General features: G+C 42.2%; 51 protein-coding genes (2 of these 51 running past the window's edge). 39 read left to right on the forward strand and 12 right to left on the reverse strand.

All coding sequences use genetic code 11. The features are described from left to right. The 6 genes in view from AB1A65_RS13015 to AB1A65_RS13040 are tightly spaced (at most 60 nt apart) and all read left to right on the forward strand, a layout consistent with a single transcriptional unit that may run on beyond the window. Positions 1-407: the end of an ABC transporter substrate-binding protein gene (locus tag AB1A65_RS13015; protein ID WP_366589852.1), read on the forward strand. 751 nt of this gene lie to the left of the window's left edge; 407 of the gene's 1,158 nt are visible here — the last part of the coding sequence; its start codon lies beyond the left edge, outside the window; it ends in the stop codon at positions 405-407. Next, positions 408-1,439 carry an iron ABC transporter permease gene (locus AB1A65_RS13020; RefSeq protein WP_366589855.1) on the forward strand — a complete coding sequence of 344 codons (1,032 nt, stop codon included), beginning with the start codon at positions 408-410 and terminating at the stop codon, positions 1,437-1,439. Beyond that, complete coding sequence (locus tag AB1A65_RS13025; RefSeq protein WP_366589857.1) at positions 1,439-2,218, forward strand: ABC transporter ATP-binding protein; 780 nt, start codon at positions 1,439-1,441, stop codon at positions 2,216-2,218. Before AB1A65_RS13020 ends, AB1A65_RS13025 begins: the two co-directional genes overlap by 1 nt. A 60-nt stretch (positions 2,219-2,278) precedes the next feature. After that, positions 2,279-3,601 (forward strand): DNA recombination protein RmuC, encoded by a 1,323-nt coding sequence (rmuC, locus tag AB1A65_RS13030; RefSeq protein ID WP_366589860.1) that lies wholly within the window; start codon positions 2,279-2,281, stop codon positions 3,599-3,601. Positions 3,602-3,604: 3 nt separating this feature from the next. Continuing rightward, the gene (locus AB1A65_RS13035; RefSeq protein WP_366589862.1) at positions 3,605-3,973 is read left to right on the forward strand and encodes a 6-phosphogluconate dehydrogenase; all 369 of its coding nucleotides are present in this window, start codon (positions 3,605-3,607) and stop codon (positions 3,971-3,973) included. After that, positions 3,970-4,515: an acyl-CoA thioesterase gene (locus AB1A65_RS13040; protein WP_366589864.1), complete on the forward strand. Its 546-nt coding sequence runs from the start codon at positions 3,970-3,972 to the stop codon at positions 4,513-4,515. Before AB1A65_RS13035 ends, AB1A65_RS13040 begins: the two co-directional genes overlap by 4 nt. Here AB1A65_RS13040 and pgl read toward each other — a convergent pair. Both pgl and zwf read right to left on the reverse strand, forming a co-directional pair. Next, positions 4,512-5,225 (reverse strand): 6-phosphogluconolactonase, encoded by a 714-nt coding sequence (pgl, locus tag AB1A65_RS13045; protein WP_366589867.1) that lies wholly within the window; start codon positions 5,223-5,225, stop codon positions 4,512-4,514. The two genes, AB1A65_RS13040 and pgl, sit on opposite strands and share 4 nt — an antisense overlap. Before the next feature lie 32 nt (positions 5,226-5,257). Further along, the gene (gene zwf / locus AB1A65_RS13050) at positions 5,258-6,787 is read right to left on the reverse strand and encodes a glucose-6-phosphate dehydrogenase (protein WP_366589869.1); all 1,530 of its coding nucleotides are present in this window, start codon (positions 6,785-6,787) and stop codon (positions 5,258-5,260) included. Positions 6,788-6,948: 161 nt separating this feature from the next. Between zwf and gndA the strand changes: the two genes are divergently transcribed. The 9 genes from gndA (at position 6,949) to AB1A65_RS13095 (ending at position 15,984) form a co-directional block, all read left to right on the forward strand. Continuing rightward, positions 6,949-8,358, forward strand: a complete 1,410-nt coding sequence (gene gndA / locus AB1A65_RS13055) for an NADP-dependent phosphogluconate dehydrogenase (RefSeq protein WP_366589871.1) — start codon at positions 6,949-6,951, stop codon at positions 8,356-8,358. A gap of 111 nt (positions 8,359-8,469) precedes the next feature. After that, entirely contained in the window at positions 8,470-8,859 is a 390-nt protein-coding gene (locus tag AB1A65_RS13060) for a hypothetical protein (RefSeq protein ID WP_366589875.1), read from the forward strand. 66 nt (positions 8,860-8,925) lie between these two features. Continuing rightward, entirely contained in the window at positions 8,926-10,950 is a 2,025-nt protein-coding gene (locus AB1A65_RS13065) for a S9 family peptidase (RefSeq protein ID WP_366589878.1), read from the forward strand. Between the two features lie 210 nt (positions 10,951-11,160). Continuing rightward, positions 11,161-12,168 (forward strand): ankyrin repeat domain-containing protein, encoded by a 1,008-nt coding sequence (locus AB1A65_RS13070; RefSeq protein WP_366589881.1) that lies wholly within the window; start codon positions 11,161-11,163, stop codon positions 12,166-12,168. A gap of 116 nt (positions 12,169-12,284) precedes the next feature. After that, positions 12,285-12,860, forward strand: coding sequence for a cyclic nucleotide-binding domain-containing protein (locus AB1A65_RS13075; RefSeq protein ID WP_366589883.1), 576 nt, complete (start codon positions 12,285-12,287; stop codon positions 12,858-12,860). 66 nt (positions 12,861-12,926) lie between these two features. Continuing rightward, positions 12,927-13,367 carry a carboxymuconolactone decarboxylase family protein gene (locus AB1A65_RS13080; protein ID WP_366589885.1) on the forward strand — a complete coding sequence of 147 codons (441 nt, stop codon included), beginning with the start codon at positions 12,927-12,929 and terminating at the stop codon, positions 13,365-13,367. Positions 13,368-13,472: 105 nt separating this feature from the next. Then, positions 13,473-14,057 carry a hypothetical protein gene (locus AB1A65_RS13085; protein WP_366589887.1) on the forward strand — a complete coding sequence of 195 codons (585 nt, stop codon included), beginning with the start codon at positions 13,473-13,475 and terminating at the stop codon, positions 14,055-14,057. A gap of 156 nt (positions 14,058-14,213) precedes the next feature. Then, positions 14,214-14,828 carry a hypothetical protein gene (locus tag AB1A65_RS13090; RefSeq protein WP_366589890.1) on the forward strand — a complete coding sequence of 205 codons (615 nt, stop codon included), beginning with the start codon at positions 14,214-14,216 and terminating at the stop codon, positions 14,826-14,828. Between the two features lie 67 nt (positions 14,829-14,895). Next, a complete protein-coding gene (locus AB1A65_RS13095) occupies positions 14,896-15,984 on the forward strand; it encodes a hypothetical protein (RefSeq protein WP_366589892.1) in 1,089 nt (362 codons plus the stop codon). A gap of 50 nt (positions 15,985-16,034) precedes the next feature. Here AB1A65_RS13095 and carB read toward each other — a convergent pair whose 3' ends face one another. Next, positions 16,035-18,887 (reverse strand): carbamoyl-phosphate synthase large subunit, encoded by a 2,853-nt coding sequence (gene carB, locus AB1A65_RS13100; RefSeq protein ID WP_366589895.1) that lies wholly within the window; start codon positions 18,885-18,887, stop codon positions 16,035-16,037. Positions 18,888-18,985: 98 nt separating this feature from the next. Beyond that, a complete protein-coding gene (rpmH, locus tag AB1A65_RS13105; protein ID WP_072882462.1) occupies positions 18,986-19,144 on the reverse strand; it encodes a 50S ribosomal protein L34 in 159 nt (52 codons plus the stop codon). Positions 19,145-19,316: 172 nt separating this feature from the next. On the opposite strand from rpmH, the gene AB1A65_RS13110 reads away from it, so the two are divergent. Further along, a complete protein-coding gene (locus AB1A65_RS13110; protein ID WP_366589897.1) occupies positions 19,317-19,832 on the forward strand; it encodes a DUF2892 domain-containing protein in 516 nt (171 codons plus the stop codon). Positions 19,833-19,960: 128 nt separating this feature from the next. Here the strand turns inward: AB1A65_RS13110 and AB1A65_RS13115 are convergent, their stop codons facing one another. Together AB1A65_RS13115 and AB1A65_RS13120 are read right to left on the reverse strand one after the other, a co-directional pair. Next, complete coding sequence (locus tag AB1A65_RS13115; RefSeq protein WP_366589900.1) at positions 19,961-20,923, reverse strand: lytic transglycosylase domain-containing protein; 963 nt, start codon at positions 20,921-20,923, stop codon at positions 19,961-19,963. A 50-nt stretch (positions 20,924-20,973) separates the two neighbouring features. Next, the gene (locus AB1A65_RS13120; protein WP_366589902.1) at positions 20,974-21,636 is read right to left on the reverse strand and encodes an alpha/beta hydrolase; all 663 of its coding nucleotides are present in this window, start codon (positions 21,634-21,636) and stop codon (positions 20,974-20,976) included. Positions 21,637-21,797: 161 nt separating this feature from the next. Between AB1A65_RS13120 and AB1A65_RS13125 the strand changes: the two genes are divergently transcribed. Further along, positions 21,798-22,091, forward strand: a complete 294-nt coding sequence (locus AB1A65_RS13125) for a GNAT family N-acetyltransferase (protein ID WP_366589904.1) — start codon at positions 21,798-21,800, stop codon at positions 22,089-22,091. Between the two features lie 55 nt (positions 22,092-22,146). Here the strand turns inward: AB1A65_RS13125 and mtaB are convergent, their stop codons facing one another. Next, entirely contained in the window at positions 22,147-23,475 is a 1,329-nt protein-coding gene (gene mtaB / locus AB1A65_RS13130; protein WP_366589906.1) for a tRNA (N(6)-L-threonylcarbamoyladenosine(37)-C(2))-methylthiotransferase MtaB, read from the reverse strand. A gap of 205 nt (positions 23,476-23,680) precedes the next feature. Between mtaB and AB1A65_RS13135 the strand changes: the two genes are divergently transcribed. The 4 genes from AB1A65_RS13135 (at position 23,681) to AB1A65_RS13150 (ending at position 28,750) form a co-directional block, all read left to right on the forward strand. Then, a complete protein-coding gene (locus AB1A65_RS13135; protein ID WP_366589908.1) occupies positions 23,681-24,313 on the forward strand; it encodes a DUF2306 domain-containing protein in 633 nt (210 codons plus the stop codon). 141 nt (positions 24,314-24,454) lie between these two features. Then, positions 24,455-25,420, forward strand: coding sequence for a D-glycerate dehydrogenase (locus AB1A65_RS13140; protein WP_366589910.1), 966 nt, complete (start codon positions 24,455-24,457; stop codon positions 25,418-25,420). A gap of 69 nt (positions 25,421-25,489) precedes the next feature. Beyond that, the gene (locus AB1A65_RS13145) at positions 25,490-27,535 is read left to right on the forward strand and encodes an amidohydrolase family protein (RefSeq protein ID WP_366589912.1); all 2,046 of its coding nucleotides are present in this window, start codon (positions 25,490-25,492) and stop codon (positions 27,533-27,535) included. Positions 27,536-27,769: 234 nt separating this feature from the next. Continuing rightward, positions 27,770-28,750, forward strand: a complete 981-nt coding sequence (locus AB1A65_RS13150; protein WP_366589915.1) for a hypothetical protein — start codon at positions 27,770-27,772, stop codon at positions 28,748-28,750. A gap of 84 nt (positions 28,751-28,834) precedes the next feature. Here AB1A65_RS13150 and AB1A65_RS13155 read toward each other — a convergent pair whose 3' ends face one another. Both AB1A65_RS13155 and AB1A65_RS13160 read right to left on the reverse strand, forming a co-directional pair. Then, on the reverse strand, positions 28,835-30,010 hold the full coding sequence (locus AB1A65_RS13155; protein ID WP_366589917.1) for a GlmU family protein: 1,176 nt from the start codon (positions 30,008-30,010) through the stop codon (positions 28,835-28,837). Positions 30,011-30,092: 82 nt separating this feature from the next. Beyond that, complete coding sequence (locus tag AB1A65_RS13160) at positions 30,093-30,362, reverse strand: type B 50S ribosomal protein L31 (RefSeq protein ID WP_366589920.1); 270 nt, start codon at positions 30,360-30,362, stop codon at positions 30,093-30,095. Positions 30,363-30,522: 160 nt separating this feature from the next. Between AB1A65_RS13160 and AB1A65_RS13165 the strand changes: the two genes are divergently transcribed. From AB1A65_RS13165 to AB1A65_RS13195, 7 genes are all read left to right on the forward strand, one after another. After that, positions 30,523-31,044 (forward strand): DUF4199 domain-containing protein, encoded by a 522-nt coding sequence (locus AB1A65_RS13165; RefSeq protein ID WP_366589923.1) that lies wholly within the window; start codon positions 30,523-30,525, stop codon positions 31,042-31,044. Between the two features lie 42 nt (positions 31,045-31,086). Beyond that, positions 31,087-32,034, forward strand: coding sequence for a glycosyltransferase family 2 protein (locus AB1A65_RS13170; protein WP_366589926.1), 948 nt, complete (start codon positions 31,087-31,089; stop codon positions 32,032-32,034). Between the two features lie 57 nt (positions 32,035-32,091). Continuing rightward, entirely contained in the window at positions 32,092-33,798 is a 1,707-nt protein-coding gene (locus tag AB1A65_RS13175) for a phospho-sugar mutase (RefSeq protein ID WP_366589928.1), read from the forward strand. Positions 33,799-33,802: 4 nt separating this feature from the next. Next, positions 33,803-35,629, forward strand: a complete 1,827-nt coding sequence (locus AB1A65_RS13180) for an ABC transporter ATP-binding protein (RefSeq protein ID WP_366589932.1) — start codon at positions 33,803-33,805, stop codon at positions 35,627-35,629. A gap of 495 nt (positions 35,630-36,124) precedes the next feature. Beyond that, positions 36,125-36,667: an RNA polymerase sigma factor gene (locus tag AB1A65_RS13185; protein WP_366590211.1), complete on the forward strand. Its 543-nt coding sequence runs from the start codon at positions 36,125-36,127 to the stop codon at positions 36,665-36,667. Between the two features lie 33 nt (positions 36,668-36,700). Beyond that, positions 36,701-37,228, forward strand: coding sequence for a hypothetical protein (locus AB1A65_RS13190; RefSeq protein ID WP_366589935.1), 528 nt, complete (start codon positions 36,701-36,703; stop codon positions 37,226-37,228). Then, a complete protein-coding gene (locus tag AB1A65_RS13195; protein ID WP_366589937.1) occupies positions 37,221-37,652 on the forward strand; it encodes a hypothetical protein in 432 nt (143 codons plus the stop codon). Before AB1A65_RS13190 ends, AB1A65_RS13195 begins: the two co-directional genes overlap by 8 nt. A gap of 26 nt (positions 37,653-37,678) precedes the next feature. Here the strand turns inward: AB1A65_RS13195 and AB1A65_RS13200 are convergent, their stop codons facing one another. After that, positions 37,679-38,710 carry an oxidoreductase gene (locus tag AB1A65_RS13200; protein WP_366589939.1) on the reverse strand — a complete coding sequence of 344 codons (1,032 nt, stop codon included), beginning with the start codon at positions 38,708-38,710 and terminating at the stop codon, positions 37,679-37,681. Between the two features lie 59 nt (positions 38,711-38,769). Here AB1A65_RS13200 and AB1A65_RS13205 point away from each other — a divergent pair, with 59 nt between their 5' ends. After that, the gene (locus AB1A65_RS13205) at positions 38,770-39,981 is read left to right on the forward strand and encodes a methyltransferase domain-containing protein (RefSeq protein ID WP_366589942.1); all 1,212 of its coding nucleotides are present in this window, start codon (positions 38,770-38,772) and stop codon (positions 39,979-39,981) included. A 204-nt stretch (positions 39,982-40,185) separates the two neighbouring features. Here the strand turns inward: AB1A65_RS13205 and AB1A65_RS13210 are convergent, their stop codons facing one another. Then, the gene (locus tag AB1A65_RS13210; RefSeq protein WP_366589944.1) at positions 40,186-41,778 is read right to left on the reverse strand and encodes an amidohydrolase; all 1,593 of its coding nucleotides are present in this window, start codon (positions 41,776-41,778) and stop codon (positions 40,186-40,188) included. Between the two features lie 539 nt (positions 41,779-42,317). Between AB1A65_RS13210 and purL the strand changes: the two genes are divergently transcribed. From purL to AB1A65_RS13255, 9 genes are all read left to right on the forward strand, one after another. Next, the gene (gene purL / locus AB1A65_RS13215) at positions 42,318-45,998 is read left to right on the forward strand and encodes a phosphoribosylformylglycinamidine synthase (RefSeq protein WP_366589946.1); all 3,681 of its coding nucleotides are present in this window, start codon (positions 42,318-42,320) and stop codon (positions 45,996-45,998) included. Further along, positions 45,988-46,443 carry a GNAT family N-acetyltransferase gene (locus tag AB1A65_RS13220; protein WP_366589948.1) on the forward strand — a complete coding sequence of 152 codons (456 nt, stop codon included), beginning with the start codon at positions 45,988-45,990 and terminating at the stop codon, positions 46,441-46,443. The genes purL and AB1A65_RS13220 overlap by 11 nt, the downstream gene beginning before the upstream one ends. Before the next feature lie 91 nt (positions 46,444-46,534). After that, complete coding sequence (locus AB1A65_RS13225; protein WP_366589950.1) at positions 46,535-48,304, forward strand: long-chain fatty acid--CoA ligase; 1,770 nt, start codon at positions 46,535-46,537, stop codon at positions 48,302-48,304. Positions 48,305-48,438: 134 nt separating this feature from the next. Next, the gene (locus AB1A65_RS13230; protein WP_366589953.1) at positions 48,439-48,885 is read left to right on the forward strand and encodes a MarR family transcriptional regulator; all 447 of its coding nucleotides are present in this window, start codon (positions 48,439-48,441) and stop codon (positions 48,883-48,885) included. 13 nt (positions 48,886-48,898) lie between these two features. After that, a complete protein-coding gene (locus tag AB1A65_RS13235) occupies positions 48,899-51,304 on the forward strand; it encodes a 3-hydroxyacyl-CoA dehydrogenase/enoyl-CoA hydratase family protein (protein ID WP_366589956.1) in 2,406 nt (801 codons plus the stop codon). A gap of 41 nt (positions 51,305-51,345) precedes the next feature. Further along, positions 51,346-51,699: a four helix bundle protein gene (locus AB1A65_RS13240; RefSeq protein ID WP_366589959.1), complete on the forward strand. Its 354-nt coding sequence runs from the start codon at positions 51,346-51,348 to the stop codon at positions 51,697-51,699. Positions 51,700-51,738: 39 nt separating this feature from the next. Then, on the forward strand, positions 51,739-52,929 hold the full coding sequence (locus AB1A65_RS13245) for an acetyl-CoA C-acyltransferase (protein ID WP_366589962.1): 1,191 nt from the start codon (positions 51,739-51,741) through the stop codon (positions 52,927-52,929). Positions 52,930-52,966: 37 nt separating this feature from the next. After that, positions 52,967-53,320 (forward strand): four helix bundle protein, encoded by a 354-nt coding sequence (locus tag AB1A65_RS13250; protein ID WP_366589964.1) that lies wholly within the window; start codon positions 52,967-52,969, stop codon positions 53,318-53,320. 40 nt (positions 53,321-53,360) lie between these two features. After that, positions 53,361-55,166 carry an acyl-CoA dehydrogenase family protein gene (locus AB1A65_RS13255; RefSeq protein ID WP_366589966.1) on the forward strand — a complete coding sequence of 602 codons (1,806 nt, stop codon included), beginning with the start codon at positions 53,361-53,363 and terminating at the stop codon, positions 55,164-55,166. A gap of 187 nt (positions 55,167-55,353) precedes the next feature. On the opposite strand, the gene AB1A65_RS13260 is transcribed toward AB1A65_RS13255, so the two are convergent. Then, positions 55,354-57,156: a glycoside hydrolase family 15 protein gene (locus AB1A65_RS13260; protein ID WP_366589968.1), complete on the reverse strand. Its 1,803-nt coding sequence runs from the start codon at positions 57,154-57,156 to the stop codon at positions 55,354-55,356. Positions 57,157-57,258: 102 nt separating this feature from the next. Here AB1A65_RS13260 and AB1A65_RS13265 point away from each other — a divergent pair, with 102 nt between their 5' ends. Then, on the forward strand, positions 57,259-57,671 hold the start of the coding sequence (locus tag AB1A65_RS13265; RefSeq protein WP_366589970.1) for a bifunctional alpha,alpha-trehalose-phosphate synthase (UDP-forming)/trehalose-phosphatase. 1,798 nt of this gene lie beyond the right edge of the window; only the first 413 of its 2,211 coding nucleotides appear in the window; its start codon is at positions 57,259-57,261; its stop codon lies beyond the right edge, outside the window.

The raw sequence follows: 57,671 nt of genomic DNA on the forward strand, positions 1-57,671 counted from the left end.
TCTACAAGGATGTTTGGTACATTTCAGGTGGGAAAAGCTGGATGGCCCGGTTTTTAGCCGATGCCAATGCTGATTATATTTGGTCCGATACCGAAGAGACTGGAGGAATTGGTTTGAGTTTGGAAGCGGTTCTGGAAAAGGCCCAAAAAGCAGATTATTGGTTGAATCCTTCCTTGCACACCAGCTATGCTGAATTGGAAAAAGCCAATGCACACTACCTTCAATTTTCAGCATTTTCCAATAAAAAAGTCTATTCCAATGCCATAAAAAAAGGAGCAACGGGAGGATTGGTATTTTATGAATTGGCCCCCCAACGCCCCGACTTGGTGCTGAAAGACCTCATTTCCATTTTACACCCCGGACTGTTGGAGGATTATGAACCCCATTTTTATAGGCCCTTACAGTAAATGCTGAAATCAAGATCATATCGTCTTTCGTTTGTACTGATTTCATTGGCTTTACTGCTTGCATGGATATTGAACATCAGCTCAGGTTCAGTTGCCATTCCGTTTAAATCCACCATTTCCATTTTATTGGGCAAACCCGTGGAAATCGGTTCTTGGCAATACATTATCTGGGAATATCGCATTCCCAAAGCCTTTACCGCCATTTTGGTGGGTGGTGGATTATCTTTGAGCGGGTTGCTCATGCAGACCCTGTTCCGAAACCCATTGGCAGGACCCTTTGTTTTGGGGATTAGCTCTGGGGCCAGTTTAGGTGCTGCACTTTTGCTGATGGGGGCTTCACTGCTTACTGGATTGAGCTCCTTCGCTTTTTTAAGTGATATTTCTTTGGCCATTGCGGCCAGCGTGGGGAGTTTTTTGGTACTGCTTGTGGTGATGTTGGCAGCACAACGCATCAAGGATACCATGGCTTTGCTGATTATTGGATTGATGTTCGGAAGCATCACCTCAGCCTTGGTCAGTGTTTTGGCCTATTTTTCAAGTGCAGAAAACCTCCAGCGCTTTATTTTTTGGTCCTTTGGCAGTGTGGGTGATCTCTCTTCCGGACAAGTTTTGCTTTTAGCTGGAATCGTTTTCTTGGGGATTTTCCTTTGCATTTTATCCATCAAGGCGCTAAATGCCTTTTTATTGGGTGAAAATTACGCATTGAGTCTAGGGGTTTCACTGAAAAAATCAAGATTGCTCATTATTATTGCCACCGGCCTTTTGGCAGGGGGTGTAACCGCTTTTGCCGGCCCCATAGCTTTTGTAGGCTTGGCCGTACCCCATCTCACCCGTCAGATTTTTGATACCATGGAGCATCGTATCCTCATTCCAGCTGTATTTTTATATGGTGCTATTTTGATGTTGTTGTGCGATACACTTGCACAATTACCGAACTCGACCAATGTGCTTCCCATAAATGCAATCACTTCGCTGGTGGGCGCTCCGGTCGTCATCTGGCTCTTGGTTCGAAAACGAAAAATGATGTTCTAATGGCAGAACAGAAAAATTCCATAATCGCAGTAAAAGAATTGACCGTTGGATACGGTTCCAAAGTGGTTGCTAAAAACATCAATTTCACCTTGGAGCCGGGCGTGCTTTGCGGCATTGTGGGTGTCAATGGCATCGGAAAATCCACCTTATTGCGGACCTTAGCCAACTTTCAACCTAAATTAAGCGGTGGTATTGAAATCCAAAACAAGCCACTGGAAAGCCATTCGCCTTCAGAATTGGCGCAAAAACTGGGTGTGGTGCTCACAGAGCAACCTGCCTCTAAAAACCTGACCGTTCAAGAATTGATTGCCTTGGGGCGACAACCGTATACCAATTGGATTGGAACACTGACTTCAGCAGACAAAGAACACATTCAAAAAAGTATAGATGCCTTTTTGCTGGAAGAACTTCGCTTCTCGAAATGTCATGAGTTAAGTGATGGCCAATTACAGCGGGTGTTGATTGCCCGTGCCATGGCGCAGGATACACCTCTGATCTTATTGGACGAACCTACCACCCATTTGGATCTCTTCCATAAGGTTCAAATTTTGAAATTGCTCCAACAACTGGCGCATCAAAACCAAAAGACCATCATATTTACCACCCATGAGATTGACCTCGCCATTCAACTGTGTGATAAAATCCTGATTCTTGACGGTGACGCCAATCCCTTTGGCGACCCTTGCCAACTGATTGAACAAAAGCATTTTGAACGACTGTTTCCTTCGGAAATGGTACAGTTTGATGCCAAGACCGGTTCGTTTAAAGTGAATAAGTAAGTTTATTTTCCCGTCCTCGCATCAGTTGGAATCCGTTATCTTTAGCCTGTAGAAATCGTTATGAGTGCAGAATTGATATACCTTATTGTTGGAATTTTAGCCGTTGTCATAGGATTATTTCTGGGCATTTACATCCAAAAATTAAAGACAAAATCCAACGAAACCGTCTGGAAAGAATTGGAAACCAAGGCCAAGGAGCAGGAACTTGTCTTGAAGAATGATATAAAAGAACTTCAAGAAAAGAAATCCAATCTTGAAGTAGCATTGGCAAGAGAGGAAGCCAAATCCGGTAATTTGGAAATAAAACTTTCTGAGCAAAAGGAGGAGCTGGAAAAATTACAGGAAAAATTCACCAAAGAGTTTGAAAACCTGGCTAACAAAATCTTGGACGAAAAGAGCGAGAAATTCACCAAGAGCAATAAGGAGAGCATTGAAAATATCTTAACTCCGCTCAATAAAAAAATAAAGGAATTTGAACAAAAGGTAGAGGAATCCCAAAAGGAAAATTTTGGATTGCACTCCTCTTTAAAACAGCAACTGCTCGACTTGCGCAGTCAAAACCTCAAAATCACCCAAGAAGCGGAAAACCTGACCAAAGCCCTAAAGGGCGACAGCAAAATGCAAGGAAATTGGGGCGAGGTGATACTGACAAGGATTTTAGAGAAATCCGGGTTGACAAAAGACCGGGAATACACCCTTCAGGACAGTTTTAAAGATGAGGAGGGCAAGAGACATCAAACTGATGTGCTGATTCATTTGCCCGATGGCAAAAAAATGATTGTGGACAGTAAAGTCTCCATTGTCCATTTTGAACGTTATGTTTCCGAGGAGGATGAAAAGCAAAAAGAGCTTTACCTAAAACAGCATATAGATTCCATCAAAAGGCATGTGGAGGAACTTAGCAAAAAAAACTATCAGCTTTTGATAGAAGAAAGCCCAGATACGGTTTTTATGTTCATCCCTACAGAACCCGCTTTTGCGATAGCTTCGGCTTTTGAGCCCAATTTATATGAGGATGCATTTGTAAAGGACATTATTATTGTGACCCCTTCCACGCTTTTAGCGGCGTTAAAATTGGTAGACAACCTTTGGAAGAATGATAAACAAAAAAGGTTTGCCATAGAGATTGCCACTGAAGCAGGTAAACTTTACGATTCATTCACCAATTTAACAGATGATCTCTTGAAAGTTGGCAATCAAATCGGGACAGTCCAAAATACCTATCAAAGTGCCATGAAAAAATTGACAGGTCGTGGAAATTTGATTAGAAAAGTAGAGAATTTGAAAGCGCTAGGGGCAAAAGCAAGCAAGAGTATTGATGATAAACTATTGAAACGTGCCCTAGAGGATGATTCTGATGACAATCCAAAACTTGAACTATAACCTGTGAAAAAGATTCTATTCATCACCATTTCAGCTATTGTCCTTGGGATAGTAGGCTATTTTGCCTTTATCTACTATGTGCCCTACAGCGAGGGGTACCGTTCTGGGGAACTTATCAAATTCAGCCGAAAAGGGGTTTTGGTAAAGACTTGGGAAGGACAAATCAGTCAAGGGCTATCCGGAATCAATGTATTTTCGTTTTCGGTGGAAGACAAGGAAGCGGATATCATTGAAAAAATGAAGGAATATCAAGGAAATTACGTCAAAGTGACGTACAAGGAGCGGTATGCCACCTTTTTCTGGCTGGGCGATACCAAATACTTTATCACCGAGGTACAAATGGAGAAGTCACCACTATTTAGAAATCAATGAAAAAATTTAAATCGTCCAGAGAAAGCAGAGTTGCCATTACCGAGCTGATGCTTCCCTCCCATTCCAATTTTGGAGGGAAAGTCCACGGTGGACACATCCTCAATCTTATGGACCAAATTGCCTTTGCCTGTGCGTCCAAGCACTCGCAGAGTTACTGTGTAACCGCTTCAGTGAACCGCGTGGATTTTTTAAATCCCATTGATGTCGGGGAATTGGTCACGCTGAAAGCCTCCATAAATTACACTGGAAAAACCTCCATGGTGGTCGGGGTACGGGTGGAATCTGAAAATGTGACCACGGGAGAAGTAAAACATTGTAATTCTTCCTATTTTACCATGGTATCCAAAGGGAAGGATGGCAAAAACAAAAGGGTTCCTGGGTTAATTCTGAAAACCAAACAGGATATCCGCCGATTTGCCCGCAGTAAGGAACGGAAACAATCTGCTTTTCATCGGGATAGCAAATACGAATCTACCAACTTTAAGGTCAACGAATTTTTGGAGTTCTTAGAGGGCGAAAACGTTAAGATGGATTTGGATTAATTAAGTTTAGCCGCCGCAGGTTCATCCAAAAACCAAACCAGATTTCCGTATTTTGGGTCGACCAGAGTTGCCGGATAGGCTTGTGACCCTTCGGTTTTTTCCACAACCGCCTTTACTTTTTCAGCTTTTGAGGCTCCCGTGACCAAAAAAGCGACTTCTTTGGCCGCATTGATGACTTTTCCATTGATGGACACCCGTTGTTGACCAGATTCGGGATGCGTGGCCACTACACAATGGTCTTCCACATTCCATAAATTAATTTGATGCGGGAAAATGGATGCCGTGTGGCCATCATCACCCATACCCAGTATGACCAGGTCAAATTGGGGTGTACCTTCTACCTCCTCCAAATTGATTTCCAACAGATTGGCATAACAAATGGCTTCCGTTTTTGGCTCTTCTTCTCCTCTAATCCTATGGATATTGGCTTTTGGAACCTTAATTTTGGAAAACAAGTGCTCCACGGTCATTTTGTAGTTGCTTTCATCATCGGTTGGGGGAACACAACGCTCATCACCCCAATAAAAATGTACTTTGCTCCAATCCACTTTGTCGGAAAAGTTCTTGGCCAACACATCAAACACAATTTTGGGAGTGCTTCCACCGGAAAGAGCCACATGAAATGTCCCTTCGGTTTTTGTTTTCTCTACAAAATAGGCCGAAAACTGTTCCGCTACTTCTTGTTTGTCTCTATATATTTTTAAATCCATAGTAATTTCAATTCAGTCCTAACTCCTAACTCCTAACAAATTACACAATATCCAGGATCATCCGCCAAGTTTTCACCGGGGTTACGCCACATGCCCCTATCATCTATTAAATCATCGGCATTTTCAGGCCCCCACACTCCAGCTGCGTAGCCGTACATGCGTACATCCTTTCCGCTTTTCCAGTAGTTTAGAATAGGATCCACAAATTCCCAAGCGGCCTCTACCTCATCAGCACGGGCATACAGGGTGGCATCGCCTTGCATGGCATCCAATAAAAGTCGCTCGTACGCTTCCATGACATAAGTTTCGGCCAAACTGGAATAGTAAAAGTCCATATTAGCACGTTCCACTTTAAAACCCTGACCGGGCACTTTTACACCAAATTTAATTAGGATACCTTCATCTGGCTGAATTCTAATGACCAGTTTATTATCGCGGTGCATCCCAGATTCCTGAAAAATTTGATGGTGGGGCTCTTTAAAATGTATTACAATCTCCGTCACCTTGGTGGGCATGCGCTTTGCTGTGCGCACATAAAACGGAATCCCATGCCAGCGCCAATTGTCCACATAAAACTTAATGGCCGCGTACGTTTCCGTAGTGGAATTGGGATCAACCCCCTCCTCTTCACGATAGCCTTTGACTTTCTCACCTTTAATTTCTGAGGCCACATACTGCGCTCGAATAGTATTGTCATACAAGGTTTGTTCATCCTTCATCACCCGAAGGGATTTTAAGGCTTTCACTTTTTCATTCCGAATTTCCTCAGCGTCATCCCCAATGGGCGGCTCCATCACCACCAAAGAAACGAGTTGCAACAAATGGTTCTGAAACATATCGCGCAACGCTCCCGATTTATCATAATACCCTCCTCGTTTTTCTACCCCAACACTCTCAGCGTTGGTTATTTCCACATGATGTATGTAATTCCGATTCCAAAGTGGTTCAAAGATGCTGTTGGCAAAACGTGTCACCAACAAGTTCTGCACGGTTTCCTTGCCCAAATAGTGGTCAATCCTATAAATTTGGTGTTCCTCAAAAAAACGGTGCAAACCTTTATTCAAGTTTTTGGCCGTCTCCAAACTATACCCGAAGGGCTTTTCCACAATCAAACGCTTCCAACCATGGTTTTGGGTGTTCATTTCTGCATCGGCAAGGTTCTTTGCCACCGTTTCGTATAATGTGGGAGGGGTGGAAAGGTAATAGATGATGTTTCCAGAAGTGTCATGTTTATCCTTGAGTTCTTCCACCCGCTTGCGCAAATCGCCATAGTCTGTATCGTAATCTTTGCCCAAATCCTCATAATAGAGTTTATTGGCAAATGCCTTGGTTTTGGCATCCCCAGCATCTTTTATTTTATCTTTCAGATATGGGCTTTTGTGCACCACCCGATCCCTAAAATCATCATCACTCAAATCGCTCCGGCTGGCCCCAAGAACAACAAAGTTCTTCGGAAGATGTCCTGCCAAATGGAGGTTAAAGAGTCCCGGAATCAATTTTCGGGCGGTTAAATCGCCTGATGCCCCAAAAATTACAAGCATCTGGTTGTCGGTCTTTTTCATAGCTACTTGATTTTGCTACATGAATCATTGAAATGACACTTCCTTTTCGGATGAGGTCATTATTATTTGAGCGTAACGAATATAAGGTTTATTTTAGGTTCAGATTTCAACAAATAGCTTACTTATTGTTGTCTTAACGTAAGGGGTTAAAAATAAAGAACATGACAAAAAAGTATGATTTTGGGCTGGTTGGCCTTGGCGTAATGGGACGCAATTTTATTCTGAATGTGGCCGATAATGGCTTCACCGCATTCGGAAATGATTTGGATGATGAAAAAGTAAACGCCCTGATTTCTGAAGGTGGCGATACAGACAAAGTGAATGCCACTACAGATGTGAAGACTTTTGTGGATGCATTGGCCACGCCTCGAAAAATTATGCTGCTGGTCCCTGCTGGGAAAGTGGTGGATATTGTTATTGATGGGCTTCTTCCCCATCTCGACAAAGGCGATATCATCATTGATGGTGGAAACTCCTTTTTTACGGATACAGACCGACGCGAAGCGTATCTGAAAGAAAAAGGTATCAATTTCTTTGGGGCCGGGGTTTCTGGAGGTGCCAAGGGTGCCCGCCTGGGACCAAGTATTATGCCTGGAGGCTCTCGTGAGGCCTATCAACATGTAAAACCCATTTTTGAAGCGGTGTCCGCTAAATACAAAGGCGAACCTTGCGTGGCCTATTTGGGTCCGAAATCGGCCGGGAATTATGTAAAAATGGTACACAACGGCATCGAATACGGGTTGATGCAGCTTACTTCAGAAATCTATGACCTCTTGAAAAAAGCAGGTGGACTCACCAACGAAGAACTCCATGAAACCTATTCCACTTGGAATGAGGGTAGACTACAGTCCTTTTTGGTGGAAATCACCTCAGAAATTTTTGAGCAAAAAGATGATTTGGGTGATGGACATTTGGTGGATAAAATATTGGACAAGGCCAAGCAGAAAGGGACCGGAAAGTGGACCTCCCAAAACGCGATGGACCTCGGCATCCCTGTTCCCACTATTGATATTGCTGTGAGCATGCGTGAGATTTCCGCCCTCAAGGACGAGCGTATCAAAGCGGATGAATTGTATGACCGACCCACCCCAAAAGCTGTGGACAAAGTGGATTTTACCAACAAATCGGAGCAGGCTTTGTATTTTGCGTTTATCATCACCTATGCGCAGGGCATGCACCAATTGGCTGATGCCTCCAAAGAGTACGGCTACGAACTGGAACTTGGGGAAATTGCTAAAATTTGGCGGGCGGGCTGTATTATACGAGCGGCCTTGTTGGCGGACATTACCGAAGCCTACCGGGCGAATGAAAATTTAGAGAACCTATTGTTGTCGCCCTCTTTTGTGGAAAAAGTGCAGGAAACCGTGGCGGCAGCCCGTGAATTGGTTGCCTATGGTGCCACGAATGGCATTCCGCTACCCGGACTCTCCAATGCTCTCACCTATTTTGATGCGTATACCAGCAGTCGTTTGCCGTTGAACCTGATTCAGGCGCAGCGCGACTATTTTGGTTCGCATACCTACGAGCGTGTGGACCAAGAAGGGATTTTCCATACGGAGTGGGAAAAGTAAATCCAAAACACAACTGTCATGAAAATAGGATTGTTTTTTTTGATGTTTGTTTTACAGTTGAATCATACAAAAGCCCCTTACTGTAAATGTGACTAGAGTGACACTATTCCCATGGCAGTGAAAAATTCCGATGTAGTGGTTATTGGGGAAGTGGTGAAAAAAAATATAATTTCAAAGAGTATTCGCAATGGAAACTCCGGAAAAAATGAGCAATTACTCTTAAAAAAGTACGGAATACAAATATCAAAAGCTTACAAGGGTGTTAGACAGGATAAAATAGTATTTATTTATACTACTAGTCAGCCAAGTGCTTGCGGTTTACAACTTAACATTGGTGAAACCTATATGATTTTTGGAACTAAGGGTAGTTTCCTTCCCCCCTTTCTTGATCGTGAATTAGAACCTTTTGAACGTCAATCGTATTGGAGTAATTCTTGCTCAGCTACGCAGGAATTTACCAAAGATTTAAAAGCTGAAGTTGAAACAAGCTTAGGTGGATAATCTTTGAACCAATTTAAAAAAATAGATGGTATTCAAAAAACACTAGCAAACCTAATAATTAATACTATGAAAAAACTACTCAATTCAATGCTCTTGGTCGCTCTTATCCCTTTGGGATACGGCCAAGTAGAGTCCAACTTGGAACTCTTGGACATCTTTAACATGGAATACGTTTCTGACCCACAAATTTCACCGGATGGTTCTAAAATCATCTATGTCCGAAATTTTAAAGATGTGATGACAGACCGGAACCTATCTAATCTTTGGATCGTGAATTTTGATGGTTCCAACCATCGCCCGTTGACGACCGGAAACCAGAATGATTTTTACCCAAGATGGTCGCATGACGGTTCCAAAATCATTTTTAAGTCTAATATGGCTGATGACAAAATGAAACTGTACCTCATGTGGCTGGACACCAAGGAAACCATGGCCCTGACCAATACGCCGCAGACTCCTGGACAGGTTTCGTGGTCGCATGACGATAAGCATTTGGCTTTTACAATGTTCGTTCCCAAGGAAAACCCATCTATCGTGAAGCTTCCGGCCAAACCTGAAGGCGCCAAATGGAACGACCCGCCCAAATACATTGACCAAATGAATTATCGTGGCGATGGGCAAGGCTATTTGAAAGGTGGAAACACGCAATTGTTCACCTTGCCCATCAGCGGAGGTACGCCAAAACAACTCACTTTTACCGATTTTGATCACGGTGGACCCATTTGGTCCAAAGACAATTCCCATTTGTATTTCAGTGCTAACTTCCACAAGGATGAGGAATTTGAACCCGCCAACGGCGAAATTTATAGCATTAGTGTGACTGATGGGAAAATTACCCCCTTAACCGACCGTTTTGGCCCAGATGGCAATCCAGTTTTGTCCCCCGACGGTTCCAAAATTGCCTATTTGGGATTTGATGACCGTTTTCAAGGCTATCAGTTGACCCAATTGTATGTCATGAATACCGACGGCAGTGGTTCCCAACTCATCTCAGGAAATTTTGACCGCGATGTGGAGGATATGGCCTGGAACAGTAAGGGCAATGGATTTTATTTCAGTTATACCGACCAGGGTATGGGCAAATTGGCTTCAATTAGTTTATCGGGTTCAGTTGAAAACATCACCGACGAACTGGGCGGTCTTACCCTAGGGCGACCTTACAACGGGGCCAGTTTTTCAGCATCGACCAATGGCAAATTTGCATACACCTACGGAACCACAAAGCACCCTGCGGATTTGGCCGTGGTGGATATCAAAAAGAACAAAAAACGACTCACCGCATTGAATGACGACCTTTTTGCCTTCAAAAAATTGGGCAATGTTGAAGAGATTTGGTGGGAGTCGTCCTATGACCAACGTAAAATTCAGGGTTGGGTGGTTACGCCCCCAGATTTCGACCCTTCCAAAAAATATCCATTAATATTAGAGATTCATGGAGGGCCTTTCCAAAGCTATGGTTCGGTGTATTCCGCAGAGATTCAGGCATATGCAGCAGAGGGTTATGTAGTGTTCTACACAAATCCCAGAGGAAGCACGAGCTACGGAGAGGAGTTTGGGAACCTTATCCACCATGATTACCCCAACCACGATTACGAAGATCTTATGTCTGGTGTGGATGCGGTATTGGCCAAAGGTTATGTGGATGAAAACAACCTTTTTGTAACCGGAGGTAGCGGTGGCGGAGTGCTCACCGCATGGATTGTGGGCAAAACAGACCGATTTAAGGCTGCCGTTGTGGCCAAACCCGTCATCAACTGGACCAGTTTTGTGCTATATGCCGATGCCCTACCCTTCTTCTCCAAATATTGGTTTGGTAAAAAACCATGGGAAGACCCAGAAAACTATATGCGCCGCTCTCCTCTGACCTATGTGGGCAATGTGACCACACCCACCATGTTGTTGACCGGTGAAGAGGACTACCGCACCCCCATTGCAGAATCTGAACAGTTTTACGCTGCCCTAAAATTGCAAAATGTGGAAACCGCCATGGTTCGTATTCCTGGAGCATCGCACGGGATTGCGAATCGGCCCAGCAATTTAATTGCCAAAATTGCCAGTGTTTTGGCGTGGTTTGAGAAATATAAAAAGTAATTATAGTAACCGACTGGTTAAAAGCCCGTGTTACAAGTGTAATTCGGGCTTTTACTTTTAAGCAGCTATTGCCCCACATAGTTCATCCAACATTTCAAAAAGGGCATTCGTCAGATCGCGAAGCAATACTTTTATTTCTTTTTTACTTTCACCATGCTACAACCAAACACTGGCATTGCTATGCCATAATGTAACTTTTAAAACAATATAATGAGTGCAAGTTTAGACGTGACCAATATGCTGGTTCAAGCGGTAGATAACGGAAATGTTGAGATGGTGCAAGAAGCATTGGGCAAGGGTGCAGCCCCAAACACGGTTTTTAATAGTGATTGGGGCTGGAATGTTTTGGATAGAGCCATCTATCATGGTAATATTCCTATCATTGAAATGCTTTTGGAGGCAGGTGCAGATGTTAATCACCTCGATGCCCAAAATGAAAACTGCCTTTTTAAGGTAATTGATTTGAACAACCTTGGCCTAGTAAGGAAAATTGTGAAAAAAGGGGCACATGTGAACCAAGTTTCAAAGGATCAAGGATTGACCCCAATTTGTATTTCCTTAATCAATAGAAATCTTTCCATATCCCAATATTTATCGAAAAAAGGAGCCAAGATCAACCCTTTTGAGCCTGATGGTAGTGTTCCCTTTTCCATTGTAATTGATAATGCTGAAGGAGATGAAGACCTTTCACCCCTCATCGATTTTTTGATTGATTCCGGCTTGGATATCAATGCCCAAGATTATAAGGGCTGGACCGCTATTATGAAGACCATTAAAAAAGGGATGAAGAAAACATTCAAACACCTTATTAAAAAGGGAGCTGATGTCAATCTTCAAAATAATGATGGTAACAATCCTATTTTTGAAGCTGCCCTTAAGGATGATCCAGAATTCCTTAAGATAATTTTATCAGCAGGAGGTGATGTCGAAAATTCACTTCCCTCAGGATTTTCACCATTAATGGCTGCTTGCAAAATGGGGTTTCAACAAAGTAGTGAATTGCTCGTGAATGCCGGTGCAAACGTTAACAAAAAAGATGGAGCTGGCCTAACCCCATTAATGTATGCGGCCACTTCCAATATAGAAATTGTAAGAATGCTCATCAAAAACCAAGCTGATTCAAAAACAACATGTAACCAAGGCAAAACAGCACTTGATTATGCCAAAGAGTTTGATAACCAAGAAGCCTACGATGAATTAAAGAAGTCAAAAGGATAGTACTTTGAGGCCATTTGCTAAAACATGGGAAGTCCACTTTACTACTATGTGATTGTGGTTTTTTTATCAACTCCAATTGGGTTAAAAAATTGCTTTCTTCCTACTTTTGAACAACTATGTCAGAACAACTCTTTTCCCATATCAATACATATGTTCCCATCAGTAATGAAGATTTTGAAGGAATCAGCAGTTTTTTTGAATTCCAAAATGTGTCCAAAAAAAAGACTTTGATGGAAGCTGGAACATCTTGCGCCTATAATTATTTTGTGCTACAAGGCTGCCTCCATATGTACTATACCAATGAAAAGGGAATGGAGCGAACTGTTCAATTTGCCATTGACAATTGGTGGATGACCGATTGTTTGGCCTATTTGAACCGAACCAGAACCGATTTTAATATACAAGCGTCCGAAGACACAAAGTTACTCTCCATCAGTTTTGAAAAGCAAGAACAACTGCTCAAAGCATTTCCGCAGCTCGAACGTTATTTTAGGATTATGTACCAAATTGGGTACGGGGCTTCCATCATGAAAATGAAATATCTTTTTGATTTTTCCAAAGAAGAAATCTATCTGCACTTTACCGAACATTATCCCGATTTTGCCCAACGTGTCCCCCAATATTTGATTGCTTCATTTTTAGGTCTCACCCCAGAGTATGTGAGCGAGATACGTGCAAAAAAGCGTTCTTAAACCTGTTTAAGTTTTTTGGACAACGTTTGGAATACCTTCGTTCTACATTCAAAAAACAATTAAAAAATGGAAAAAAGAATTCAAATTGATGTCTTAGAACCTCAAGCTTTCAATGCCATGTTTGGGCTGGAAAAATATATGCAAGAGGGAAAATTAAGTAAAACACATTACGAGCTTATCAAGATTAGGGCCAGCCAAATCAATGGCTGCGCATTTTGTATAAATATGCACACCAAGGAGGCCATAAAACTGGGCGAGAATCCACAGCGTTTGTTTTTATTGGACGCCTGGTGGGACACCGAACTCTATTCTGAAGAGGAACAAATTGTACTTAAGATCACGGAAGAAGTTACACTGATTCATGAAAATGGCTTAACATCCGAGACTTATCAAAAAGCCATGAAATTGTTCGGTGAGAACTATCTGGCTCAAATCATCATGGCCGTGGTGACCATAAATGCTTGGAACCGGATTGCCATTAGTACCCACAAACCCCTTGATAGATAAGGTTTACAATTGTAACAGATGATAAAAAGGCCCCACAAAATGGGGCCTTTCAGCATTATTCCCTGTTTGATTTTCAAATTGTTTACTTTTAATCAAACCTGAACCATGAAAATAACGTCTTATCTTTTATTTATCCTGTGTGTTACTGTCTCCTTATGTTCCTGCCTAGATGTAAAAAAAGAAAGCTCCGAAGAAACCAATAGCATCCAAGATTTCGTTAAAGTACGTGTTAAGGATGAGTACAGCATCAGTGTCCCCAAGGTTATGCAAAAGACCACCGCTTTAAATAGTGACGCTTCCTTGCAATACCAAAACATTCATAAAGAAATTTATACTATAGTAATTGATGAATCTAAACAAGAGTTTTTGGATACATTGGAAGAGCTGGGGTATAAGGAAAAATACCATATTGGACTTTATCGGGATATACAATTAAAAAGGCTTGCAAGTAGAATGAACATTACGCATCAATCTGATTTTAAACCGATGATGATTTCAGGATTGAAGGCGGAATCAGTTGAATTGGATGGCAAAGTAGACAACATTGAAGATGAACTCTCCTATTTCCTGACCTTTGCAGAAGGAAATGACAAGATTTATATGATTATGTCATGGACCTTGAAGCATAGAAAGCAAGAACACAAAAATACACTCTTAAAAATAGTCAAGTCCTTTGAACTTATTGATTAAACCTTAATCAACTTAGGGTAAAATTAAGGTTGTGAAAAACAATATCATTCCCATGCAGTTCATCCGATTTTCTGCACCTTCCATCTTGATATCGGTTGGTGATAATGAATGGATTATTACCTTTATATGTTTAAAACCTAAATTCTACTTAACCCCATGAGAAAAAGCCTATCTTTTGTAATCCCTATGTTTATTTTAGTATTCTTCTCCTTACTGTCATGCAGTGGAGAAGATGGCACCAATGGTCTGGATGGGAGGGACGGTATCAATGGTAATGATGGTATTGACGGTGCGGATGGATTAAACAGCTTAATAACCACGGTAATAGAACAACCAGGAGTAAACTGTTCTAATGGTGGCTACAGAATTGATGTTGGATTGGACACCAACGACAATGGTGAACTTGAGGCCGGGGAAGTGGAAAGCTCCGAATATCTATGCAATGCCGACCCAACTGGTTTCACCTACCAAACCTATGTCTCATTATTGAACCAAACGGACACGGACAATCCGGTGGCCACTGTGGTGGAAAATTCATTGGGCCTCTCAATTTCGTGGGCCAGGGAATCCCAAGGTATATATTTAGGAACTTTAGACAGGTCCATAGACATTGGGAAAACCGTAATCTTTTACAGTACGCCTAGTAGTCATACCGGTGTTCGTGGAGAACTGGTGGGTGATAACCAAGTACGATTGGAACTTCAAAATGGAATCAATGTCTTTGCGGATAATTTCAGTAATTTATCATTTGAATTAAGGGAGTACGAATAATTCAGCTGTATACTCCAAGAAACAAGTGTTACGTCTTTATTTCGACATATCAATTTTTAAATAGATCATGAAAAAAATTACCCCACTCATTGTACTGATGTTCATTATCTGTACATCATCTTACGGACAGAATTCTTTTCCCGCTTCAGGAAATGTAGGAATTGGGACTCTCTCCCCTGCCTTCAACCTTGACGTTGTAGGTTCAATAAATGCCTCACAACTATTCGTTACGGACCTGGTAGTAGATGGGGCTCCAGTACAGAGTTCACCTTGGACCGTCTCTGGGAATGATGCCTTTTACTCAGGAGGAAACATTGGAATAGGAACAGCTAGTCCTGCCTACACTTTGGATGTGGACGGCACCTTGAATGCCACCAATATTTTGTTGAACGGAGCGGCTCTGTCCACTCCTTTGTGGAGCCTGAATGGTGGTAATGCCTATTTTAACTCTGGTAATGTTGGTGTTGGCACAGATACTCCAGGATATTTATTGGATGTTGATGGGTCCTTTAACGCAACAAGTATATTCCTTAACGGGACCGCTTTACAGAATTCTCCTTGGGAAACTTCAGGAAACGATGTCTATTACAATACAGGAAATATTGGTGTTGGAACGGACACTCCAGGTTATACACTGGATGTAGACGGTAGTTTGAATGCTACTAATATCTTTTTAAACGGATCTTCCATCGCAGGAGACCTTTCTCCTTGGACTACTTCTGGAAATGATATTTCGTATTCCACTGGAAATGTAAGTATCGGTACAACAACTGTTCCAGCGGGTTACATGGTAGCTGTTGACGGTACCATGATTGCTGAAGGTGTAACGGTTTTATTGAGCGAGGATTGGCCAGATTTTGTTTTTGCAAAAAGCTATGACCTTCTTAGCTTACAGGAAATTGAGGCCTACATAATACAGAATGGGCATCTTCCTAATGTACCCAGTGCTGAAGAAATTAAAAAAGACGGGGTTGACCTTGGGCTAATGGACGCGAAATTGCTCCAAAAGATTGAAGAGTTGACCTTGCATACCATTCAACAGCAAAAAGAAATCGACAGCCTTAAGAACATCAATAAAACTCTGAGCGAACAGAACAAACTCATCAATACCCTTTCTGACCGATTGGATAAAATTGAAAAAACGTCAAATAAATAGAATAAAAAAGGGCCGTTAATTAGCGGCCCTTTTTTTATCGACATTTTTCTTTATTTGCTCAAATACATCTTTCGTCGAGAATACAGATTGTAAAACTCATCGTCCTTAAGACTATCAATGAACAGAATACTTTCTCCGGTACTCTTCATCTCTGGTCCTAGATTTTTGTTCACATTCGGAAACTTATTGAACGAGAATACCGGTTGTTTTATGGCATAGCCATCCAAATGTGGGTTGAATTTGAAGTCCTTGATTTTCTTTTCGCCCAACATCACTTTAGTGGCAAAATTCACATATGGTTCACCGTAAGCCTTGGCAATAAAAGGAACCGTTCTAGACGCTCTGGGATTAGCCTCAATGATGTAGACCGTATCATCTTTGATTGCAAACTGAATGTTGATCAATCCTACCGTGTTTAAGGCTAGAGCAATTTTTTTGGTATGGTCTTTTATCTGTTGCATCACAAATTCCCCCAAATTAAAAGGTGGTAGGGTTGCGTTGGAGTCCCCTGAGTGAATACCGCAAGGCTCAATGTGCTCCATAATTCCAATAATGTAAACATCTTCCCCATCACAAATAGCATCCGCTTCCGCTTCAATAGCACCATCCAAATAATGATCTAAAAGTAATTTGTTGTTGGGTATACTTCGAAGTAACGACACTACATGGGCTTCCAAATCTTCTTTATTGATTACAATTTTCATTCCTTGACCTCCCAAAACGTAAGAAGGTCTTACCAAAAGTGGAAACCCTAGTTCTTCGGCCAAATCCAGGGCTTCATCAGCGGTTTCTGCAACTCCAAATCTGGGATAAGGGATGTCGTTATCTTTTAACAAGGTGGAGAAACTACCCCTATCTTCAGCCAAATCCAAGGATTTAAAGCTTGTACCGATGATGTTGATACCATACTTATCCAGCTTTTCAGCCAGTTTCAATGCAGTTTGACCTCCCAACTGTACAATAACACCCTCGGGCTTTTCATGAAGAATAATATCGTAGATATGTTCCCAGAAAACGGGCTCAAAATAAAGTTTGTCCGCCGTATCAAAATCTGTTGAAACGGTTTCGGGGTTACAATTGATCATTATAGTCTCATAACCGCATTCCGAAGCAGCCAAGACCCCATGCACACAGCAGTAATCAAACTCAATTCCCTGCCCTATCCGGTTAGGCCCTGAGCCCAGCACCACAATTTTCTTCTTATCGGTCACTACACTGTCGTTAGCCACATAGCGGTCACCATTCGGAGTTTCAATTTCCTCTTCAAAAGTGGAATAGTAATAGGGAGTTACCGCTTTAAACTCAGCGGCACAGGTATCTACCAGTTTGTAGACCCTATTGATTTTCAATTCCATACGCTTGCTATGCACCTCACTCTCCCAACAATCCAACATATGTGCAATTTGCCTATCGGCGAAACCTTTTTGCTTCGCTTCCAACATCAAGGCTTTTGGCAAACTTTCAATGGTATATTTTGAAATTTCCATTTCCAAAAAATGTAATTCTTCATATTGTTTTAAGAACCACATATCTATTTTGGTAATCTCATGGATGCGTTTCAACGGGATCCCCAATTGAATGGCATCATAAATTACAAAAACTCTATCCCAACTGGGTACCTTTAATTTATGGATTATTTTTTCATAATCCTTATACCCTTTTCCATCAGCACCTAAACCATTTCGTTTTATTTCAAGGGATTGTGTGGCTTTGTGCAAGGCTTCTTGGAACGAACGACCAATGCCCATCACCTCACCAACAGATTTCATTTGGAGGCCAAGAGTTCGGTCTGACCCTTCAAACTTATCAAAGTTCCATCTTGGAATTTTTACGATGACATAGTCCAACGTGGGCTCAAACAAGGCTGAAGTAGACTTGGTAATTTGGTTATCCAACTCATCCAAGGTATACCCAATGGCCAATTTAGCAGCGATTTTAGCAATGGGATACCCCGTTGCTTTTGAAGCCAAGGCTGAAGATCGTGACACCCTAGGATTGATCTCAATGGCGATAATCTCTTCTTTTTCATCCGGACTTACCGCAAACTGCACATTACACCCTCCGGCAAAATCCCCGATGCTGCGCATCATGTGGATGGCCATATCGCGCATGCGCTGAAACGTCCTGTCCGAAAGGGTCATTGCAGGTGCCACAGTGATGGAATCCCCTGTATGAATCCCCATCGGGTCCATATTTTCAATAGTACAGATAATGACCACGTTGTCATTCTTATCGCGAAGCAACTCTAATTCGTACTCCTTCCAGCCCATCATGGCCTTATCAATCATTACCTCATGGATGGGCGAAACTTCCAGACCATGGCTCAGTACATCGTCAAATTTTTCTGGCTCGTATACAATCCCTGCCCCAGCACCTCCAAGCGTAAAGGAAGCCCGTATCACCAAGGGGAAACCAAATTCCTGGGCTATTTCTTTTCCCTTTAAAAACGAAGTAGCAGTAGCTTGTGGTGCCATTCCCACTCCTATTTTTGTCATGAGTTCCCTAAACTTCTCCCTGTCTTCAGTAATATTGATCGCATCAATGTCCACACCAATGATTTCCACTCCAAAATCTTCCCAAATTCCTTTTTCATCCGCCTCAATGCACAAATTCAATGCAGTTTGTCCGCCCATGGTAGGCAGCACGGCATCCACATTGGGGTGTTTTTTCAATACCTCAATAATGGATTTGGTGGTAAGCGGTTTTAAATAGATATGGTCCGCCATCACGGGGTCGGTCATGATTGTGGCAGGGTTACTGTTGATCAAAATGGTCTCTATCCCATCCTCTTTTAAGGACCGTAGGGCCTGGGAACCAGAATAATCGAACTCACATGCCTGACCAATAATGATGGGGCCAGAACCAATAATCAAAATGGATTTTAAATCTTTTCTTTTAGGCATTTTCTATAGGGTGTTACTCGTTTTCTTTTGTTGATACGTCAAAAAAAAGGTGTTACTGGAAAAGTAACACCTTTAGATATAAAACTAAAATACAGTCATTATTTTTTATGTCTTGGCTCAGAGGAAACTGTTAATCTTTTTCTTCCTTTGGCTCTTCTTCTCGCAAGAACTTTTCTACCATTGGCAGTCGCCATGCGCTCCCTAAAACCATGCTTGTTTCTTCTCTTCCTTTTTGACGGCTGATACGTTCTTTTCATTTCGGAACTCTTTTAATGGATTTTGTTTGTGGGAAGGTAATTTCTTCCCGAAAAATTCTGGGCGCAAATATACAAAGACTTTTTATTTTGACAAGTCAACCCCAAAAATATTTAAATTAGTTTTTAGTACTTTTGCCAGCGCTAAACAAAAGGTATAAATCAACTCGCAACTATGTTCAATAAAAACATCAAACTTGTTATCGCCGCATTGATTATTGGGTATGCCGTTTACCAGTTTATTGAAGGGTATATTGGCAACGGAATAGCCTTGATCCTGTTTTCATTGATCTTCATTTTCCTTTATTTTAGAAACGAAATGATTTTGTTGGCCTTTCTTCGGATGCGAAAACAGGATATGGAAGGCACCCAAAAGTGGCTGGACAAAATCAAAAATCCATCCGCTGCCTTGATAAAAAAGCAACAAGGCTACTATAACTACTTGCACGGTATCATCTACTCCCAAAAGAACCTCACCCAAGCGGAAAAATACTTTAAACAGGCTCTAAAATTCGGCCTAACCATGGATTATGATGTGGCCATGACCAAATTGAGCTTGGCGGGCATTGCCATGCAAAAGCGAAGAAAGCGCGAGGCCACCCAATTGCTGCAGGAAGCCAAAAAGTTGGACAAAAACAACATGCTTACCGAACAGATCAAGATGATGCAGCAGCAGATGAAGAAAATCTAGAGGTAAAAAATCCCAAATTACAAAACCTAAATTCCAATATCCTTTTTTTGGAATTTGGAGCTTGGAGCTTAGTGCTTGGTTTATGAGAATCCAGAATGCGTATTCATAATCCCCTATCTGTTTTTAAACTACTGCCCAGCACTCCCAACTCTATAATACCCTTTATTCGGGATTTCAATGGTGTATTTTTTTCGGGAGGCGTTGTTCAAATGGGGTTCACGCAACCAAGGGTTGTGGCGTTTCAAAACTTTGTAGTTGATTTCGTAAAGTTCTGCAAAATCGGCCCAATTGGCCACAGCTGTATCCACTTCTACCGTAAACGTGGGCACTTTTTGGTACATATCTTCCTCCTCTAACTGAAAACCATACTTATCACGATTAGACAGAATTTCCTTTATGGCCAAAATACGGAACACATATCTACCGGTCTCTTGCCCCAATAGTAAATCGTAGTAGTCATCCACCTGTTGAATGCCCATATATTTTTGAATTCCGGCTGGTCCTGCATTGTACGCAGCAGCGGTCAAGGTCCAGTTGCCAAAACGTTTTTTCCATTTATTCAGGTAATCGCAGGCCACCTGGGTAGATTTTTCAACATGATAACGTTCGTCCACATTATCGTTCACCTCTAATCCGTACTCCCTTCCGGTACCTTTCATGATTTGCCAAAAACCGGTTGCTCCTGCTGGAGAAACCAAATTTTCAAGACCACTTTCGGCCACGGCCAAATATTTAAAATCATCAGGGATACCATTCTTTTTGAGGATGGGTTCAATAATGGGAAAGTATTTGTTGGCGCGCTTCATCAACAAAAGGGCATTGGATTGCCAATACGTGTTCACCAAGAACTCGCGGTCCACGCGTTCCATGATCTCTGGGTCTTCCTGAGGGACAGGTTCACCTGCAAAGTTTAAATCTTCCGGAATGTCTATGGCGCTTATCTGATAGGTATCAGCTACATTTTTATCCTTGGCAACAGCTTCCTTCACGGTAGGGATTTCTTCAACTTCATCCGACTGTACGGCAAAAATTAGTGTGCTCACCACAGCGACCAATCCTATTAAAACCAATATATTTTTTAGGTATTTCATAGCAAAATAATTTATTTGAGTACTGTAAAGATACTATTATAAAGACGAATTTATTCTAAAATAATTGTGGGGAGATGCTCATTGAACCACTTTGCCCTGTGGATAATCATAGCATGGGTACCATTTTTTACGCCGATGCATTCTTTTATATTGACAATGGGAAAAACTGCATCCTTTTCACCTTGAATATGCACCAGATTTCTTGGTGGTTTGGTTTGCGCCCAATTCACGATTTGGTCAATGGACCAATCGATGTAATGCTTATCTCGGACCGAAAGATATTTCTCATATAGATCCAATCGTTTGGTAACGGTTTCCCCAAAAGCATATTTGGCCAAAAGTTCCACATTGTTCACTAGGCCCGTGGGCAACAACTTGTGGGCCTTGGTATACTTGGCGAATAACATTCGTTTGGGGAGCTCATTCTTGGATTTCACACATGAAATGGCTATGATTTTCTTGGTCTGAATGATCTTTGCCATTTCCTGCACCAACAATCCCCCAAAAGAAACCCCCACAAGTACAGGGTTTTTATGTTTTATTCCACTGCACATTTGTTGGGCGTAGTGCTCAAGGCTCATCCCTTTTTCTGGCAAAAACCACTCCAGCGTATGGGTCTCAAAAGTAGCTTCGGGAAGTTTTATTCCATCAAAAATGGATGGATTGGCTGCCATCCCGGGCATGAAGTAGACATGGATTTTCTTGTCGGACATTTCACACCAAATATCGACAAGGTCTAGGAAATTAACAATATTTTGACTAATTTTGTATCCCTTTTATAACTAACCCCACCTATTTGAACATATTTTGTAACAAGGGGACACCAAATTACCGTTTTGGTAATCGTACGGTATCAATTTAAAAACAGTACTATATGACAGAAATGGAAATTAACGACAATAGTTTCTTGCGCCAATTTGAAACTAGGGTCAATGGGCATTTAGCCAAAATTGAATACTCTTCCCAAGAGCGTAAGGTATTTTTGACCAAGCTGGTAATTCCAGAAGAAATCACCCAAGAGGGCTTTAAAGAAACTTTTATCAAAGCCGTTTTAAACGAGATTCAAGAGAAAAACCTAAGGGTAGTGCCTACAAGCCCACACATAGCTGGTTTTTTGAGAAAGAACAGACAATACAAAGAGATGCTGCCCGTAGGCATCCGAATCTGACCTAACCAGACCACTTACAAAAGACATTGGACCTCTCAGAAATGGGAGGTTTTTTTTATGCCGACACCGATTCAGAAACAAACTGAAACCGCACCAAACCATCCTCATCAATTTCGGTAAGTTCCACTTGGTGCAAGGTGTTGACCAACTCCGGATTCCAAGGCGCCTTTACTTTTACATAGTTCTCGGTGAAACCGTGAATGTATCCCGATTTGTTTTCCCCTTCAAACAACACAGTCCTTACACCGCCCAACTGACTTTCATAAAAAGCCCGTCTCTTTTTAGCCGATAGTCCTCGGAGCATTTTACTTCGTTTGCTCCGCACCTTTTTAGGAACCACTTGGTCCATTTCTGCGGCCAAAGTGTTGTCTCGTTCAGAATAGGTGAACACGTGTAGGTACGAGATGTCCAATTCGTTCAAAAAATGGTAGGTTTCCAAGAAATGTTCATCAGTTTCGCCTGGGAATCCCACAATCACATCCACTCCAATACAAGCATGGGGCATGGCTTCCTTGATGCGTTTTACCCGGTCGACATACAAATTGGAAAGATAGCGACGACGCATCAACTTTAAGATTTCATCACTCCCGCTTTGCAGAGGAATATGAAAATGTGGCACAAAGGAATTGCTCCGGGCCACAAAATCTATCGTCTCATTCTTTAACAGATTGGGCTCAATGGAAGATATACGAAGTCGATGTATACCTTCGATTTGATCAAGTGCTTTCACCAAGTCCAAAAAAGTGTGCTTATGTTTTTTATTGCCAAATTCTCCCTTGCCATAGTCCCCAATGTTTACACCTGTCAACACAATCTCTTTAATGTCTTTTGACGCTATCTCCCTGGCATTCAGTAAAACATTTTCCAAAGAGTCGCTCCGAGATATGCCACGCGCCAATGGAATGGTACAATAGGTACATCTGTAATCACATCCGTCCTGCACCTTTAAAAAAGCCCGGGTGCGATCCCCAATGGCATAGCTGCCCACATAGAAATCAGCTTCCTCTATTTCGCAGGAATGTACCTCTCCCCCATCGTTTTTGGTGAGGTCGTTCAGGTAATCGGTAATCTTGAACTTTTCGGTAGCGCCCAGTACCAAATCTACCCCATCCACAGCTGCAAGTTCCTCTGGTTTCAATTGGGCGTAGCAGCCTACGGCAGCCACAAAGGCGTCTGGATTACCTTTTTGGGCCTGTCTTACAATGGTTTTGAAACGCTTATCCGCATTCTCCGTAACCGAACAGGTATTGATCACATAAATGTCCGCTCTTTCGGAAAAGTCCACACGCTCAAAATCTTCCTTTTCAAAACTTCGGGCAATCGTGGAAGTTTCGGAGAAATTGAGTTTGCAACCCAGCGTATAAAAAGCGACTTTCTTGCTCATTGAACCACTTCTTGTTTCAGGGCCGCAAAGATAGTGATTTGTTGAGAGTTGTGACAATGTGTCGGCGTATGTCAAAATTATGTAAGTCAACGGTTAACATATACACCCTATTTTGAAACAACACTTATTTTATCTTAAATTAGGAGCTTATCAACAGAATGACTCATAAAAATTTTGAATCCCTCTTAGTATAATCCCATTACAAATGAAGAAAATTATCCATAAAACCACATGGTGGATATTTGCCAGTCTCTGTATTTTGGTAGGGCTTTATCCCGCAATCTACTTCTTAATTGACCGACATTTTGGGTTATTATCATCCAAAACGCAGGAACTTTTGGCCGATCAGCTATGGAATATTGGTTTTTACGGACATATTGTTTTGGGAGGGATTGCATTGTTGATTGGCTGGATGCAGTTTAGCTCAAAACTTAGAAGAAAAAGGATGCGACTACATAGAACCGTTGGGAAAATTTATGTGGTAACGGTATTGATAAGTGGTGTTTGCGGAATTTACATTGCCCAATTCGCTACTGGAGGAATCACTAACGTAATAGGGTTTTCATTGAGTGGGATTGTTTGGTTGATCACTACTCTTCTGGCTTACAATGCCGTAAAGAATGGAAACATTAAAGCCCACCAAAATTTTATGATTTACAGCTATGCTGTCTGCTTTTCTGCAGTGACCCTAAGAATTTGGCTCCCCCTCTTAATGGCAATCACTGGAGATTTTATTTCGGCCTATCTTATTGTTGGCTGGCTAAGCTGGGTTCCCAATTTGGCTGTCGCTTATTTCATAATAAAAAGGCAGCAAAGAAAAGAGGCTGTGATGGTCTAACTGGAGCGCCCCAATGAGTGCCTTGGAATTTTAAACTGGGCATTATAACGAATCGTTTCCGATTTGTTCCAATCCATTATCAGAGGAATTCAAAAAACGTAAAAAATGTACCTTTAGGTGTAAACCGCACCAAGAGCCTCTATGCCAAAAAAAGTATTCCTCAGTTTAAAATATCCCCAGCTCGCCATTGATATGCTTGAAAAAGCTGGGTTCAACATCACCATCAACAAAAGCAACAATCCCATTCCACAGGACGAGTTAATCAACATCTGTAAAGAACATGATGCCCTTTTAAGTACGGGTTCCAATAAGATTGATACCTATTTTCTGGAGCAATGCCAACACCTTGACATTATATCCCAATTTGCTGTGGGGTATGACAATATCGATGTACAAGCCGCCAAAAAAAATGGGATTGTCATCGGAAACGCCCCGGGAGCCATGACGGAAGCCACCGCCGATGTGGCTTTTGGATTGATGATTATGGTTTCTCGCAAAATGGTTCATATGCACAAAACCATTCAAAAGGGTCTGTGGAATCATTTTGTTCCCACGGCCAACCTTGGTTTTGAGCTCGATGGCAAAACCTTGGGCGTTTTTGGACTGGGAACCATTGGTAGGGTCATGGCCAAACGTTGCAAAGCCGCTTATGGCATGAATATTATCTACCACAATCGCTCTAAAAATCAAGAAGCTGAAGAAAAGTTGGGTGCGCAATATGTTTCTTTTGATGAATTGTTGAGCCAAAGCGATATCATTTCGGTACACTGTAACTTAACCGAGGAAACCAAAGGTGTATTCAACAAGGAAGCATTCAACAGAATGAAGAATAGCGCTATTTTCATCAACACTTCGCGCGGTGGGGTCCATAATGAGATTGATTTGATTGAAGCCTTGAAAAATGGTTCCATTTGGGGCGCTGGACTGGATGTCACCGACCCCGAACCCATGCAGCCGGACAACCCTTTACTCCAAATGGAAAATGTTGCCGTACTGCCCCATATTGGCTCTTCAACCGTGGAAGCCCGTAACGAAATGGCCCGTATGTCCGCACAGAACATCATCGACTTCTACAAAACCGGAACCATACCCTATCCAGTTCACTAGTTCCCTATAAAATATCGGTGGCATTGGTTAAAAATCCATAACTTCAACCAATACTAAAATCCGACTTATATGAAACTCCGTTTACTGCTACTGGGCCTTGTTGTCCTAGCTAGCTATTCCTGCAAAAAAGAGCAGACTTCATCGCTTGCCAATCATCAAGGTGATGAGACGTACACCGTAATTGTTGGTGAAAACAAAGTGGGCCATCTAAAAACCCAAATTTCTGGTGATACCATCCAAATTGATTACGATTATAAGAATAATGGCCGTGGCCCAACTTTAAAGGAAACCATTGTGCTCAATGCCGAAGGTTACCCAATAGATTGGAAAATCACGGGAAACACTACGTTTGGCAATGCCGTGGATGAGCATTTTACCTTGGAAGGTGAAAATGCCTCTTGGACCGATGCGACAGGTTCAGGAAGTACCACCGTGGATGCTCCTCAATTGTATGTGAATCAATTTGGAAGCCCTTACTCATCCGTTTTGGCCGCTAGACTGTTGTTGAATGCCCCGGAAAACACAATGCCTGTACTTCCAGCGGGCAACCTTACACTAACAAAAATGGAAAGCTTGAGTGTTCCCAATCCTTCGGGTGATGGCGAATTGGCCCTTACCACTTATGCCCTATCCGGCGCGGAACTTAATCCCTCCTATTTTATTTTGGATGATTCGCAAAAATTCTTCGCATCCATAACCCCACGATACATTGTAATTCGTGAAGGATACGAAGCCGTGGAAAAAGACATGCGCCAATTGTCTGAAAATTATTCAGCAGAACGCTATGAGAACCTGCAAAAAGAGTTTGCCCACAATTACGACGGTAAAGTCAGAATCCGTAATGTGCGGGTTTTTAACCCCGAGAGCTTATCGCTGACCGACCCCGTTTCTGTTGTGGTGGAAGGTGATAAAATCTCAGCTATTGAGGCTCCAGATGCTTCAGCAGAGGGTGAAGTAGCAATTGAAGGCAATGGAGGCACATTGGTGCCAGGGCTTTTTGAAATGCATGCCCATACCGGAGACGAAGGTGCCCTGCTGAATGTATTGGCTGGGGTGACCTCCTTCCGGGATATGGGGAATGATACCGAGGTTTTGAGCAATCTCATTGAAAAAATTGAGTCCGGTGTATTGGCGGGTCCAAGAATAACCCGATTGGGTTTTATAGAGGGTAAGAGTCCGTATAACAGCAACAATGGCATTTTGGTGGAAACCAAGGAAGAAGCTTTGGCCGCTGTGGACACTTATGACAGTCTTGGATTTTATGGTGTTAAACTCTACAACAGCATGAATGGCGATTGGGCCCCGGACATTGTAAAAAAAGCCCATGACCAAGGCCTTTTTGTTACAGGGCACGTGCCTGCATTTTCCAATGCCAATGCCATGCTAAGGGCCGGTTTTGATGAAATGACACACATTAATCAAACCATGTTGGGATGGGTCTTGGAGCCTGAGGAGGACACCCGAACCCTTTTGCGGCTTACCGCCATGAAACGTTTCCCTGAGTTGGATTTGAACAGTCCAAAAGTACAGGAGACCATGGACTTGTTCGTAACCAACAAAACCGCCATTGACCCTACACTGGCCATCCATGAAATGTTGATGCTATCCCGCAATGGAGAGGTCACACCTGGAACTGTGGATTATATCGACCATATGCCACCCAACGAGCAACGTAGCTTAAAAGTGGCTCTGGCACAAATAGCAGATGAAGAAGAGGATAAAGCCTATCGCGAAGCGTATGCCAAAATTGTGGAAACTCTGAATATGATGAAGGACAAAGGCATCCTAATAGTGGCTGGGACCGATTTAGGCGGCGCGTTTAATTTGCACCGCGAGTTGGAATTGTACAACCAACAATTGGGCTACACCCCGGCCGAACTTCTAAAATTGGCCTCATACGATATGGCCGAGTATTTGGGTAAGGAAGATTTGGGCAGTATTGAGCCCGGAAAACTGGCCGATTTCTTTTTGGTGCCCGGCAATCCAGTAGAGGATATTAAGGCCATTAAGACCATCGCTCTAGTGTCCAAGGGCGGTACCTTCTACTACCCAACGGAGGTCTACCCTGCCTTTGGGATAACTCCATTTACGGAAAAACCAGAAGTAAAAGAATGAGTTTAATACTAACAATTTTTAAAAAGCCAGTGGTGAGTTAACTGCTGGCTTTTTTGTTTTACATACACCAAATCACTCGCAAACAACAAGTTATGTTGATAAATCTGTTGATGATTACAGGAAACCGTAGGCTTTTGTAGGTGTTTTTCTGTTAACTTAGTTTAGTTGTTTAAATTATCCATCCAATGGAAGTTTGATAAATAATTTAAATTATGATTACTCAAAAATAACATCGTGGAATATATATATAGCCCAGAAGAGTTTGAAAATATCTCAGGTAATGACATCCAACAAAAGGCTCAAGAAATCAAACAAAGGTTTGATTTCCGCAGATCTTATTTCCATACTTTAAGAAACAGTATTTCGGACATTGAGGAATGGACTACTTTAAATGAGAGATTGATTTTATTTGATAAAGATAAGTTTAACCCTTGGAGCAAGCAATGGAATAGTATTTTAAGATCAAGCAATATTAATACATTAAAAAACTATTTTGAGAGTGCACTTTCCTTCTTTCAGGAATTAGAAGAGGAAGTAGGTTCAATTAAACCACAGTATTTAAATTCGGATGAAGTAGAAAGTTTAAAAGAAGATGTCTTGAATCGAATTGATGAAGATATGATTTCTCTTAAAAACGATGTCCTTGAGCAAATCAATACTGGAATTGCAAATGTTCTTGACTTAAAATCAGAATTGGGTTTACAAAAAAACTTCGCGGATAATTTAAAAGTAGTTAGAAGAGTTTCAAATGTTACGAAATTTTGTTTTTTAATAGCATTTATTTTTTCCTTGATTGGTATTGCATGTTTTTTAGTTTTCAGTTATAAACTTGATTATATTCAAAACCTTGAATTCTATGAAAAGATTCTAGTAAGACTCGGTGCTGTTTCTTCTTTAGCAATCTTGTCCTATTTCCTTTTCCAACAATTTAAGCTTCATCAAATTCTACACTTAAAATATACCCATTTGGATAATTTTTTAGGTGGTGGTGCAACATATATAAATCAACTAGTAAGCCAAGATGGAGATTTGAAAAAAATTACCAATAAACGACTTACTGAAATGTTTATGGAAATAGATGATACAATTGGTAATGCAAAACAAGTTAACCATCCAACGGATAAATATGCTGAATCGCTTAAACAAACTTTGGATAGTGTCCTTGGCAAAGTAAATGACCTAGCCAAAACAGTGAAAGAGATTAAGAACCCATAAACTAAAACCAAAAATACTTTACGAGAATTTTACTTTGTTTAGGGGAAATATGAGTTTGGACTATTCCTCTCTTTCACTCCTACCCTAATACTTCCGCCACTTTTGGGTCAGTTCAAAAACATGCTCCAAAATCTGTGCTTCGGTATCGTTAAACTCCACATTTCGGCGTTTCATCATAGCGGTTGCTACCTCAATGGCTTTGTTGGTCCGAAACTCCGTAAAACCAGAGGCGCCGCCCCAACTAAAACTGGGGACAAAGTTTCGGGGGTACCCACTACCAAAAATATTGGCACTCACCCCTACCACGGTTCCGGTGTTGAACATGGTATTGATGCCACATTTGCTGTGGTCGCCCATCATCAATCCACAAAATTGAAGTCCGGTTCTGGCAAAACCTTCGGTTTGGTAGCTCCATAAACGAACGGGAGCGTAATTGTTCTTCATGTTCGAGGTGTTCGTATCCGCACCCATATTGCACCACTCGCCCAACACAGAATTGCCCAAAAAACCTTCATGGCCCTTGTTGGAGTACGCAAACAACACCGAATTATTGACTTCGCCCCCTAATTTACATCCGGGTCCGGCAGTGGTAGGTCCATAGATTTTGGCTCCCATCTTTACAATGGCCCCTTCACAGAGGGCAAAACTACCACGGATAATACAGCCTTCCATAATTTCAGCATTCTTGCCAATATAAATGGGCCCCGTAGATGCATTTAAGATACTGAACTCCACTTTGGCGCCTTCTTCCAAAAAAATGTTTTCTGGATGCAACACTTGATTGGTGTTGGAAATAGGCTGACTCTTCCGCCCGGCGGTCAGGATGTTATAATCCGATTGGAGTGCATCCCCGTTTTTGGAAAAAATATCCCAGGTATTTTTAATCGTCAACCCTTTGGGTTGATGTTGAACCGTTTTAAAATTGGTCGAATCAAAGGGTGTTTCCACATCACCGCTCACATAGGCAATATATTCTTCCCCATGCATCAAGGCCTCTCCCATTCTTAGCTTTTGAATGGCCTTCACCAAATCGGCGTCAGGAAGGTAACTCGCATTGATGACTACATTTTCAGCAGCGGAATTCAACGGGAATTTTGCAGCCAAATAGTCTTCTGTCTTCACACTTACCGAGGCGTTCAACCATTTTTCCCATTTTTCCCGAATGGTCAGGATGCCTACCCGTATTTCAGCCACAGGCCTAGTGAATGTGAATGGAAAAAGGGATTCTCTGCTTGTTCCGTCGGATAGAATGTAGTTCATGGCTCAGTGTTGATGGTATAAAAATAAAAAACGCCCCTGAAAACCATCAGGAGCGTCCATATATTTCGTTAAAAAGATGGTCCTACTCGGCCTTCTTCTCTTCTTTGCTGAATTTCTTGTACTTGTTCTTGAACTTATCAATCCTACCAGCGGTATCCACCAATTTGGTTTTACCGGTGTAGTAAGGGTGCGAAGTTCTTGAAATCTCCAACTTTACCAAAGGATACTCCTCACCATCAACGGTGATGGTTTCTTTTGCCTCTGCAGTGGATTTGGTAATGAACACATCGTCATTGGACATGTCTTTGAAAGCCACTAATCTATAATTCTCTGGGTGTACACCTTTTTTCATCGTCTTTACTACTTAATCTCAGATTTTTCGAGGTGCAAATTTAAGGATTTCTTTGATTCTTCCAACTGAAAAAAGAAAAAAAGAAAAAAACTACCTTTAACTGTAACAAAATCTCCCCTTGGTTCACTAACAAACCATAATCAACACTAAAAATAACGAAATGGAAGAACAACAACCAAAAGCCACTAAATTTATGTTGAACTATGGCCTAATATTGGGTCTGGTATCAATAGTTTTCAACGTAATGCTCTATACGCAAAAGATGCATTATGAAATGAGCACGCCTGTAATCGTTATATCCATCTTATTGACAGCGGCTGCTATTTTCCTGGGCACGAATGCGTATAAAAAAGCTAATGGAGGGTTTCTAAAAATATCGGAAGCACTGAAAATTGCTGTTGGAATTGCCTTGGTGTCCACAATTATTTCCTTGATTTATCAATACCTGCTCATCAATTTCATTGAACCCGATTTTATGGACAAGGCCTTTGAAATTGCCAAACCAAAGGCATTTGAACAAAATCCTTCAATGACAGAGGAACAATGGGAACAAGGAGTGGCCATGCAAAAAAGTATGGGTTGGCTCCGGTATCCCATAGGATTAATATTTGGTTGTGTCATTGGATTGGTTCTGGGTCTTATTAGCGGACTTATATTAAAAAAATCCAAGCCGGAATTCTAAACCAAAAAATGCTACTTTTGAAGGGAATTCGAGAAACTAACAATGCAAATCTCCATTGTAATTCCTTTACTCAACGAGCAAGAGTCGCTTAACGAACTACATGATTGGATTGTACGTGTAATGCAATCCAATCATTTTTTATATGAAATCATTTTTATAGATGATGGCAGTTCTGATGGCTCTTGGGAGACCATCCAAGGACTTTCAGAAAAAAATGGACACGTTAAAGGCATCCGGTTTTTAAAAAACTACGGCAAGTCACAAGCCCTACATGCCGGCTTTAAAGCAGCCCAGGGCGATGTGGTAATTACCATGGACGCCGACCTTCAGGACAACCCTGAAGAGATTCCGGAGCTCTACCGAATGATCAAGGAAGATGGAGACCATGTGGTTTCCGGCTGGAAAAAGAAGCGGTATGATTCCGTTATCACCAAAAATATCCCCTCTAAGCTTTTTAATTGGGCGGCCCGAAAAACTTCAGGTGTAAAATTGCATGACTTTAATTGCGGACTCAAAGCTTTTGATTCCAGAGTTGTGAAAAATATTGAGGTTCATGGTGAAATGCACAGGTATATCCCCGTTTTGGCCAAAAACGCAGGTTTTAACAACATCAGTGAAAAAGTGGTACAGCACCAAGCCCGAAAGTATGGCACAACCAAATTTGGGGCAGAGCGCTTTATCAACGGTTTTTTAGATTTGATAACCATCTGGTTTGTTTCCAAGTTTGGTCGACGGCCCATGCACCTTTTTGGAGCCTTGGGCGTACTCATGTTTATCGTAGGTTTCGGATTTGCACTGTATTTGGGCATAGACAAGCTGTTCTTGCATCCCACCGGACGTCTCATTACCCAACGCCCTCAGTTCTTCATTTCCTTAACGGCCATGATCATAGGGACTCAACTTTTTTTAGCAGGTTTTATCGGAGAGATTATGGTTCGGTCCAGAAAAAATGATGTCCGCTATTCCATTTCAGACAAAATAAATGTTTAGCACCCCTAAAACTGATATTCTTTGTATTTTAGACCATACTAAACAAGCACATTCTATATGGATTCCATCACTTCTACAGCGCAATCTTGGTTAACCGATTTTTTTGATGAAAAAACCAAAAAGGAGATTAAAAATCTGATAGAAAACGATACCGAGGAACTCAAGGAGCGTTTCTACAAAGATTTGGAATTCGGTACCGGGGGTATGCGCGGCATTATGGGTGTTGGCACCAATAGAATCAACAAGTATACCTTGGGCAAGAACACCCAAGGGCTCAGCAATTACCTTAAGAAATCATACACGGACACTGACTTAAAAGTGGTCATCGCCTACGACTGCCGACACAATTCGGATACCTTGGCCAGAACCGTGGCAGAAGTTTTCTCTGCTAATGGCATTAGGGTACACCTGTTTTCTGAACTCAGAACAACCCCAGAACTTTCATTCGCAGTGCGGTATTTAGGATGTCATGCCGGTATTGTTTTGACCGCTTCCCACAATCCGCCAGAATACAATGGCTACAAAGTATATTGGGCCGATGGCGGACAGATTGTGCCCCCACAAGACGGAGAAATCATTGCTGAGATTGATGCACTATCTTTCGAGGACATTAAATTTAATGCTGATGAAAGCCTCATTCACCTTATTAATGAAGAGGTTGACGAAGCTTTTTTTGAAGCTTCGGTAAAAAATGGAAGTTTTAATGCCAAGGGAAAGGATGACTTCAAGATTGTTTTCACCTCGCTTCACGGCACATCCATAACAGCTATTCCTGAAGTATTGAAACGTGCCGGGTACAGCAATGTTACCATTATAGAAGAGCAGGCAGAGCCCGATGGAGGGTTTCCGACGGTAAAATCACCCAATCCCGAAGAACCCGAAGCTTTGGCCATGGCCATAGAAAAAGCAGAAGAAATTGGGGCCGACATGGTAGTGGGAACCGACCCTGATAGTGACCGGCTGGGTATAGCAGTTCGAAACCTGGAAGGCAAAATGGAACTCCTAAACGGTAACCAGACCATGGTGCTGATGACCAAATTCCTTTTGGACCAATACAAGGAAAAAGGCTTTAAGGGCAACGAGTTTATCGCCACAACCATTGTCTCCACGCCCATGATGGAACAAATGGCCAAAACGTATGGTGTAGAATTTAAAACTGCATTGACTGGCTTTAAATGGATTGGAAAAATGATAAAAGACTTTCCCAATTCCAAGTTTATTGGGGGTGGCGAGGAAAGTTTTGGCTATATGGTAGGCGACTTCGTCCGCGACAAAGATGCCGTTACCTCTACCCTACTGGCCTGCGAGATTGCTTCCAATGCCAAAGCAAATGGCAGTTCCTTTTATAAAGATTTGATTGATTGCTACGTCCAGTTTGGTTTTTATAAAGAAAAACTCATTTCCCTTACTAAAAAAGGAATGAGCGGTGCTGAGGAAATCAAGCAAATGCTCATCGACTTCAAGGAAAATCCGGTGGAATCCGTACAAGGTTCAAAATTATTGTGGATTGAGGATTACAACACCTCTATTGCCAAAAATGTACAAACTGGAGAAGAACGCACAATTCACCTCCCTAAGTCCAACGTATTGATTTATGAAACTGAGGATGGCACCCGAATCGCAGCCAGACCTAGTGGTACCGAGCCCAAAGTGAAGTTCTACATTAGCACCAATGCAAAATTAGATAAGGCTGAGGAGTATAAATCCGTAAATTCGCAGTTGGATACCAAACTAGACGGCATCCTTTCTGAACTGAATTTGTAGGTGAATGAACTACTTTAAAAAAATTCTCCGTTTTGCGGGACCTTACCGCAAATACGGTTATTTGAATATTTTCTTCAATATTCTCTATGCGCTTTTTAGTGCCCTGTCCTTTGCTGCGTTGATTCCGATGCTGGATGTGTTGTTTAAACCAGAGCAGAAGGTCTACATAAAGCCTGTTTATGAAGGTTTTTCCAAATCAAAGGATTACTTGCAGGACTATATCAACTATCGGGTAACCGCATATTCCGGGGATGATGACATGAAAGGGTTGGTGCTGGTCATCAGTTTGGTATTGGCACTCTTCCTTTTAAAAAATGTATTCAACTATCTGGCGATGTATTTCATCACTTTTTTGAGAAACGGAGTGTTGAAAGACATCCGAAACACCATGTACAAAAAGATAGTAGACCTCCCTATCTCCTATTTTTCGGAAAAGCGAAAAGGCGATGTCATTGCACGAATCACCTCCGATGTATTGGAAATACAACATTCCTTCCTATCCATTTTGGAATTGATTGTACGAGAACCACTGACCATCTTATTTACCATTTTAGTGATGTTCGGAATCAGTGCCAAACTGACCCTCTTCGTTTTTATTTTCATTCCCATAGCCGGAATGTTGATTTCCAGAATCGGGAAATCCCTAAAACGAAAATCGGACCGGGTGCAAAAGGAACAGGGAGAATTTTTGTCCATTGTGGAAGAAACCTTGGGCGGACTCCGGGTCATCAAAGCCTTTAATTCAGAATCCAAGTTTTACAACACTTTTAAAACTTCAACCACACGATTCTTCAGGTTTTCCAATTCGTTATTGAACAGGCAAAATTTGGCCTCGCCTACGGGTGAGTTCTTGGGGATTTTGGTGATTGGCGTACTGCTGTGGTTCGGTGGAAAAATGGTACTGGTAGACAAGACTTTGGATGCCTCCTCATTTATTGCCTATATGGGGTTGGCCTATAATATCTTGACTCCGGCAAAGGCCATCAGCAAAGCGTCTTACGGTGTCAAAAAAGGAAATGCCGCTGCCGAACGGGTTTTGGAGATTTTGGAATCTGAAAATCCAATCAAGGATGTGGAAGGTGCAACCGAAAAGACCGATTTCACTTCAAGCATTGAGCTTAAAAATATTTCCTTTAAATATGAAGATGATTACGTGCTAAAAAATATCAACCTAAAGGTTGATAAAGGCCAAACTGTGGCTCTGGTTGGTCAGTCTGGAAGTGGAAAAAGTACCGTGGCCAACTTGGCTACCCGTTTTTACGATGTCAACGAAGGTGAACTGCTGCTAGATGGCACGAACATTAAGAATATTACCAAAAAGTCACTACGCGGACTGATGGGACTGGTAACACAGGATTCTATTTTGTTCAACGACACGGTGAAGAACAATATCGCCATGGGTAAGGAAAATGCCACCACTGAAGAAATCATAGCGGCTGCCAAAGTGGCCAATGCCCACGACTTTATCATGGACCTGCCCCATGGATACGATACTAATATTGGTGACAGCGGAAACAAATTGAGTGGCGGACAGAAGCAACGCCTGTCCATTGCCCGTGCCGTGCTCAAAAATCCACCCATCATGATTTTGGACGAGGCCACCTCTGCCCTCGATACCGAAAGTGAACGTCTGGTGCAAGACGCTTTGGAAAAAATGATGAAAAACCGGACCTCAATCGTCATTGCACATAGATTGTCTACTATTCAAAATGCAGATTCCATCGTGGTACTGAGCAAAGGGAAAATTGTGGAGCAAGGCACCCATGAGGAACTCATGAAATCCAAAAAAGGCTACAAAAAGCTGGTGGAAATGCAGTCGTTTACGGCGTAATCCTATTAAAAAAATCTTCACTAAACTTATCTTGAGCGCTGTCGAAAAGAATCAGAATAATAAAAGTAGTGTCATGCCGAACTTGTTTCGGCATCCCATCCTCAAGCAAAGGGGCGTTCTATCTCTGAGTGAGAGCATTCGAGAAAATTGGTGAAATTTGTGTCAAATCAATTGATTCTTCGCGAAGTTTATCTTGAGTACTGTCGAAAAGGCTCAGAATAATAAAAGCAACATCATGCCGAACTTGTTTCGGCATCCCATCCTCAAGCAGAGGGATGTTCTATCTCTGAGTGAGAGCATTCGAGAGAATTGGTGAAATTTGTGTCAAATCAATTGATTCTTCGCGAAGTTTATCTTGAGTACTGTCGAAAAGGCTCAGAATGACAATTCAATGGTTCATTGTTGACTCTTCACTGGTTATTGTATATTAAAAATTGTCCATTGCTTTAAACCTTTTACCTTTAGAACAGTCAAAGCACCAAATTGCATTACCAATTGATTGCGGAAGAAACCCTAATCAACGAGCTTAAACAAAAGGAAAGCCAAGCAAAGGCCTTTGAGGTGTTGGTCAACACTTACAAAGAGCGGTTGTATTGGCATATCCGAAGGATTGTTTTGGACCACGATGATGCGGATGATGTGCTTCAGAACACCTTTATAAAAGTGTACAAAAACATAGATAACTTTAAAGGGGAGAGCAAATTGTATTCTTGGATGTATCGGATTGCCACCAACGAGTCGCTGACTTTTTTAAAGCAAAAATCCCGAAAAATGGGAATCAGCGACGAGGAACTCAAAAACCGAATGGTTGAAAATCTGCAATCTGATGTTTATTTTGAAGGCGATGAAATCCAATTGAAATTACAGAAAGCTTTAGCCACCCTTCCTGACAAACAAAAATTGGTCTTTACCATGAAGTATTTTCAGGAAATGAAGTATGAGGAAATTTCGGAAGCATTGGAAACCTCGGTAGGCGCATTAAAAACTTCCTATCATTTGGCATCAAAGAAAATTGAGGCGTATCTTAAAGAAGATTAAACCTTTGGCCTAATTTGAAGTCTATAGGTAACAATGAAAAAGGACAAAAAAAATAGTTTCAATACCCCGGAGGGCTACTTCGAAAGCTTCCATGACCGACTCATGGACAAAATCAACAAAGAAGAAGGTCAACCGGAGTCCATCATTCCAAAATCGGATGGTTTCACTGTACCTGAAAGGTATTTTGATGAAGTGACCCCTAAAGTCCTTTCCAAAACCGTGGAGGATAACGGGAAAGTCATCCAACTTAAATCCTACCGTAAATTCTATTATGCCGCCGCCGCAGTTGCAGCTCTATTCCTATTGGTTTTTGGACTCAATTGGAAATCAAACGCCCCGATAGGTTTTGATGATTTGGCCAATACTGAGATTGATGCTTATTTTGAAAGCACTGAAATTGATATAAGCACGTACGAGTTGGCCGAATTGGTGCCCTTGGAGAGTTTGGAACTGAACGATGTTTTGGAAAATGATATTGAAGCGGAGAATATCTTGGAATATTTAGATGAAACCGTTGAAGATATTGAAGATTTAAACTTAGATTACAGCAATTATGAATAAAAGAGTACTTATACTACTTGTTTTTCTAATGGGAATGTCCTTCTTACACGCCCAAGGTCCTGTTAGAGATCGTATAAAGACCCTAAAAGTTGCCTTTATTACCGAACGCGTTGGTTTAACCAGTCAAGAAGCCCAACAATTTTGGCCGATTTATAACGAACATGAAGATGCTATGGAGAACATCAGAAGAAAAGAGGTGCAAGCAAGACTTTCTGCAGCTCAAGGCCTTTCCGATAGCGAGTCTGCCGCTCTTTTAGACAACTTTATTGCGCTTGAAACTGAAAAACACAACGCCGACCAACTCTTTATCTCCAAAGTAAGAGAAGTGATTTCACCCAAAAAGGTGCTGTTGTTGCTGAAAGCAGAAGATGACTTCAAAAAACGTCTCTTACAACAGTATAGAAGGAAACAGGGAGGAGGGTAAAACCCTTGACCATTTGCACTTTTTCACTATTTAAAAACCAATTTCGCAATTCGATTGCTTCCCGCCGCGTAGGCTACTGAATCATTTAAAAATCGAAGGGTGAAAAACGGCTCATCACTGAAACTTTTCCAGTTTTCCCCTCCATCCCCTGAGTATGAAATTCCCGTAAAACCCAAAGCTACCAAACCTTTTCCTTCTGAATTGGGAACAAACTGCACGCAACTTTTGTAATTGGGTTCCCGCCCATCCGCTATCAAGTTCCATGTTTTTCCACCATCATGGGTAATAATTTTGTTGGCCTTGTTGGATTCGGGTTGGGTGTAGTCCCCGCCAATAGCAAATCCGGTGTCTTCATCATAAAAAGCCATGGAGTAAATACCCTGAGTCTCCGATTCGTGAACAATGGACGTTTGCTGTACGGTCCATGTTGCCCCTTTATCCATGGAATGATAGACGCGTCCTGCTGTAGTTCCAATCCAAGCTTGGTTTCCTACCAAGGCAATATTGCTGTTGCTTGCTGCAAAAGCTCCTTCCCCCTCCATACCTTCAGACAAGTCCGTGCATGGGATTTTGGCCCATGTGTTTCCGCCATCCCTGGTAATAATGATGGACAGGCATCCATCAACCGTGTCACCTACAGCAATACCTTCGGTATCATTCCAAAAAGCCATGCAATCGTAGAACACTCCTGCACCTTCCTCCTTGTATACCAACTCCATTTTACCTTGGTCCCCTGTTTTATAAAGCAACGCCGGACTATCTATGGAAAGCATAAAGAAGTCGTTGGAGGTATTTCCTACCGCCCTAAAAGCAGGTGTAATGGAGTCATAGTGTTGAACATTGGCCCTAACTTTATGAGATACAACATCCACCGTGCCATAAATTCCTTTACTACCAGCGAAGGCCAAGGTTCTACCATCCAAAAACGTAATGGCCCTGATACTGACCGAGTCTTCATAAACTGGAGTTATAGATACGGTTTGGAAGGGCTGATAGCGTTGCTGTTCGGCACAAGAAAACAAAACTAAACCCAACAAAAGGAAAATGAAGAATCGCATTGCATATATTTTCCGTAAAAGTAAGGAGAAATGATACCTTTGCAACCTTATTTTATACCATGCGTTTACATCGAAATCTTGTTTTTGCCGTTATTGATGCCCTGAATATGATTTTCAATGAAGGGGAATATGCCGATAAGGTAATTGAGAAGGTTTTGCGCTACGACAAACGTTGGGGCGCTCGGGATAGAGCGTTTATTGCTGAAACCACATACGACATTGTACGTTGGAAACGACTTTACACCGAAATTGCCGAAGCAAATGAGCCCTACACCCGCCCGCATTTGTTCCGATTATTCTCGGTGTGGTGTGTGTTAAAGGGGATTAGAATCCCAGATTGGAAGCAATTGGAAGGTACCCCAGAGCGTCGTCTAAAGGGTCGGTTTGATGAACTTTCCAAAATCAGAAAGTATAAAGAGTCCATACCTGATTGGATGGATGAATTGGGTGAAAAAGCGTTGGGCAATGCACTTTGGACCAAGGAAATTGCCGCCTTAAACCAACAGGCCGATGTTATCCTCCGTGTCAACACCTTAAAAACACAGAAAGAACAATTACAATCCTTTTTGGCCAAAGATGATATTGAAACCGAAGCCTTGGAGGGATATCCAAATGCCTTACGATTAAAGGAACGAAAGAACGTCTTTACCACACAGGCCTTTAAAGATGGACTGTTTGAAGTACAAGATGCTTCTTCCCAATTGGTCGCCCCATTCTTGGAAGTGAAACCAGGACAACGCGTCATTGATGCCTGTGCCGGCGCCGGGGGGAAAACCTTGCATTTGGCCTCTGAAATGGAAAACAAAGGGCAATTGATTGCTTTGGATATTTATGAGAGTAAGTTGAAAAAACTCAAGATCAGAGCTAGACGAAATGGGGTCCACAATTTTGAGACCAGAGCCATTGATTCTACCAAAGTCATAAAAAAATTGCACAACAGTGCTGATAGGCTTTTGCTTGATGCTCCTTGTTCCGGTCTAGGTGTGCTAAAAAGAAATCCCGACTCTAAATGGAAATTGGAGCCCGAATTTATAGACCGAATTATGGGTGTACAGCAAGATATTCTTCAGAATTACAGCAAAATGCTCAAAAAAAGTGGACAAATGGTGTATGCCACTTGCTCCATTCTACCTCAAGAAAACACAGAGCAGGTCAATAAATTCTTGGCATCCGAAGCGGGACAGGATTTTGAGTTCATCAAGGAGAAAAACGTCTATGCCTCAGAAAGTGGTTTTGATGGCTTTTATATGGCTTTACTAAAGAAAAAATAGCTCCTTCCTCTTTTATTTTTACATTTTTAAAAAATGAAGATTTCCAAGAAATAGTGACCAGTCAAGCGGAAATGCGTTTCGCGAAGCGAAAAAGAGCGTGAAGCGATAGACTGGAACGGTTTTGTCGTGCTGACAAAAATTTCCTAGAAATCTTCTTTATTTTTTGGTTCGTTTTGTATCAAGACAAAATGAACAAGAATAAAATTACTCCTTCACCGTAGGGTATTCAACCCCCAACTGCTCCAAATAGGTGTCATATTTAGTCTCATCATAATAGAATTTCTCCAACCTATCACGAAACTCACCTTGCTTATCCTTGTTTAAATAGATAGGTGGCATATCATCCGCAGCTATCATAGGCTGATACTTGGTTTCTTTGCTCTGCTCATTGTTGAAATAGTCCCAAGCGCCCTTTAGCAACTCAGGTTTCAACAAAAAATCCATTAGGGTCATGGCCTCTGCTTTTGCACCTGCTGTTACTCCTTTGTGGGCAATGGGTGTGGCCATGGCAATGGCATTGCTCCAGTGGTGCCCCTGTAATCCGGGAATGTTAGAGGGAAAACGCATTGTGACCGTTGGGATTTTCCAAGAAATATCCCCAATATCATCAGAACCACCACTAATAGGTTCCAACACGGGAAGACCAATTTCATCCAATTCGGTGGGAAGACCTTCAATTTCATCAGAACCCACCTCGGTCTGGACCGCTTTTGCCAAGGTTTGGTCGGCTTCTGACCACGTAGGCAAACCTACTTGCTTTATATTTTCATACATCGTTTCAGCTATGACTTTATTGTAGTGTCTAGGCCAAGCTGTTCCCAAGACCCTTGAGGTCATGGTAGTTCCGGTCATCAAAGCTGCTCCTTTGGCAATGTCATTGGCCTCGGCATACATCTCCATGATACCTTCATATTTTATATCCCTAAAATAGAACCAAATAGCTGCTTTGGAAGGAACCACATTGGGTTGGTCTCCGGCATCGGTAAAAATGGAATGAGATCGTTTTAGAGGATGTAAATGTTCACGTTTGTAGTTCCACCCAATGTTCATCAATTCAGCAGCATCCAAAGCGCTTCTTCCGCGCCACGGGGCACCCGCGGAGTGGGCCGCCTCCCCTTCAAACAAGTATTCGACAGAAATGAGTCCAGTTCCTCGTGTGGGACCCCAAGAAACACCAAAATTGTTCCCAACATGGGTAAAGATGCACATATCAATATCATCAAAAAGACCATCACGCACGTACCATGCTTTGGCAGCGACCAATTCCTCTGCAATCCCGGGCCAAAGAATCAAGGTACCACCAATATTTTCACGCTCCATGATTTCTTTTACCGCCAAGGCTGATGTAATGTTCAATGGAATACCGGAATTGTGTCCCTCGCCATGACCGGGCGCTCCTTCCACCATAGGTTTGTGATAGGCCACCCCGGGATATTGTGAAGCCTTGGGAATACAATCCACATCAGAGCCAAGCGCAATCGTGGGGCCCTCCCCATTGCTCCATGTAGCAAACCAAGCCGTGGGAATTCCAGAAATGGAGTGCTCTATTGAAAATCCATTACTCTCCAAGATACCCGTAAGATATTTTGAGCTTTCCTCCTCTTGAAAACCAAGTTCAGCAAAGCTAAAAATCTTGTCCACCATCACTTGGGACTGCTTTTTATGATCTTCCACAATCTGGGCTACCTCGGTCTTTAGTTTTTCAATTTGTTTTTTTGAGTACTTTTTTTGGGCGGTTGTTGCTGCGATACAGCAAAAAAGAAGCACCCCGGTCAATAGGGTGTTGACAGTTTTCATACGGTTGGATTTTGAATTAGCGTTAATCCTTCTAAGATAGGAAAAGAGTTCAAGAACAACCAACTCAACACACAGAAGTCTTTTGGTTTTTTACTACTCTACAAAATATCACACAAATAAATGATGTTTCCAGTCTTTCAATCATTCCAGATTTGAAATTTATCAAACCCCGAGTCAAGTTACTGCTGGTAAGCTCAAATTATATTCCGAAGTATATTTTTTATTGCATGTCTCAATAGATTGATCCAATCCCGTTCATCCCAATTGATGGCTAAAATCAATATGGCAGATAGCAGTGCTGCAAAAATTACCAAACGCTTTGTGACTTTTTTTCTTCCAGTTTCCATGGTTAGAGCAAATTAATGCTTTAAAGTAAGCGGAATATGCCTCTTTCTAATTGATGAATTTATGGATGAGGGCCCTGAATTTATAAATCAACTATTAACAAGGATAGTTCAAAACTCAAAACAAGCTATGCCGAAAATCCAACCCAAAATCGTAAATTTGCACTTTCTTAAACCGTTCAACGCTCAGATTGTATGATCCATTTTTTTGGGGACAAGGCTACCAAGGTTTTTGCCGTCCAGACCATTCAGGAAATCAGTAAGGAGGATAATGAAAAGTTAACATGGTTGTTCGGCAACCAACCCAAGATTGAAGCGGCGTCACTCGACGCCTTTTTTGTTGGGCCACGTGCCGCCATGGTCACCCCATGGAGTACGAACGCCACTGAGATTACCCAGAACATGGGCGTTACTGGAATTATCCGGATTGAGGAGTTCCATGCCGTTACCGAGGACTTTACGGACTACGACCCCATGCTCTCCCAAAAATACAAGGGACTGGGTCAGGATATTTACACCATCAACATTGTGCCTGAACCCATTTTGGAGATTGAGGATATAGCCGCCTACAACCAAAAGGAAGGTTTGGCTTTGAGTGATGAAGAAGTGGCCTACCTCGAAGGACTCGCTCAAAAATTAGGACGTAAGTTGACGGATTCCGAAGTGTTTGGTTTCAGTCAGGTAAATTCGGAGCACTGCCGACATAAAATTTTCAACGGAACTTTCGTGATTGATGGGAAAGAGATGCCCTCTTCCCTATTCAAATTGATCAAAAAGACTTCCGAAGCCCATCCCAATGCTATTGTTTCGGCCTACAAAGACAACGTAGCCTTCATAAAAGGGCCGAAGGCGATTCAGTTTGCGCCAAAAAGTGCAGATAAACCTGATTTTTACGAAGAAAAAGAGTTCGATTCCGTTTTATCACTAAAGGCCGAAACCCACAACTTCCCAACTACTGTGGAGCCATTCAATGGGGCAGCAACCGGTTCAGGTGGCGAGATTCGTGATCGCTTGGCGGGTGGAAAAGGGTCATTGCCTTTGGCAGGAACTGCAGTGTATATGACTTCGTATTCTCGTTTGGAAGCCAATCGCCCATGGGAAAAAGGAATGAAAGAAAGAGATTGGTTGTACCAAACCCCAATGGACATTTTAATCAAAGCCTCCAATGGTGCTTCCGATTTTGGAAATAAATTTGGACAACCACTCATTGCAGGTTCTGTGCTAACGTTTGAACATCAAGAAGAAGTCAGAAAATTAGGCTTCGATAAGGTGATTATGATGGCTGGGGGTATTGGATATGGAAAGTCGAACCAAGCTTTAAAGGACACTCCAAAAAAAGGAGACAGAATAGTCGTTCTAGGTGGTGACAATTACCGCATTGGAATGGGTGGTGCAGCAGTTTCCAGTGCCGATACGGGTGAATTTAGTTCTGCTATCGAACTTAATGCTGTACAACGTTCCAACCCAGAAATGCAAAAACGAGCCTCGAACGCTGTTCGTGGATTATTGGAAAGTCATGATAACCCCATTGTCTCCATCCATGACCATGGCGCTGGCGGACATCTCAACTGTCTATCAGAATTGGTGGAAGAAACGGGAGGAAATATCGATACTGACAAATTGCCTATCGGCGACCCTACCCTTTCCAAAAAGGAATTGATAGGCAACGAATCCCAAGAACGAATGGGCTTGGTCATCGGTGAAAAAGACTTGGATTTACTGAATCGCGTAGCCGCTCGTGAGCGCTCCCCCATGTACAACGTGGGCGAAGTAACGGGTGACCATCGTTTCACTTTTGAGTCGCAAAAATCTGGTGAAAAACCAATGGATTTGGAACTTTCGGATATGTTCGGAAGCTCACCCAAAACCATTATGGATGACAAATCCACACAACAAACCTATCCGCCCCTCTCCTACTCTTTGGAACATTTCCATGAGTATTTGGAGCAAGTGTTGCAATTGGAAGCCGTAGCTTGCAAAGATTGGCTCACCAACAAAGTAGACCGTTGTGTGGGTGGCCATGTGGCCAAACAACAATGTGCGGGACCATTGCAATTACCGTTGAACAACTGCGGAGTTATGGCTTTGGATTTTAAAGGTAAGGAAGGAATTGCCACCACCATAGGGCATTCGCCTGTTTCCGCTTTGATAGACCCCGTAGCTGGAAGCAGAAACAGTGTAACGGAATCCTTGACCAATATGGTTTGGGCTCCTTTAAAAGATGGATTGAAATCCGTATCCCTATCCGCAAACTGGATGTGGCCCTGCCGCAATGAAGGTGAGGATGCCCGATTGTACAAAGCAGTGGAATCCTTATCTGATTTTGTCATTGAATTGGGGATAAACGTACCCACAGGAAAGGATTCTCTTTCCATGAAACAAAAATACAAGGATGCCGAAGTGTTGTCTCCAGGGACTGTAATTGTTTCCGCTGCGGCACATTGCGATGACATCACTAAGGTGGTAGAACCTGTGCTCCAAAAGGATGGAGGCGACATTTACTACATCAACATCTCTAAGGACAGTCACAAATTGGGTGGTTCTTCCTTTGCACAAATATTGAATGGCATCGGAGATGAAACACCTTCGGTTTTGGAGGCTGATTATGTAAAAACCGTTTTCAATACCCTGCAAGGATTGATTAAAAATGACCAAATCTTGGCAGGTCATGATGTGGCCTCAGGTGGATTGATTACCACGCTTTTGGAACTCTGCTTTGCAGACAATAATCTTGGCGCAAAACTAGATTTGAACTCCATTGGAGAATCGGACAGCATAAAACTATTATTTTCAGAAAATGCTGGACTTGTTTTTCAGGCCAAAGATGCTTCCGTTGAAAATGTATTGAATGATGCTGGAATTACATTCCATAAAATAGGCAGTGTCACTTCGGAAAGCACTTTGAGTATCAAAAATAATGGGGTTGAGATAGGACTTAACATAACATCACTACGGGATACTTGGTTCAAAACCTCCTTTTTGTTGGACAGCAAACAAACTTCCAATGGACTCGCCCAAGACCGTTTTGAAAATTACAAGAATCAGCCATTAAACTATGTTTTTCCAAAAGGTTTTGACGGGATATTGTCACCTCGAGCGCAGTCGAGAGGCAATGACAGACCAAAAGCCGCAATTCTTCGCGAAAAAGGAAGCAACTCCGAACGAGAAATGGCCAATGCCATGTATTTGGCCGGATTTGATGTGAAAGATGTACACATGACCGACCTTATCACGGGCCGGGAAACCTTGAAGGATATCCAATTCATTGGTGCTGTGGGTGGATTCTCAAATTCTGATGTTTTGGGAAGTGCCAAAGGTTGGGCCGGAGCTTTTAAGTACAATGAAAAAGCCAATAAAGCCCTAAAAGACTTTTTTGCCCGTCCCGATACGCTGTCTGTCGGAATCTGTAACGGTTGTCAATTGTTTATGGAATTGGATTTGATCAATCCAGAGCATGAAACCCATGGCAGAATGACCTACAATAAGTCGCACAAGCATGAAAGCGGGTTTACTTCGGTGAAAATTCAGGAAAACAATTCTGTTATGCTCTCCAATATGGCAGGTACTACGCTCGGTGTCTGGATTAGTCATGGTGAAGGTAAGTTCAGTCTACCTCATGCCGAAAACGAGTACGATATTGTGGCCAAATACGGCTATGAAGGCTATCCTGCCAATCCCAATGGCAGTGATTACAACACCGCTATGCTTTGTGACAAAACAGGACGCCACCTAGTGACCATGCCACATATTGAACGGTCTACATTTCCATGGAACTGGGCGCACTATCCAAAGGATAGAACCGATGTAGTGTCGCCATGGCTGCAAGCTTTTGTAAATGCTAGGGAATGGATTGAAAACGTAAACCGTGAAGATTAGGGTTGCAAAAAAAGAAGATGTTCCTGCCATAGTGCAAATGCTAGCCAATGACACATTGGGCAAGCTTCGGGAAAATTACGAAAATCCTCTCCCCAACACCTATTATAAAGCCTTTGAAAACATCCTCAATGATCCCAATCAAGAATTGGTGGTCATTGAAAACGAAGAAAGCCAAGTCATTGGAACGCTTCAATTGAGCTTCATTCAATATCTTACCTATCAAGGTGGAATCCGGGCGCAAATAGAGGCGGTTCGGATCCACGAGGATTATCGGGGAAAGGGCGTTGGAAAAGAATTGTTCCAATGGGCTATCTCAAAATCCAAAGAAAAAGGAGCCCATGTGGTACAATTGACCACTGACAAAAAGCGACCCGAAGCCTTGGCATTCTATAAATCCTTGGGATTTACTAATTCTCACGAAGGCATGAAATTGCATTTTATGTAATATCAGCAGGAATTTATACCAGTTTTTGAATACCTCGTTTTAAAATACCGTTTCCTTTCCCTATTTTGCAATTACCTAATAGAAACTTACTATGCAAACAGTTACCCGATTGTTCGATTTTCCATACTACCAAATGGAAAAACTCCCCCTCGAAAAGGCATTGGTCACCAAAAAAGACGGCCAATGGGTAGCAACCTCAACAAAAGAATACCTAGATAAGGCCAATGCCGTGAGCCGAGGCCTTCTCCGGATGGGTGTACAACCCAATGATAAAATTGCGGTCATCTCCATGACCAACCGCACGGAATGGAACATTGTGGATATTGGAATCCTGCAATTGGGCGCACAGAATGTCCCCATTTATCCCACCATCTCCGAGGACGATTATGAATATATCTTAAATCACTCTGAAGCCAAATATTGCTTTGTTTCCTGTGAAGAGGTGATGGAAAAAGTGCTGTCCATTAGTTCCAATCTTAAAAAATTAAACGAAGTCTACTCCTTTGATGAGCTTGGAAATTGCAAGAATTGGACAGAGGTTATGGAATTGGGAGCTGATGATTCCAATCAAGACGAAGTTGAAAAATTGAAAGAAGCGGTTAAGCCGATGGATTTGGCCACACTGATCTATACTTCGGGAACTACGGGAAAACCCAAGGGTGTAATGCTCTCCCATAATAATATTGTATCTAACGTCATTGCCAGCGAAGTACGAGTACCCTTTGAAGCAGGAGGAACCGCGCTCAGCTTTTTGCCCGTTTGCCACATTTTTGAGCGAATGATCCTGTATCTCTATCAATATTGTGGGATTGAAATCCATTTTGCGGAAGGATTGGATAAAATCAGTGATAATGTCAAGGAAGTAAAACCTGATGTCATGACGGTGGTACCGCGATTGTTGGAAAAAGTATATGATGCCATCATTGCGAAAGGAACCCTTCTAAATGGTATTAAAAAGAAACTCTTCTTTTGGGCCGTTGAACTCGGACTCAAGTTTGAGCCTTATGATGCCAATGGTTGGTGGTACAAATTTCAACTGGGCATAGCCCGAAAATTAATTTTCAGCAAGTGGCAGGCCGGACTTGGTGGAAATCTTGCATGCATGGTGTCGGGCAGTGCCGCCCTTCAACCCCGATTGGCCCGTGTGTTTGCCGCAGCCGGTATGCCCGTCATGGAAGGCTATGGTCTTACGGAGACCTCTCCTGTCATTTCTGTGAATGACCAACGCAACAGAGGGTGGAAAATAGGTACCGTAGGCAAGATCATTGATGATGTGGAAGTGAAAATTGCGGAAGATGGTGAAATTCTTTGCAAAGGTCCCAACGTAATGATGGGCTATTACAAAGACCCTGAAAGAACGGCAGAAGTCATGACAGGCGACTATTTTCACACTGGCGACATTGGCGAAGTGGATGCTGATGGTTTCCTAAAAATCACCGACCGTAAAAAAGAGATGTTCAAAACCTCGGGGGGTAAATATGTGGCCCCCCAATTGTTGGAAAACCGATTTAAGCAATCCCGTTTTATAGAACAGATCATGGTGGTGGGCGAAGGCGAAAAAATGCCCGCTGCTTTAATTCAACCCAATTTTGATTTTGTTCGGGAATGGGCCAAAAGACATAACATAACCGTTGGAGATAATTCGGATATGGTTAAAAATGAAAAGGTCATCGCCCGCTTTCAAGAAGAGGTAGACCTTTCCAATGAAGACTTTGCCAAATGGGAAAAAGTAAAGCAGTTTCGGTTGACTCCAGATGTTTGGAGCGTGGAGGAAGGCCATCTTACCCCTACTATGAAACTAAAGCGTAAAATTGTAAAGGAAAAATATATGGCCCTTTATAATGAGATTTATGGGTATTGATTCTTTGACCATCAAACTAAAATAGCAAACCCACCACCCCAATCCTGGTGAAATAATTTTCATAGATATTTTGACATTAATTTATTATGCATGCATAATAAATTTTCATATATTTGAGGACACCAAACTGTTCTATGAAAGATTTGACCATTGACTATGCCTTAAGAGCCACCTGGCAAGCCGTCAGCAAAATGTATAATGAAGAGGCCAAGAATTATGGAATTACCATGGCCATCGGCTTTACGCTCTTGAGCATTGACCCCAAAGAGGGAACTCCAAGCACCGCTCTGGGTCCTAAAATGGGGATGGAATCCACAAGCTTATCCAGGATCTTAAAAAATATTGAGGAAAGAGGATACATTCAACGAAAACCTAATCCAAATGATGGAAGGGGCGTACTGATTCACCTTACTGCATTGGGGCTGGAAAAGCGTAAAGAATCCAAAGATGTGGTGCTCCGTTTCAATGAAGTGGTCAAGCAACATGTTTCCGAAGAAAATTTAGACGGATTCTTCAAGACCGTGGATATCATCAACAAATTGATTTCAGACAAAAAAGTGTATATAAAAACAACGAATTAAAACAAACACATCAATGAAAAGGCATATCAACAAAGTTGCCGTTATCGGTTCTGGTATTATGGGAAGTGGCATAGCCTGCCATTTTGCCAATATCGGCGTCGAGGTTTTATTGCTGGATATTGTTCCGCGGGAACTCAACGAAAAGGAAAAGGCCAAAGGTCTCACTTTAGAAGACAAAGTTGTTCGCAACCGTTTGGTGAACGACGCCTTGTCCGCAGCATTAAAGTCAAAACCCTCCCCTATTTACCATCAAAAATTTGCGAGCCGCATCACCACTGGAAATTTGGAGGATGACATTGCCAAAGTTTCCAAGGTGGACTGGATCATTGAGGTGGTTGTGGAGCGTTTGGACATTAAAAAACAAGTTTTTGAAAATCTCGAAAAACATAGAACTCCTGGCACGCTCATCACTTCCAATACTTCAGGTATTCCCATTAAGTTCATGAATGAAGGCCGGAGTCAGGATTTTAAGGAACACTTCTGCGGAACCCACTTCTTTAACCCGCCCCGGTACCTAAAACTTTTTGAAATCATTCCAGGCCCTGAAACTTCCCCTGAAGTTTTGGAATTCTTGAATAGCTATGGCGAACAATATCTGGGAAAAACCGCGGTGGTGGCGAAAGATACACCGGCCTTTATTGGTAACCGCATCGGTATTTTCAGTATTCAGAGTTTGTTTCATGCGGTCAAAGAAATGGGCATGACGGTGGAAGAAGTTGACAAGCTTACCGGACCTGTAATCGGCAGACCAAAATCGGCCACCTTCCGTACGGTTGATGTGGTTGGACTGGACACATTGGTGCACGTAGCCAACGGTATCAGCGAAAACTGCAAGGATGATGAACGTCATGAACTGTTTCAACTCCCAGATTTCATCAATACCATGATGGAAAACAAATGGTTGGGAAGTAAAACCGGACAAGGCTTTTATAAAAAGGTAAAAGGAGACGATGGCAAGAGCGAAATCCTTACGCTGGATTTAGACTCGATGGACTATCGGCCTAAAAAGAGCGCAAAATTTGCCACATTGGAGCTTACCAAAACCATTGATAAGGTAATTGATAGGTTTCCCGTTTTGGTAGATGGCAAGGATAAAGCCGGGGAATTCTATCGGAAAAGTTTCGGGGCGTTGTTTGCCTACGTTACACATCGAATTCCTGAAATCACCGATGAGCTTTATAAGATTGATGATGCCATGAAAGCTGGCTTTGGCTGGGAACACGGTCCATTCCAAATTTGGGATGCTGTGGGACTGAACAAAGGTTTGGAATTCATCAAAGCTGAAGGTTTGGAAGCCGCTCCTTGGGTTGCGGAAATGAAGGCAGCCGGCATTGATTCCTTTTATTCGGTAAAAGATGGTGCCACCTACTTTTATGATATTCCAAAAAAGGCTATGGAAAAAGTTCCGGGTCAGGATGCCTTTATCATTTTGGACAACATCAGAAAGTCCAATGAAGTGTTCAAAAACAGTGGGGTGGTCATCGAGGATTTGGGTGACGGCATTTTGAACTGCGAATTCCAATCCAAAATGAACACCATCGGCGGAGATGTCTTGGCTGGACTGAACAAAGCGGTCGACCTAGCGGAAAAAGATTTCCAAGGATTGGTGGTCGGAAACCAAGCTGCCAATTTCTCTGTCGGCGCTAATATCGGAATGATTTTCATGATGGCCGTAGAACAGGAATATGATGAATTGAACATGGCCATCAAATATTTTCAGGATACCATGATGCGGATGCGGTATTCTTCCATACCCGTTATTTCAGCACCGCACGGTATGTGTTTGGGTGGGGGTTGTGAACTTTCCATGCATGCCGACAAGGTAGTGGCTGCTGCGGAAACCTACATAGGATTAGTGGAGTTCGGCGTCGGGGTGATTCCTGGTGGCGGTGGCTCCAAGGAAATGACGCTTCGTGCCTCGGACACATTCAGAAAAAACGATGTAGAGCTTAATGTTCTACAAGAATACTTCCTGACTATTGGAATGGCCAAAGTATCCACGTCAGCTTATGAGGCCTTTGATTTGGGCATTCTTCAAAAAGGAAAAGATGTAGTGGTCGTGAACAAAGACCGGCAAATTGCTACGGCCAAGGCCCATGCCCAGTTACTAGCGGAAGCAGGATACACTAAACCCATACCACGAAAAGACGTGAAAGTTTTGGGTAAACAAGCGCTTGGAATGTTCTTGGTAGGAACCGATTCCATGGAAGCCGGACATTACATATCGGAACACGACAAGAAAATTGCTGACAAACTGGCCTACGTGATGGCCGGTGGGGATTTATCTGAAGCCAACTATGTAAGTGAACAATACTTGTTGGATTTAGAACGGGAAGCGTTCCTTTCATTATGTACGGAACGAAAGACTTTGGAGCGCATCCAGCATATGTTGAAAACAGGGAAACCGCTTCGCAACTAGTTGCGAAGAGACATAAGATATGAGATTCAAGATAGTAGACAATGCATAATTTTCAAGAATTATTGGTTTGGCAAAAGGCAATGACAATTGCCGAAAAGGTCTATTTACTTTCAACCTCTTTTCCAAAGGATGAAAAGTTTGGTCTGAAAAGTCAACTTAGGAGGAGTGCCATTTCTGTGCCTTCCAATATTGCTGAGGGAGCTGGAAGAAATACAAATAATGAATTCAAGCATTTTCTGGGCATAGCCAGCGGTTCATCCAACGAAATGTATACCCAATTAGAATTGTGCCACAGATTAAAACTGGTACCCAAGGAAAAAATAGCTCTAATCTTAAACGATTTGATTGAAGTTCAAAAAATCAACTATTCATTAATTCAAAAGTTTTCCAAGTGAGTCTAATATCTAACGTCTCACTTCTAACATCTAAATAACATGAAAACAGCATATATCGTAAAAGCATATAGAACGGCAGTGGGTAAGGCACCACGGGGTTTGTTTCGATTCAAGAGACCAGATGAACTGGCTGCGGAGACCATCGAACACATGATGAAGGAATTACCCCAGCTCGACAAAAAACGTATCGATGATGTAATTGTGGGCAACGCCATGCCAGAAGCTGAGCAAGGGTTGAACATGGCCCGGCTCATTTCCCTAATGGGATTGGATATTGAGGATGTCCCTGGGGTGACAGTTAACCGATATTGTGCTTCGGGATTGGAAACCATCGGTATCGCCACTGCAAAAATCCAGTCTGGAATGGCCGATTGCATCATTGCCGGAGGTGCGGAGAGCATGAGTTACATCCCTATGGGGGGCTACAAGCCTACCCCAGATTACGCCACCGCCAAAGAAGGGCATGAAGATTATTATTGGGGTATGGGGCTTACGGCCGAAGCGGTAGCAAAACAGTTCAAAGTCTCCCGCGAAGATCAAGATGTGTTTGCCTACAACTCTCACATGAAAGCCTTGAAGGCTCAAGAGGAGAACCGCTTTCAGGACCAAATTGTTCCTATTGAAGTGCAGCACACTTTTGTGAACGAAGCAGGAAAAAAGGAAACCAAAAACTACACCGTCAACAAGGATGAAGGACCACGAAAGGACACCAACATCCCAACACTGAACAAATTGAGACCTGTCTTTGCTGAGGGGGGCAGTGTTACGGCAGGTAACTCGTCACAAATGAGCGATGGAGCCGCTTTTGTCATGGTCATGAGCGAGGAAATGGTAAAAGAATTGAATCTGGAGCCCATTGCCCGTTTGGTAAATTATGCTGCAGCTGGTGTTGAGCCCCGAATTATGGGAATTGGACCTGTAAAGGCGATTCCAAAAGCGTTGAAGCAAGCCGGATTGAACCAAAATGATGTGGAACTTATCGAATTGAATGAAGCCTTTGCTTCGCAATCCTTGGCTGTTATCCGAGAATTGGGCTTGAATCCAGAAATCATCAATGTAAATGGTGGAGCCATCGCTTTGGGTCATCCATTGGGTTGTACGGGAGCAAAATTGTCAGTTCAACTCTTTGATGAGATGCGCAAACGCGGCATGAAAGGAAAGTATGGAATGGTGACCATGTGCGTTGGTACAGGACAAGGTGCCGCGGGGATTTATGAGTTTCTATCTTAAGAAGTCAGAAAAGAGATTAGAGAGAAGAGATGTACCAATGAAAAGACACAACTATAAAAGATTGAAAATATGGTTGCTAGGATTAGAGATTGCAAATGAGATTTCTGATTTGCTCATTAAGTTTCCGAAGCATGAACGATATGACCTAAGCTCCCAAATAAGCAGATGTTCAATTTCAATGCCAAGCAATATAGCCGAAGGGTCTTCCAGAACGGATAAATCTTTTAAGCATTTCATAGACATTGCATTGGGGTCATCCTTTGAACTTGGAACTCAACTCTTAATTGCTAAACACCGAAATTACATTAACCCAGAAAGTTTAAATACCCTTGAAGATAAAATAGAAGAATGGCAAAAGATGACCATGGGATTTCAAAATGGATTGAAATAAGTCTTTTCTCTATTTTCTATCTTCTTAAATCTTAATCAAAATGGAAACAGCAGAAAAAGAAATATTACGAGGCGGCCAATTTCTGGTCAAGGAAACCAAGTGTGAAGACGTTTTTACCTTGGAAGACCTCAATGAAGAACAAAAAATGATGCGCGAAAGCACCAAGGAGTTTGTGGACCGCGAGCTTTGGGCCCATTGGGAGCGTTTTGAGAAAAAAGACTACGCCTACACTGAAGAATGTATGCGAAAAGCTGGTGAATTGGGACTTTTAAGCGTTGCCGTTCCTGAAGCGTATGGCGGTATGGGTATGGGATTTGTCTCCACAATGTTGGTTTGTGATTATATCTCAGGAGCAACAGGTTCTTTCAGTACGGCTTTTGGAGCACACACAGGAATCGGAACTATGCCGATTACGCTTTACGGCACTGAAGAGCAGAAACAAAAATATGTGCCAAAACTGGCCTCTGGCGAGTGGTTTGGCGCCTACTGTTTAACCGAACCGGGTGCTGGTTCAGATGCCAATTCAGGAAAGACCAAAGCGGTTCTGTCCGAAGATGGAAAATATTACAGCATCACCGGACAGAAAATGTGGATTTCCAATGCGGGTTTCTGCAACCTATTTATTGTGTTTGCCCGAATTGAAGACGACAAGAACATTACTGGTTTTATTGTTGAAAACGACCCTAAGAATGGGATTTCTTTGGGCGATGAAGAGAAGAAATTGGGTATCCACTCCTCCTCTACCCGTCAGGTATTCTTTAATGAGACCAAGGTTCCCGTTGAAAATATGTTATCCGAAAGGGGCAATGGATTTAAGATAGCCATGAACGCTCTAAATGTGGGAAGAATTAAACTGGCAGCCGCCTGTTTGGAAGCGCAAAGGAGGGTCTTGAATGAGGCAGCAAAATATGCCAATGAACGGGTACAGTTCAAGACACCAATCATGAATTTTGGGGCCATTAAAGCAAAAATCGCTGATATGGCCACGAATGCTTACGCAGATGAATCAGCTTGTTATAGGGCAGCCAAAAATATTGAGGACAGAATCGCCATACGTCAGGCTGATGGAAATTCACATCAAGAAGCAGAGCTCAAAGGCGTTGAAGAGTACGCCATTGAATGCTCCATCCTTAAAGTGGCGGTTTCCGAACATGTACAACATACAACCGACGAAGGCATTCAGATTTTTGGAGGTATGGGTTTTAGTGCGGATACTCCTATGGAATCCGCTTGGCGAGATGCACGTATATCTAGAATTTATGAGGGAACCAACGAAATCAACCGAATGTTGGCCGTGGGCATGTTGGTGAAAAAAGCCATGAAAGGACACGTAGACCTATTGGGACCTGCCACAGCTGTTGGCGAGGAATTGATGGGCATTCCATCTTTTGACACGCCCGATTTTTCAGAATTGCTTTCTGAAGAAAAGGATATGGTAGCTCGATTGAAAAAAGTTTTCTTGATGGTCGCTGGAAGCGCGGTTCAAAAATTCGGCCCAAATTTAGAAGAGCACCAAATGTTGTTGATGTCCGCCGCAGATATTTTAATTCAGGTATACTTGGCGGAATCTACAATCCTTAGGGCCGAGAAAAATGCAAAACGATTTGGAGAAGACAATCAAGCCACCCAAATCGCTATGGCCAAACTCTATTTATACAGAGCTGTGGACATTGTTAACCAAAAAGGAAAAGAAGCCATTGTTTCTTTTGCAGAAGGCGATGAGCAACGCATGATGTTGATGGGACTAAAACGTTTCACGAAATATACAAATCAACCCAATGTTGTGGCACTCCGCACCCAAATTGCGGATAAAGTAGCTGCAGATAATGGGTATACCTTCGACTAATTCAAATAATGCTGAAACAAAGCTGAATTGAAAACGCCCCATTTTGGGGCGTTTTTTGTTTTATACATATACTATGTCAGGTCGAGCGCTAGCCTTCGGCAGGCAGTCGAGACCTAATTCATATTTCAGATTTTGGAGACCTCTCGACTGCGATCGAGGTGGCATATTTTGCTTTATTGAACCTTAATCAGCCTATAGATTCCAAAATACGCTCCTCACGTTGTTTGCGCGAGAAGTTAATGGCACACTCAATCAGTGCCAAGTGAGAATAAGCCTGGGGGAAGTTACCCAACAATCGTTTGGACTTAAAATCAATGTCCTCGCTAAAAAGGCCCAGATGGTTGCTATAGCCCAACAACTTCTCAAAGTGTTCCAAAGCTTTTTCTTCTTCCCCTATTTTAAAGAGACTGTTTATGAACCAAAAGGTGCAAATAGTAAATGAAGATGATGGCAATCCAAAATCATCTTCATTTTTATAGCGATAGAGCAATCCATCATTACTTAAACCCTCTTCTATGGCACGTACAGTACTTACATATTTAGGATCTCTCGCATGTATAAATCCGTAGGACTCCATCAGTAGTACCGAGGCATCCAAATGACGCGAACCATACGACTGTACAAACGCATTGATATCACTGTTCCAAGCATTATGGTGGATATCTTCTTTGATTTCCTGCTCCAAAGCAGTCCACTTTGAGATTTTATGGGTCTTCCCAAAAATTCTCGCCACTTTAATAGCGCGATCTAAAGCCACCCAACACAGTACTTTGGAGAAAGTAAAATGCTTGTCCTCCCCACGGAATTCCCAAATTCCTTTATCTGGCTCCCTCCAGTGCTTGCCTACAATCCAAACAATACCTTTGGTAATGCTCCAAAGCTCTTCGCCATTTTCAATATCATTGGTGAATTTCATTAACTGCTCATAGATAACATCCATCAAAATGCCATAAATATCATTTTGTCGTTGCTTGTAGGCCGCATTTCCAATACGCACAGGTTTTGAGCCTTGATACCCATCCAAATGATCTAGTGTTTTCTCAGTAAGGGTCTTTTCTTTATTGATACCATACATGATTTGGAGTTTTTCATCCTTATCTGGCATCAAATCAATAATAAACTGCAGGTACCTTTTAGCGGAATTCTTGTGGCCCAGCTCAGATACCACCTTTATCACCATGGAAGCATCCCTAATCCAGCAAAAACGATAATCCCAGTTGCGGACCTCGCCAATGGTCTCTGGCAGTGAGGTGGTGGCCGCCGCCAACACGGCACCAGTCTTATCAAAGGTCAATAACTTTAGGGTAATGGCGCTTCGAATAATTTGCTCGCCAAACTTGTGATAGGTTGGGGTCTTGTCCACCCAATCCAACCAATACACCTTGGTGCGTTCAAGTTCAAGGGCCATTTTATCCGTAGTGGCCTTCAATATTTTTTCGTTGTAGCAAATTAAAAAGTAGCCATCTTGAGTAAGGGTTATCTCATTTCCCTCCATAACGGCATTTTTGTTAAAAGAGGTGTAGAGAAAAAGCGTGTCGTACTTCTGCTTATGAGTTAAACTGGCAATGAAGTCCTTTTTTACATAATGCTTGGTCTGCCCAAGCCCATATTCAAGCTTTGGGTCATACTTTACTCGAAACTTGGGTTTTCCAGACACATATTTGATATACCTAACGATTTCTGGCGGAGCATTATATTTCCCATTATTCAGCTTGTGGTGCCTGGGCATAAAATCATGCACTTCAAAAATATCCTTACCATTGGAAAAACGAGTAATCAAAATAGCTGTGTTGGGATGATATTTTTGTTCAACATCATATCCATCATCCAAAATGAATTCAAAACTTCCTCCTTTTTGCTCATCCAAAATCTTTGCGAATACAGAGGTTGAGTCGAATTGGGGCAGACAGCACCAATCCAATGACCCTGCTTTTGAAATCAAGGCGGCGGTTCTACAATTTCCAATAATTCCGTAATTCAGGTTGTCCATAGATCAATTATCCTCAAAAGGGTTCGTACGAATTGGTTTTACGCTCGAATTTCCCGAAATTTAAAGAAACAAAATAGTAATACTGACAAAAAGCATCCTTTTATGGGCAAAACTATCATAATCTCAAATCGACTACCCGTTCAATTACAAATTAATAATGGAGGCATCAATGCAGTGCCAAGTGTGGGCGGGTTGGCCACAGGCATGAAATCAGTACACAGTGGTGGTGAAAGTTTATGGATAGGATGGTCCGGACTGACTGATGAGGATATTCCTCCGGAACTTGAGAATGATATTGATAAGGCCCTCAAAAAAAATGGTTGCTCCAAGGTGAGGCTCAATGCCCAAGAAATTGATGGTTTTTACTTCGGATTCAGCAATAGGACGGTCTGGCCCCTTTTTCATTATTTTTTGGAGTACTCCGAGTTTGAACTGGATTTTTGGAACACCTACAAATCGGTAAACCAAAAGTTTGCAGATGCCATAATTGAAAACTCAGGTGAAGATGATACCAT

The organism is Allomuricauda sp. ANG21, assembly GCF_040705235.1.
GTDB classification, from domain to species: Bacteria; Bacteroidota; Bacteroidia; order Flavobacteriales; family Flavobacteriaceae; genus Flagellimonas; species Flagellimonas marina.

Coding starts and splice junctions, on each gene's coding strand:
- AB1A65_RS13115 (WP_366589900.1), bottom strand. CDS start 20,923: ATGAAATACCTAAAAAATATATTGGTTTTAATAGGATTGGTCGCTGTG.
- AB1A65_RS13085 (WP_366589887.1), top strand. CDS start 13,473: ATGAAAATAACGTCTTATCTTTTATTTATCCTGTGTGTTACTGTCTCC.
- AB1A65_RS13210 (WP_366589944.1), bottom strand. CDS start 41,778: ATGAAAACTGTCAACACCCTATTGACCGGGGTGCTTCTTTTTTGCTGT.
- AB1A65_RS13110 (WP_366589897.1), top strand. CDS start 19,317: ATGTTCAATAAAAACATCAAACTTGTTATCGCCGCATTGATTATTGGG.
- AB1A65_RS13135 (WP_366589908.1), top strand. CDS start 23,681: ATGAAGAAAATTATCCATAAAACCACATGGTGGATATTTGCCAGTCTC.
- AB1A65_RS13020 (WP_366589855.1), top strand. CDS start 408: ATGCTGAAATCAAGATCATATCGTCTTTCGTTTGTACTGATTTCATTG.
- AB1A65_RS13260 (WP_366589968.1), bottom strand. CDS start 57,156: ATGGACAACCTGAATTACGGAATTATTGGAAATTGTAGAACCGCCGCC.
- AB1A65_RS13025 (WP_366589857.1), top strand. CDS start 1,439: ATGGCAGAACAGAAAAATTCCATAATCGCAGTAAAAGAATTGACCGTT.
- rpmH (WP_072882462.1), bottom strand. CDS start 19,144: ATGAAAAGAACGTATCAGCCGTCAAAAAGGAAGAGAAGAAACAAGCAT.
- AB1A65_RS13060 (WP_366589875.1), top strand. CDS start 8,470: ATGGCAGTGAAAAATTCCGATGTAGTGGTTATTGGGGAAGTGGTGAAA.
- AB1A65_RS13170 (WP_366589926.1), top strand. CDS start 31,087: ATGCAAATCTCCATTGTAATTCCTTTACTCAACGAGCAAGAGTCGCTT.
- AB1A65_RS13195 (WP_366589937.1), top strand. CDS start 37,221: ATGAATAAAAGAGTACTTATACTACTTGTTTTTCTAATGGGAATGTCC.
- AB1A65_RS13145 (WP_366589912.1), top strand. CDS start 25,490: ATGAAACTCCGTTTACTGCTACTGGGCCTTGTTGTCCTAGCTAGCTAT.
- AB1A65_RS13080 (WP_366589885.1), top strand. CDS start 12,927: ATGGAAAAAAGAATTCAAATTGATGTCTTAGAACCTCAAGCTTTCAAT.
- AB1A65_RS13160 (WP_366589920.1), bottom strand. CDS start 30,362: ATGAAAAAAGGTGTACACCCAGAGAATTATAGATTAGTGGCTTTCAAA.
- pgl (WP_366589867.1), bottom strand. CDS start 5,225: ATGGATTTAAAAATATATAGAGACAAACAAGAAGTAGCGGAACAGTTT.
- AB1A65_RS13230 (WP_366589953.1), top strand. CDS start 48,439: ATGAAAGATTTGACCATTGACTATGCCTTAAGAGCCACCTGGCAAGCC.
- AB1A65_RS13120 (WP_366589902.1), bottom strand. CDS start 21,636: ATGTCCGACAAGAAAATCCATGTCTACTTCATGCCCGGGATGGCAGCC.
- AB1A65_RS13070 (WP_366589881.1), top strand. CDS start 11,161: ATGAGTGCAAGTTTAGACGTGACCAATATGCTGGTTCAAGCGGTAGAT.
- carB (WP_366589895.1), bottom strand. CDS start 18,887: ATGCCTAAAAGAAAAGATTTAAAATCCATTTTGATTATTGGTTCTGGC.
- AB1A65_RS13065 (WP_366589878.1), top strand. CDS start 8,926: ATGAAAAAACTACTCAATTCAATGCTCTTGGTCGCTCTTATCCCTTTG.
- AB1A65_RS13235 (WP_366589956.1), top strand. CDS start 48,899: ATGAAAAGGCATATCAACAAAGTTGCCGTTATCGGTTCTGGTATTATG.
- AB1A65_RS13175 (WP_366589928.1), top strand. CDS start 32,092: ATGGATTCCATCACTTCTACAGCGCAATCTTGGTTAACCGATTTTTTT.
- purL (WP_366589946.1), top strand. CDS start 42,318: ATGATCCATTTTTTTGGGGACAAGGCTACCAAGGTTTTTGCCGTCCAG.
- AB1A65_RS13165 (WP_366589923.1), top strand. CDS start 30,523: ATGGAAGAACAACAACCAAAAGCCACTAAATTTATGTTGAACTATGGC.
- AB1A65_RS13240 (WP_366589959.1), top strand. CDS start 51,346: ATGCATAATTTTCAAGAATTATTGGTTTGGCAAAAGGCAATGACAATT.
- AB1A65_RS13155 (WP_366589917.1), bottom strand. CDS start 30,010: ATGAACTACATTCTATCCGACGGAACAAGCAGAGAATCCCTTTTTCCA.
- AB1A65_RS13090 (WP_366589890.1), top strand. CDS start 14,214: ATGAGAAAAAGCCTATCTTTTGTAATCCCTATGTTTATTTTAGTATTC.
- AB1A65_RS13095 (WP_366589892.1), top strand. CDS start 14,896: ATGAAAAAAATTACCCCACTCATTGTACTGATGTTCATTATCTGTACA.
- AB1A65_RS13200 (WP_366589939.1), bottom strand. CDS start 38,710: ATGCGATTCTTCATTTTCCTTTTGTTGGGTTTAGTTTTGTTTTCTTGT.
- AB1A65_RS13205 (WP_366589942.1), top strand. CDS start 38,770: ATGCGTTTACATCGAAATCTTGTTTTTGCCGTTATTGATGCCCTGAAT.
- AB1A65_RS13040 (WP_366589864.1), top strand. CDS start 3,970: ATGAAAAAATTTAAATCGTCCAGAGAAAGCAGAGTTGCCATTACCGAG.
- AB1A65_RS13225 (WP_366589950.1), top strand. CDS start 46,535: ATGCAAACAGTTACCCGATTGTTCGATTTTCCATACTACCAAATGGAA.
- AB1A65_RS13190 (WP_366589935.1), top strand. CDS start 36,701: ATGAAAAAGGACAAAAAAAATAGTTTCAATACCCCGGAGGGCTACTTC.
- zwf (WP_366589869.1), bottom strand. CDS start 6,787: ATGAAAAAGACCGACAACCAGATGCTTGTAATTTTTGGGGCATCAGGC.
- mtaB (WP_366589906.1), bottom strand. CDS start 23,475: ATGAGCAAGAAAGTCGCTTTTTATACGCTGGGTTGCAAACTCAATTTC.
- rmuC (WP_366589860.1), top strand. CDS start 2,279: ATGAGTGCAGAATTGATATACCTTATTGTTGGAATTTTAGCCGTTGTC.
- AB1A65_RS13140 (WP_366589910.1), top strand. CDS start 24,455: ATGCCAAAAAAAGTATTCCTCAGTTTAAAATATCCCCAGCTCGCCATT.
- AB1A65_RS13180 (WP_366589932.1), top strand. CDS start 33,803: ATGAACTACTTTAAAAAAATTCTCCGTTTTGCGGGACCTTACCGCAAA.
- gndA (WP_366589871.1), top strand. CDS start 6,949: ATGACAAAAAAGTATGATTTTGGGCTGGTTGGCCTTGGCGTAATGGGA.
- AB1A65_RS13245 (WP_366589962.1), top strand. CDS start 51,739: ATGAAAACAGCATATATCGTAAAAGCATATAGAACGGCAGTGGGTAAG.
- AB1A65_RS13075 (WP_366589883.1), top strand. CDS start 12,285: ATGTCAGAACAACTCTTTTCCCATATCAATACATATGTTCCCATCAGT.
- AB1A65_RS13125 (WP_366589904.1), top strand. CDS start 21,798: ATGACAGAAATGGAAATTAACGACAATAGTTTCTTGCGCCAATTTGAA.
- AB1A65_RS13255 (WP_366589966.1), top strand. CDS start 53,361: ATGGAAACAGCAGAAAAAGAAATATTACGAGGCGGCCAATTTCTGGTC.
- AB1A65_RS13250 (WP_366589964.1), top strand. CDS start 52,967: ATGAAAAGACACAACTATAAAAGATTGAAAATATGGTTGCTAGGATTA.